This window comes from Pseudomonas sp. WS 5027 (genome assembly GCF_012985695.1).
Taxonomy (GTDB): Bacteria; Pseudomonadota; Gammaproteobacteria; order Pseudomonadales; family Pseudomonadaceae; genus Aquipseudomonas; species Aquipseudomonas hygromyciniae.
In genome coordinates this window covers 1-57,671 of the sequence record NZ_JAAQWU010000027.1, presented here as the reverse complement: position 1 = coordinate 57,671, position 57,671 = coordinate 1, and the positions used below count along the sequence as shown (strand labels likewise).

General features: G+C 61.4%; 49 protein-coding genes and 1 pseudogene (1 of these 50 running past the window's edge). 19 read left to right on the top strand and 31 right to left on the bottom strand.

Annotated features, from left to right (window positions below):
* Positions 1-1,351, top strand: the 3' portion of a protein-coding gene (locus HBO09_RS25265) for a TonB-dependent receptor (RefSeq protein WP_169999472.1). It extends 1,217 nt beyond the left edge of the window; only the last 1,351 of its 2,568 coding nucleotides appear in the window; its start codon lies off the left edge, out of view; the stop codon is at positions 1,349-1,351.
* Positions 1,352-1,468: 117 nt separating this feature from the next.
* On the top strand, positions 1,469-2,368 hold the full coding sequence (locus HBO09_RS25260) for a DMT family transporter (RefSeq protein ID WP_169999473.1): 900 nt from the start codon (positions 1,469-1,471) through the stop codon (positions 2,366-2,368).
* A 111-nt stretch (positions 2,369-2,479) separates the two neighbouring features.
* Here HBO09_RS25260 and HBO09_RS25255 read toward each other — a convergent pair whose 3' ends face one another.
* From HBO09_RS25255 to HBO09_RS25240, 4 genes are all read right to left on the bottom strand, one after another.
* Positions 2,480-3,697, bottom strand: coding sequence for an SAM-dependent methyltransferase (locus HBO09_RS25255; protein ID WP_169999474.1), 1,218 nt, complete (start codon positions 3,695-3,697; stop codon positions 2,480-2,482).
* Positions 3,698-4,030: 333 nt separating this feature from the next.
* Entirely contained in the window at positions 4,031-4,648 is a 618-nt protein-coding gene (locus tag HBO09_RS25250) for a TPM domain-containing protein (protein ID WP_169999292.1), read from the bottom strand.
* 28 nt (positions 4,649-4,676) lie between these two features.
* Positions 4,677-5,402: a TPM domain-containing protein gene (locus HBO09_RS25245; protein ID WP_092234156.1), complete on the bottom strand. Its 726-nt coding sequence runs from the start codon at positions 5,400-5,402 to the stop codon at positions 4,677-4,679.
* Positions 5,402-6,010 carry a LemA family protein gene (locus HBO09_RS25240; protein WP_029297013.1) on the bottom strand — a complete coding sequence of 203 codons (609 nt, stop codon included), beginning with the start codon at positions 6,008-6,010 and terminating at the stop codon, positions 5,402-5,404. The genes HBO09_RS25245 and HBO09_RS25240 overlap by 1 nt, the downstream gene beginning before the upstream one ends.
* 252 nt (positions 6,011-6,262) lie before the next feature.
* Here HBO09_RS25240 and bglX point away from each other — a divergent pair, with 252 nt between their 5' ends.
* Positions 6,263-8,554 (top strand): beta-glucosidase BglX, encoded by a 2,292-nt coding sequence (gene bglX / locus HBO09_RS25235; RefSeq protein ID WP_169999293.1) that lies wholly within the window; start codon positions 6,263-6,265, stop codon positions 8,552-8,554.
* Between the two features lie 373 nt (positions 8,555-8,927).
* Here bglX and HBO09_RS25230 read toward each other — a convergent pair whose 3' ends face one another.
* From HBO09_RS25230 to HBO09_RS25190, 9 genes are all read right to left on the bottom strand, one after another.
* Positions 8,928-10,085, bottom strand: coding sequence for a phosphatidylserine/phosphatidylglycerophosphate/cardiolipin synthase family protein (locus HBO09_RS25230; RefSeq protein WP_169999294.1), 1,158 nt, complete (start codon positions 10,083-10,085; stop codon positions 8,928-8,930).
* Position 10,086: 1 nt separating this feature from the next.
* Complete coding sequence (locus tag HBO09_RS25225; RefSeq protein ID WP_169999295.1) at positions 10,087-10,677, bottom strand: YceI family protein; 591 nt, start codon at positions 10,675-10,677, stop codon at positions 10,087-10,089.
* A 163-nt stretch (positions 10,678-10,840) separates the two neighbouring features.
* Positions 10,841-11,611 carry an IclR family transcriptional regulator gene (locus HBO09_RS25220; RefSeq protein ID WP_029297019.1) on the bottom strand — a complete coding sequence of 257 codons (771 nt, stop codon included), beginning with the start codon at positions 11,609-11,611 and terminating at the stop codon, positions 10,841-10,843.
* A 64-nt stretch (positions 11,612-11,675) separates the two neighbouring features.
* Positions 11,676-13,118 carry an amidase gene (locus tag HBO09_RS25215; protein ID WP_169999296.1) on the bottom strand — a complete coding sequence of 481 codons (1,443 nt, stop codon included), beginning with the start codon at positions 13,116-13,118 and terminating at the stop codon, positions 11,676-11,678.
* Entirely contained in the window at positions 13,115-14,425 is a 1,311-nt protein-coding gene (locus tag HBO09_RS25210; RefSeq protein WP_169999297.1) for a citrate-proton symporter, read from the bottom strand. Before HBO09_RS25210 ends, HBO09_RS25215 begins: the two co-directional genes overlap by 4 nt.
* 159 nt (positions 14,426-14,584) lie before the next feature.
* The gene (locus HBO09_RS25205) at positions 14,585-15,751 is read right to left on the bottom strand and encodes a M20 aminoacylase family protein (protein WP_169999298.1); all 1,167 of its coding nucleotides are present in this window, start codon (positions 15,749-15,751) and stop codon (positions 14,585-14,587) included.
* A gap of 108 nt (positions 15,752-15,859) precedes the next feature.
* Complete coding sequence (locus HBO09_RS25200; RefSeq protein ID WP_169999299.1) at positions 15,860-16,174, bottom strand: amidase; 315 nt, start codon at positions 16,172-16,174, stop codon at positions 15,860-15,862.
* Positions 16,171-17,253, bottom strand: coding sequence for a serine hydrolase (locus HBO09_RS25195; protein ID WP_169999300.1), 1,083 nt, complete (start codon positions 17,251-17,253; stop codon positions 16,171-16,173). Before HBO09_RS25195 ends, HBO09_RS25200 begins: the two co-directional genes overlap by 4 nt.
* Before the next feature lie 146 nt (positions 17,254-17,399).
* Entirely contained in the window at positions 17,400-18,278 is an 879-nt protein-coding gene (locus HBO09_RS25190; RefSeq protein ID WP_169999301.1) for an acyl-CoA dehydrogenase family protein, read from the bottom strand.
* 130 nt (positions 18,279-18,408) lie between these two features.
* On the opposite strand from HBO09_RS25190, the gene olsB reads away from it, so the two are divergent.
* Both olsB and HBO09_RS25180 read left to right on the top strand, forming a co-directional pair.
* A complete protein-coding gene (olsB, locus tag HBO09_RS25185; protein ID WP_029297033.1) occupies positions 18,409-19,164 on the top strand; it encodes an L-ornithine N(alpha)-acyltransferase in 756 nt (251 codons plus the stop codon).
* Complete coding sequence (locus HBO09_RS25180; RefSeq protein ID WP_169999325.1) at positions 19,164-19,958, top strand: lysophospholipid acyltransferase family protein; 795 nt, start codon at positions 19,164-19,166, stop codon at positions 19,956-19,958. The genes olsB and HBO09_RS25180 overlap by 1 nt, the downstream gene beginning before the upstream one ends.
* 100 nt (positions 19,959-20,058) lie before the next feature.
* On the opposite strand, the gene HBO09_RS25175 is transcribed toward HBO09_RS25180, so the two are convergent.
* Complete coding sequence (locus HBO09_RS25175) at positions 20,059-20,640, bottom strand: ACP phosphodiesterase (RefSeq protein ID WP_169999302.1); 582 nt, start codon at positions 20,638-20,640, stop codon at positions 20,059-20,061.
* Positions 20,641-20,794: 154 nt separating this feature from the next.
* On the opposite strand from HBO09_RS25175, the gene HBO09_RS25170 reads away from it, so the two are divergent.
* The 3 genes from HBO09_RS25170 to HBO09_RS25160 are packed head-to-tail and all read left to right on the top strand — an operon-like array spanning position 20,795 to position 23,369.
* Positions 20,795-21,109, top strand: coding sequence for a helix-turn-helix transcriptional regulator (locus HBO09_RS25170; RefSeq protein ID WP_169999303.1), 315 nt, complete (start codon positions 20,795-20,797; stop codon positions 21,107-21,109).
* Positions 21,110-21,120: 11 nt separating this feature from the next.
* Positions 21,121-22,287 (top strand): MFS transporter, encoded by a 1,167-nt coding sequence (locus HBO09_RS25165; protein WP_169999304.1) that lies wholly within the window; start codon positions 21,121-21,123, stop codon positions 22,285-22,287.
* Positions 22,288-22,313: 26 nt separating this feature from the next.
* Complete coding sequence (locus tag HBO09_RS25160; RefSeq protein WP_169999305.1) at positions 22,314-23,369, top strand: alkene reductase; 1,056 nt, start codon at positions 22,314-22,316, stop codon at positions 23,367-23,369.
* Between the two features lie 334 nt (positions 23,370-23,703).
* On the opposite strand, the gene HBO09_RS25155 is transcribed toward HBO09_RS25160, so the two are convergent.
* Entirely contained in the window at positions 23,704-24,336 is a 633-nt protein-coding gene (locus HBO09_RS25155; protein ID WP_029297045.1) for a TetR family transcriptional regulator, read from the bottom strand.
* Between the two features lie 265 nt (positions 24,337-24,601).
* Between HBO09_RS25155 and HBO09_RS25150 the strand changes: the two genes are divergently transcribed.
* The 5 genes from HBO09_RS25150 to HBO09_RS25130 all read left to right on the top strand — a co-directional run bounded on the left by HBO09_RS25150 (position 24,602) and on the right by HBO09_RS25130 (position 32,770).
* Positions 24,602-25,741, top strand: coding sequence for an efflux RND transporter periplasmic adaptor subunit (locus HBO09_RS25150; RefSeq protein ID WP_169999306.1), 1,140 nt, complete (start codon positions 24,602-24,604; stop codon positions 25,739-25,741).
* Positions 25,742-25,744: 3 nt separating this feature from the next.
* On the top strand, positions 25,745-28,912 hold the full coding sequence (locus HBO09_RS25145) for an efflux RND transporter permease subunit (RefSeq protein WP_169999307.1): 3,168 nt from the start codon (positions 25,745-25,747) through the stop codon (positions 28,910-28,912).
* Positions 28,912-30,369 (top strand): AdeC/AdeK/OprM family multidrug efflux complex outer membrane factor, encoded by a 1,458-nt coding sequence (adeC, locus tag HBO09_RS25140; protein WP_169999308.1) that lies wholly within the window; start codon positions 28,912-28,914, stop codon positions 30,367-30,369. Before HBO09_RS25145 ends, adeC begins: the two co-directional genes overlap by 1 nt.
* Before the next feature lie 166 nt (positions 30,370-30,535).
* The gene (locus tag HBO09_RS25135; protein ID WP_169999309.1) at positions 30,536-31,786 is read left to right on the top strand and encodes an OprD family porin; all 1,251 of its coding nucleotides are present in this window, start codon (positions 30,536-30,538) and stop codon (positions 31,784-31,786) included.
* Positions 31,787-31,870: 84 nt separating this feature from the next.
* Entirely contained in the window at positions 31,871-32,770 is a 900-nt protein-coding gene (locus tag HBO09_RS25130) for a polysaccharide deacetylase family protein (protein ID WP_169999310.1), read from the top strand.
* A gap of 43 nt (positions 32,771-32,813) precedes the next feature.
* On the opposite strand, the gene pcaC is transcribed toward HBO09_RS25130, so the two are convergent.
* The 11 genes from pcaC to pcaR all read right to left on the bottom strand — a co-directional run bounded on the left by pcaC (position 32,814) and on the right by pcaR (position 43,925).
* Positions 32,814-33,212, bottom strand: a complete 399-nt coding sequence (pcaC, locus tag HBO09_RS25125) for a 4-carboxymuconolactone decarboxylase (RefSeq protein ID WP_169999311.1) — start codon at positions 33,210-33,212, stop codon at positions 32,814-32,816.
* Between the two features lie 258 nt (positions 33,213-33,470).
* A complete protein-coding gene (gene pcaD, locus HBO09_RS25120; RefSeq protein WP_169999312.1) occupies positions 33,471-34,262 on the bottom strand; it encodes a 3-oxoadipate enol-lactonase in 792 nt (263 codons plus the stop codon).
* Positions 34,263-34,272: 10 nt separating this feature from the next.
* Positions 34,273-35,637 (bottom strand): 3-carboxy-cis,cis-muconate cycloisomerase, encoded by a 1,365-nt coding sequence (locus tag HBO09_RS25115; RefSeq protein ID WP_169999313.1) that lies wholly within the window; start codon positions 35,635-35,637, stop codon positions 34,273-34,275.
* A 10-nt stretch (positions 35,638-35,647) separates the two neighbouring features.
* Positions 35,648-36,943, bottom strand: a complete 1,296-nt coding sequence (locus HBO09_RS25110; protein ID WP_169955518.1) for an MFS family transporter — start codon at positions 36,941-36,943, stop codon at positions 35,648-35,650.
* A gap of 181 nt (positions 36,944-37,124) precedes the next feature.
* On the bottom strand, positions 37,125-37,691 hold the full coding sequence (gene pcaG, locus HBO09_RS25105) for a protocatechuate 3,4-dioxygenase subunit alpha (protein ID WP_169999314.1): 567 nt from the start codon (positions 37,689-37,691) through the stop codon (positions 37,125-37,127).
* 1 nt (position 37,692) lies between these two features.
* On the bottom strand, positions 37,693-38,397 hold the full coding sequence (pcaH, locus tag HBO09_RS25100; protein WP_169999315.1) for a protocatechuate 3,4-dioxygenase subunit beta: 705 nt from the start codon (positions 38,395-38,397) through the stop codon (positions 37,693-37,695).
* A gap of 28 nt (positions 38,398-38,425) precedes the next feature.
* Positions 38,426-39,631 carry a 3-oxoadipyl-CoA thiolase gene (gene pcaF, locus HBO09_RS25095; protein WP_169999326.1) on the bottom strand — a complete coding sequence of 402 codons (1,206 nt, stop codon included), beginning with the start codon at positions 39,629-39,631 and terminating at the stop codon, positions 38,426-38,428.
* Positions 39,628-40,407 (bottom strand): CoA-transferase subunit beta, encoded by a 780-nt coding sequence (locus HBO09_RS25090; protein ID WP_169999316.1) that lies wholly within the window; start codon positions 40,405-40,407, stop codon positions 39,628-39,630. The genes pcaF and HBO09_RS25090 overlap by 4 nt, the downstream gene beginning before the upstream one ends.
* The gene (locus HBO09_RS25085) at positions 40,407-41,264 is read right to left on the bottom strand and encodes a CoA transferase subunit A (protein WP_029297076.1); all 858 of its coding nucleotides are present in this window, start codon (positions 41,262-41,264) and stop codon (positions 40,407-40,409) included. The genes HBO09_RS25090 and HBO09_RS25085 overlap by 1 nt, the downstream gene beginning before the upstream one ends.
* Before the next feature lie 296 nt (positions 41,265-41,560).
* Positions 41,561-42,907, bottom strand: a complete 1,347-nt coding sequence (locus HBO09_RS25080) for an MFS transporter (protein ID WP_169999317.1) — start codon at positions 42,905-42,907, stop codon at positions 41,561-41,563.
* A gap of 175 nt (positions 42,908-43,082) precedes the next feature.
* Positions 43,083-43,925, bottom strand: coding sequence for a pca regulon transcriptional regulator PcaR (pcaR, locus tag HBO09_RS25075; protein WP_169999318.1), 843 nt, complete (start codon positions 43,923-43,925; stop codon positions 43,083-43,085).
* Positions 43,926-44,464: 539 nt separating this feature from the next.
* Between pcaR and HBO09_RS25070 the strand changes: the two genes are divergently transcribed.
* Positions 44,465-44,665 (top strand): hypothetical protein, encoded by a 201-nt coding sequence (locus tag HBO09_RS25070; protein WP_029297082.1) that lies wholly within the window; start codon positions 44,465-44,467, stop codon positions 44,663-44,665.
* A gap of 331 nt (positions 44,666-44,996) precedes the next feature.
* Positions 44,997-46,472: an inorganic phosphate transporter gene (locus HBO09_RS25065; RefSeq protein ID WP_029297084.1), complete on the top strand. Its 1,476-nt coding sequence runs from the start codon at positions 44,997-44,999 to the stop codon at positions 46,470-46,472.
* 235 nt (positions 46,473-46,707) lie between these two features.
* On the opposite strand, the gene ccoM is transcribed toward HBO09_RS25065, so the two are convergent.
* The 3 genes from ccoM to HBO09_RS25055 form a co-directional block, all read right to left on the bottom strand.
* Positions 46,708-46,824, bottom strand: coding sequence for a cytochrome c oxidase subunit CcoM (gene ccoM, locus HBO09_RS29140; protein ID WP_029297086.1), 117 nt, complete (start codon positions 46,822-46,824; stop codon positions 46,708-46,710).
* Positions 46,825-46,967: 143 nt separating this feature from the next.
* Complete coding sequence (locus HBO09_RS25060; protein WP_169999291.1) at positions 46,968-47,159, bottom strand: hypothetical protein; 192 nt, start codon at positions 47,157-47,159, stop codon at positions 46,968-46,970.
* Between the two features lie 25 nt (positions 47,160-47,184).
* Positions 47,185-47,526 (bottom strand): aspartate-semialdehyde dehydrogenase, encoded by a 342-nt coding sequence (locus HBO09_RS25055; protein ID WP_169999319.1) that lies wholly within the window; start codon positions 47,524-47,526, stop codon positions 47,185-47,187.
* A 218-nt stretch (positions 47,527-47,744) separates the two neighbouring features.
* On the opposite strand from HBO09_RS25055, the gene rapA reads away from it, so the two are divergent.
* Positions 47,745-50,591 (top strand): RNA polymerase-associated protein RapA, encoded by a 2,847-nt coding sequence (rapA, locus tag HBO09_RS25050; protein ID WP_169999320.1) that lies wholly within the window; start codon positions 47,745-47,747, stop codon positions 50,589-50,591.
* A 168-nt stretch (positions 50,592-50,759) separates the two neighbouring features.
* On the opposite strand, the gene HBO09_RS25045 is transcribed toward rapA, so the two are convergent.
* Positions 50,760-52,106: an MFS transporter gene (locus HBO09_RS25045; protein WP_169999321.1), complete on the bottom strand. Its 1,347-nt coding sequence runs from the start codon at positions 52,104-52,106 to the stop codon at positions 50,760-50,762.
* 245 nt (positions 52,107-52,351) lie between these two features.
* Between HBO09_RS25045 and HBO09_RS25040 the strand changes: the two genes are divergently transcribed.
* From HBO09_RS25040 to HBO09_RS25030, 3 genes are all read left to right on the top strand, one after another.
* Complete coding sequence (locus HBO09_RS25040; RefSeq protein ID WP_169999322.1) at positions 52,352-52,720, top strand: YkgJ family cysteine cluster protein; 369 nt, start codon at positions 52,352-52,354, stop codon at positions 52,718-52,720.
* Between the two features lie 141 nt (positions 52,721-52,861).
* Complete coding sequence (locus HBO09_RS25035; RefSeq protein WP_169999323.1) at positions 52,862-55,087, top strand: bifunctional diguanylate cyclase/phosphodiesterase; 2,226 nt, start codon at positions 52,862-52,864, stop codon at positions 55,085-55,087.
* 209 nt (positions 55,088-55,296) lie between these two features.
* Entirely contained in the window at positions 55,297-57,477 is a 2,181-nt protein-coding gene (locus HBO09_RS25030; protein WP_169999324.1) for a hypothetical protein, read from the top strand.
* An 83-nt stretch (positions 57,478-57,560) separates the two neighbouring features.
* Here HBO09_RS25030 and HBO09_RS28695 read toward each other — a convergent pair.
* Positions 57,561-57,671: pseudogene (locus tag HBO09_RS28695) on the bottom strand (IS110 family transposase); the annotation flags it as partial.

Here is a 57,671-nt window from a genome sequence, read left to right as displayed (position 1 = left end):
GATCGACATGAAGCTCAGCTATTCGGAGTCCAACACCGACCAGACCGACACACGCGACGCCACGGCCGTGACGAGCTTATCCACGGGCGGGCGCAAGATGGACACCGCCTACACCGACAAGATTCTCGAACTGCGCAACATCAGCCGCTTCAACACAGGCCCGCTGGACCATGCCTTGACCACCGGGGTGCAGATCCGCAAGCACATCCGCGACACCGAAAGCTGGATGCCCGGCGCCAAGTACGAGACGCCTGAGTACAACTACGGGCATTTCCAACCGGCGTTCATGCCTCACGGCAAGGTCGACACCAACGCGTTCTACATCCAGGACGCGGTAACCCTGGGCGACGTGACCATCACCCCATCCCTGCGTTATGACCACGTGCTCAACCGTGGCAAAGCCAACGATGCGCCGTACTACAGCAACCCCGATCCAGCCTACGGCCATGACTATAGCGACCGCACCTATGCCGGCTGGTCGCCACGCCTGGCGGTGTTCTGGAAAGTCACCCCGGACGTGGTGATGTTCGCCAACTGGAGCAAGACCTGGCGCGCGCCGGTGATCGACGAACAATACGAAGTCCAGGGCCTGGGCAGCCGCACCTCCACCAGCCGCAACCTCGACCCGGAACGCATCACCGCCATCACCGTGGGTAACGTCACCAGCTTCGCCAACGTGATTGCCAGCGGCGACAGCCTGCAACTGCGCAGCACGTTGTTCCACAACAAGATCGAGGATGAGATCTTCAAGGCCACTGGCCTGGGCTGCCGGGAACAGAACTACATGGAAGGCTCGATCGCCAAGGTCTGCACCGACGCAGCGTCGAAGACCAACTACCGCAACGTCGGCAGCATGACCATCAAGGGCTTCGAGCTCGAAGGCTATTACGATTCCACCTACCTGTTTGGCTCCCTGAGCTACTCGTGGGCCACCGGCAAACGCGAAAACCCCTACACCAACCCGTGGGCGACCGACATCCACGTCTGGGCCCGTGACATTCCACCGGCCAAATGGGTGGCCGTGCTCGGCACCAAGATTCCCGCGTGGGATGCACAGGTGGGTTGGCAAGGCCAGTTCGTGCGCAAGACCGATCGCCTGCCCAGCGACAAATATTCAAGCGGCCTGAACAGCGGCTTCGGCGACAGCTTCTACGACCAATACCCCAACGCCAGCTACGACACCCAGGGCCTGTTCGCCAAATGGACACCGCAACAGGCGTACCTCAAGGGCACCGAAGTCAACTTCACCGTCGACAACCTGTTCAACCGCAGCTACATGCCCGCCTTGAGTGGCGACAGCGCCACCAGCGTCGGGCGCAATGCCAAGATCAGCGTGACCCGGTTCTTCTAACCCCCTGCGCCTACAGGAACTGTACGGTTCAATCTGCACCCAGCTGTAAGCCCGCGCCGTGCGGGCTTTGTGGCTAGATGGGCAGCATCTTCCAGCCCATTCGATCCGGGTGCTCCCATGAGTTCGCGCGAAAACACCGGCATGGCCCTCGGCCTGCTCGGCGTCGTTATCTTCAGCCTGACCCTGCCCTTCACCCGCATCGTGGTGCAGGAAATCCATCCGTTGCTCAATGGCCTGGGCCGCGCCTTGTTCGCGGCGGTGCCGGCGGCCTTGCTGTTGCTGTGGCGCCGCGAAGCCTGGCCGACCTGGCGCCAGGTACGCGGCCTGAGCCTGGTGATTGCCGGGGTGATCCTCGGCTTCCCGGTGCTGTCGGCCTGGGCCATGCAAACCCTGCCCGCCTCCCACGGCGCCCTGGTCAATGGCCTGCAGCCTTTGTGCGTAGCGTTGTATGCGGCGTGGTTGTCCCATGAGCGTCCGTCCAAGGCCTTCTGGGCCTGCGCGGCGCTGGGCAGTGCGTTGGTGCTCGGGTATGCACTGATCACCGGCGCGGGCAGCATCCAGGCCGGTGATTTGCTGATGCTTGGGGCAATTGCCGTGGGTGGCCTGGGCTATGCCGAAGGCGGTCGATTGGCCAAGGAGATGGGCGGCTGGCAGGTGATCTGCTGGGCGTTGGTGCTATCGACGCCGCTGTTGATCGGGCCGGTGACCTATCTGGCGCTGCAACACGAAGGCGCCATCTCGGCCCGCACCTGGTGGGCGTTCGGCTACGTCTCGTTGTTCTCGCAGTTCCTGGGGTTCTTTGCCTGGTACGCCGGGCTGGCCATGGGCGGGATCGCGCGGGTCAGCCAGATCCAGTTGCTGCAGATCTTCTTCACCATCGCCTTTTCCGCGCTGTTTTTTGGCGAGCACATCGAGCCGATCACCTGGCTGTTTGCCTGTGGGGTGATCGTGACGGTGATGCTGGGGCGCAAGACAGCCGTGCAGCCAGCGCCCGTTCCCAAGCCGCATGCAATCTAAGTGTGGGAGCGGGCTTGCTCGCGAAAGCGCTGGGTCAGTCGCCGTATGTATTGACTGATCCACTGCTTTCGCGAGCAAGCCCGCTCCCACATTTTTGGTTCTGCGTGGTGCTCAGGGCAGGTAGTTATCGGCGCGCAGCAGGGTTTCCAGGCAGTGCTCGCTGATCTGGTAGAACGCCTTCAATTCGCGGATTTTCTCCAGCAACTGCGCGTTATCCGAAGGCTCGGCACGCTTGACCGCCAAAATCATCTTGTTCTTGTTGGTGTGGTCCAGGGAGATGAACTCGAACACCTTGGTCTCATAGCCACAGGCTTCCAGGAACAACGCGCGCAAGCTGTCGGTGACCATTTCCGCCTGCTGGCCCAGATGCAGGCCGTATTGCAGCATCGGCTTGAGCAGCGCCGGGCTCTGGATCTGCAAGCGGATCTGTTTGTGGCAGCACGGCGAGCACATGATGATCGACGCCCCGGAGCGGATGCCGGTGTGGATCGCATAATCGGTGGCGATGTCACAGGCATGCAGGGCGATCATCACGTCCAGCTCGCTGGGCGCCACGCTGCGCACATCACCGCACTTGAACACCAGCCCCGGGTGTTCCAGGCGGGCGGCGGCGTTGTTGCACAGGGTCACCATGTCTTCGCGCAACTCCACGCCCGTCACCAGGCCTTCGGCCTTGAGGGTGTTGCGCAGGTAGTCATGGATGGCGAACGTCAGGTAGCCCTTGCCCGAGCCAAAATCCGCGACCCGCACTGGCCGGTCCAGTTGCAAGGGGGATGAGGTCAGCGCATGGCTGAACACCTCGATGAACTTATTGATCTGCTTCCACTTGCGCGACATCGCCGGGATCAGCTCGTGCTTGGCGTTGGTCACGCCCAGATCGGCAAGAAACGGCCGCGTCAGGTCAAGGAAGCGGTTTTTCTCGCGGTTGTGCTCGGCCGACGGCGCTTCACGCAGTTGCTGAGGTTTGCTCTTGAACAGCGAGCTTTTGTTCTTCTTGCTGTACTCCAGCTGCGCTTCGTCGGTCAACGACAACAGGTGCGCGTTCTTGAACGAGGTCGGCAGCAGCTCGGCAATCAGCGCAACGCCGTCGGCCAGGGCGAAGTTCTTGGTGATATCGCGGGTCTTGTAGCGATAGACAAAGGACAGGCATGCCTGCTCCTTGACCGTGACTGGCTTGATGATCAGGCGTTGCAGGTCAACCTCATCACCCACGTACTTGGCCAGCACCAGCTTGATAAAGGCATTCTGCTCAAGGCTTGCGCGCAGCAGTTCGATGAACTGGGCGTGATGATCCGGCGCGGGGCTGGCAGGTGTAGGGGTGACAGACATGAACAAAAACGCCTCGGGCAGGGAATGCCGGGCATTTTAGGGGGGATGGGGGCTCAGGGCACGGAGTTATTTGCCCAACGGTCAGCACAATTCAAAATGTGGGGACCGCGCATAGTTATCCACACAACGTTCAGACACCGACGACTTACCCTGTGGCGAGCGGGCTTGCCCCGCGCTGGGCTGCGAAGCAGCCCCAAAAAGCCCGGCGCGTTTTTTCAGATAAACCGCGATGGCCGGGTTTAGGGCTGCTTCGCAGCCCAGCGCGGGGCAAGCCCGCTCGCCACAGGGGAGTTTGTCAGTGTCTGAAAGTTGTGTAGATACCCATACCACCGGTTACTTGAGGACGATCAGCCGGTTGGGCAGCTCGTTACGGGTGTGGGTCTGCGGCACATGCACCTTGAGCAGTTCGCCACAGGCCTCGATGCAGGTGATAAACCCGCTCAACGTCTGCCCCTGTTTCACCTGCTGGGTAAACGTCTTGACGATGGCATCCCAACTGCTGTCATCCAGGCGCTGGGAAATCCCGTCATCCACCAGGATCTCCACGTAACGCTCGGCCTCGCTGACAAAAATCAACACGCCGGTGCTGCCCAGGGTGTGGTGCAGGTTCTGCTCCAGGAACTGCCGGCGTGCCAGGTTCGACGCGCGCCAATGCCGTACCGAGCGCGGGATCAGGCGGGTGGTGATGGCCGGCAGGCGGAACACCAGGCACAGCACAATGAACGTCGCCCATTGCGCCAGCAGCAGGGTGTGCATGGTCAACCACCCCGACAGGTAATGCACGATCCCCGGCACCACCAACGCCACCACGCTGGCCCACAGCAGCGGGATGTAGGCGTAGTCGTCGGCGCGGGCGGCGAGCACGGTCACCAGTTCGGCGTCGGTCTGTTGCTCGACCCTGGCGATCGCTTCAGCCACTTGGCGCTGCTCGTGTTCTGTCAGTAAAGCCATGGTTGTAGATGCTCTTTAGTTATTGTCATTACCAGCCACCCGAAGCCCCGCCGCCGCCAAAACCGCCACCGCCGCCCCTGAAGCCACCGCCCCCGCCACCACCGCCGCCACGCCCACTGCTGCTGAGAATCGCCAGCAAAATGGCGCCTACCGGCAGGCCCATGCGATTGCACAACCACAACACCACCAGCAACAGAATGAACAAACCGATGGAAAACACCGGGTTGTCCTTGGCGAAGTTAGGGTCAGCCACATGGGCCGGCACGGCCAGTGGCTCGCCGCCAACTACCTGAATCATGGCGGCCACGCCGTCGCTGATGCCCTGGGTGAAATTACCGGCCTTGAACTTGGGCGCAATCACCTGGTTGATGATCACCCATGACTGCGCGTCGGTGAGTACGCCTTCCAGGCCGTAGCCCACTTCGATGCGCAACTGGCGCTCGTCCCGGGCCACGATCAACAGCGCGCCGTTGTCCTTGCCCTTCTGGCCGATACCCCAGTGCCGGCCCAGTTGATAACCGAAGTCTTCAATGGGCAGGCCTTGCAGGTCGGGCACCGTGACTACCACTATCTGGTCGCCGCTGGTTTGCTCCAGCGCCTGCAATTGCTGGCTCAGTTGCGCACGCACCGGTGGGTCGATCATCTGCGCGTTGTCGACCACCCGCCCGGTCAGCGCCGGAAAATCCGGCGCTGCCTGGGCAGTCAGGCTCACGGCCAGCAGCAGCGCCGCCAGCCACCCAGCACGCAGGGTCATCAGAATTTCACTTGTGGCGCTTTATCGGCATCGGCGCTGGTGGCCTCGAAGTTGGCGCGCACCGGCAAGTCGCTGTACATCACGCTGTGCCACAGGCGGCCAGGGAAGGTGCGGATCTCGGTGTTGAAGGCCTGCACAGCGGCGATAAAGTCGCGACGGGCCACGCTGATGCGGTTTTCGGTACCTTCAAGCTGGGATTGCAGGGCCAGGAAGTTCTGGTTGGCCTTGAGGTCCGGATAGCGCTCGGACACCACCATCAAGCGGCTGAGGGCACCGCTCAGGCCTTCCTGGGCTTGCTGGAACTGCTTGAGTTTTTCCGGGTTGTCGAGGGTGCTGGCATCGACCTGGATCGAGGTCGCCTTGGCCCGCGCTTCGATCACGGCGGTGAGGGTATCTTGCTCATGGGCCGCGTAGCCCTTGACCACTTCCACCAGGTTGGGGATCAGGTCGGCGCGCCGTTGGTACTGGTTCTGCACCTGGGCCCAGGCCGCCTTGACCTGTTCGTCCAGGGTCGGGATCTTGTTGATGCCGCAACCGCTCAGCACGCTGCTGATCAGTAGCAGGGCCGCGGCTTTCCAGCCCCATCGAATAGTCTGTGCTGCTTGCATGGTGTGTCTCCTGACCAACCTTATGGAATTTGACGACTGACCCTATACATCACGCGCTTGGGGCATAATCGGCCACTACTGGATTACATCGAGCCAATCAGCTAAAAGATGCCCTTCTTTATGGATAGTTCATAAAGAGCCAGAAGTGTGCGGTATTTATCCACACAACACCCGAACAACAATAGTCGCTCCCCACATTTTGGCCGAGCAGTGTTTACGTGACGCTGCGCAGTACGCCGAAAAAGGATATTCATGAAAAAGCTGTGTTTGCTGGGCCTTGTTGCCACTCTGGCCAGTCACTCCGTCGTTGCCGAGACCAAGCCCGCTGCGCTTAAGGACAAGGACGCGTTCGTCAGCGACCTGCTCGGGCAGATGACCCTGGATGAAAAGATCGGCCAATTGCGCCTGATCAGCATCGGCCCGGAAATGCCGCGGGAGATGATCCGCAAGGAAATCGCCGCCGGGCGCATTGGTGGCACGTTCAACTCCATCACCCGCCCGGAAAACCGTCCGATGCAGGACGCGGCCATGCGCAGCCGCTTGAAGATCCCGATGTTCTTCGCCTATGACGTGATCCACGGCCACCGCACCATTTTCCCGATCAGCCTGGCCCTGGCCTCGAGCTGGGACATGGACGCCATCGGCCGCTCCGGGCGCATTGCCGCCAAGGAAGCCGCCGCCGACAGCCTCGACATCACCTTCGCGCCGATGGTCGATATCTCCCGCGACGCCCGTTGGGGCCGCACCTCCGAAGGCTTCGGCGAAGACACCTACCTGGTGTCGCGCATCAGCGAAGTGATGGTCAAGGCCTTCCAGGGCCCGAGCCCGGCCCAGGCCGACAGCATCATGGCCAGCGTCAAGCACTTCGCCCTGTACGGCGCGGTGGAAGGCGGGCGCGACTACAACGTGGTCGACATGAGCCCGGTCAAGATGTACCAGGACTACCTGCCGCCCTACCACGCAGCGATCAAGGCCGGCGCCGGCGGCGTGATGGTGGCGTTGAACTCGATCAACGGCGTGCCCGCCACCGCCAACACCTGGCTGATGAACGACCTGCTGCGTAAAGAGTGGGGCTTCAAGGGCCTGACCGTGAGCGACCACGGTGCGATCTTCGAACTGATCAAGCACGGCGTCGCCAAGGACGGTCGCGAAGCGGCCAAGCTGGCGATCAAGGCCGGCATCGACATGAGCATGAACGACCAGCTCTACGACAAGGAATTGCCAGGGCTGCTGAAATCCGGCGAGATCGAGCAAAAAGACATCGACAACGCCGTGCGTGAAGTACTCGGTGCCAAGTACGACATGGGCCTGTTCGCCGACCCGTACCTGCGTATCGGCAAGGCCGAGGATGATCCGGCCGACACCTATGCCGAAAGCCGCCTGCACCGCAGCGAAGCCCGCGATGTCGCGCGGCGCAGCCTGGTGTTGCTGAAAAACCAGAACGACACCCTGCCCCTGAAGAAATCCGCGACCATCGCTCTGGTCGGCCCGCTGGCCAAGGCGCCCATCGACATGATGGGCAGTTGGGCCGCCGCCGGTAAACCTGCGCAATCGGTGACCCTGCTGGACGGCATGAACGCGGTGATCGGTGAAAAGGGCAAAGTGATCTACGCCCGTGGCGCCAACATCACCAGCGACAAGGCGGTGGTGGACTACCTCAACTTCCTCAATTTCGATGCCCCGGAAGTGGTGGATGATCCGCGCTCGGCCCAGGTGCTGATCGACGAAGCGGTCAAGGCCGCGAAAAACGCCGATGTAGTGGTGGCCGCCGTGGGCGAGTCCCGTGGCATGTCCCACGAATCATCGAGCCGTACCGACCTGAACATCCCGCAAAGCCAGCGCGACCTGATCACGGCCTTGAAAGCCACGGGCAAGCCGCTGGTCCTGGTGCTGATGAACGGCCGGCCACTGTCGATCCTCGAAGAGAGTCAGCAAGCCGATGCGATCCTGGAAACCTGGTTCGCCGGCACCGAAGGCGGCAATGCGATTGCCGACGTGCTGTTCGGTGACTACAACCCGTCGGGCAAGCTGCCGATCACCTTCCCACGCTCCGTGGGGCAGATTCCGACCTACTACAACCACCTGACCATTGGCCGGCCATTCACGCAGGGCAAACCGGGCAACTACACCTCGCAGTACTTCGACGACACCACAGGCCCCCTGTATCCGTTCGGTTATGGCCTGAGCTACACCCGTTTCAGCCTGTCGGACATGGCGCTGTCGTCCACCACCCTGAACAAGACCGGCAAGCTCGACGCCAGCGTCACCCTGAAAAACACCGGCAAGGTGGATGGCGAAACCGTGGTGCAGCTGTACATCCAGGACGTGGCCGGCTCAATGATCCGCCCGATCAAGGAGCTGAAGAACTTCCAGAAGATCTTGCTCAAAGCCGGTGAGTCGAAGGTGGTGCACTTCAGCATTACCGAGGATGACTTGAAGTTCTACAACACCCAGCTCAAGTTCGCGGCCGAACCTGGCCAGTTCAATGTGCAGATCGGCCTGGACTCCCAGGACGTGCAGCAGCAGAGTTTCGAACTGCTGTGATTTGAAGCGGTATGTGGGAGCTGGCTTGCCTGCGATGGCAACACCTCGGTGGCACTGATAGACCGAGGTGCCGCCATCGCAGCATAGGTATCTACACAACTTTGCCGCAACGCTTAAATCCAGGCAGATAGCGCAGTTGTGGCGAGCGGGCTTGTCGGAACGCCGCATCGCCCGCGCTGGGCTGCGAAGCAGCCCCAATAAGCCGAATGCGTTGTACCAGATACACCCCAGCGGCTGGTTTTGGGGCTGCTTCGCAGCCCAGCGCGGGGCAAGCCCGCTCGCCACGGGGGAGTTCGTCAGTTTCTGAAAGTTGTGTAGATACTTATGGCCATCGCAGGCAAGCCAGCTCCTACAATTGATTGCGGTGTGCTTCCTACCCTCTTCGATCCAGCAGATTGACCACCAACCGATCAATCCAGCCCCACACCCGCTGCTTCACCCGCCGCCACAACGGTCGAGCCTTCCATGCCTCCAGGCTGACCGCCTGGCTCTGGGAAAAATCGCGCTCGAAGCTGCCCGCCACCGCCAGCGTCAACTCCGGATCCAAGGCTTCCAGGTTGGCCTCCAGGTTGAAGCGCAGGTTCCAGTGATCGAAATTGCACGAGCCGATGCTCACCCAATCGTCCACCAGCACCATCTTCAGGTGCAGGAAACACGGCTGGTATTCGAAGATCTGCACCCCGGACTTGAGCAGGCGCGGGTAATAACGGTGCCCGGCGTAACGCACCGAAGGGTGATCGGTGCGTGGCCCGGTCAGCAGCAGGCGCACGTCCACTCCGCGCCCGGCCGCCCGGCGCAGGGCCCGGCGTACACCCCAAGTGGGCAAGAAGTACGGCGTGGCCAGCCAGATACGCCGCTGGCCGCTGTTCAGGGCGCGGATCAGCGATTGCAAAATGTCTCGATGCTGGCCCGCGTCGGCATACGCCACCCGCCCCAGGCCAGGGCCGGTTGCTGGCACTTTGGGCAAGCGCGGCAAACCAAAATGCGTGGCCGGCTTCCAGGCGCGGCGGTGGTCGTTGACCCGCCACTGCCGGTCGAACAGGGCTTGCCAGTCGAGCACCAGCGGGCCGCTGATTTGCACCATGACTTCGTGCCACTCACAGGTGTCCTGCCCTGGCGTCCAGAACTCATCGGTGACCCCGGTGCCGCCCACCACGGCGATGCTCTGGTCGACCAGCAACAGCTTGCGGTGGTCGCGATAGAGGTTGCGCATCCAACGGCGCCAGCGCAGGCGATTGTAGAAGCGCAGCTCCACCCCGGCTTCAAGCAAGCGGCGCCGCAGGCTCAGGGTAAATGCCAGGCTGCCGTAGTCATCGAACAGGCAGCGCACCTGTACCCCGCGCTCGGCCGCGTGCACCAGCGCCTTGACCATCTCCTCGGCACAGGCGCCCGCCTCCACCAGATACAGCTCAAGCTCCACCTGGCGTTCGGCTCGAGCGATCGCCACCAGCATCTGCGGGAAAAAGTTCGGGCCGTCGATCAGCAATTCGAAGCGGTTGGCGCTGCGCCAGGGGAACACCGCGCCGCTCATGTCAGCGCGCCGTGAAAATCAGCACCGCACCCACCGGCACCGACAGGCTGATCGCATCCAGCCCGGCGGCCTTGCGCAAAGTCTCTATGCCGGAGAGCAAGTCAAAATCCTTGGCGTGCAACACCAGCGGCTCCAGGGTCACCACCTGGAAACGCCGGTCATCCAGGCGCGTCGCCAGCAGTTCGGCGTTGTAGGTCTGGGTCTTGCCATGCAGGGTGACCGACAGCGGCAGGCGCAACTCCAACTGCGCGCCGGTGGCCAGGTCGTTGATGGGTTGCAGGTTGATTTGTGCGTTGATCTGCGCATCGGGGTGGGTCTTGATCTGGAACAGGTCGTTGCGCATGCGCTCGTCGCGCAGCGGGATGCCGCTGTTGATCGACTCCAGCTCCACCTCCAACTGCGCCGCGCCGTTCTCGTCGACCTTGCCGTGCAGCACCAGGAAGCGCTGGACCTCGGAAATATCGGTGTTCTTGGTGGTGACGAACGACAGCCGTGAAGATTCGTTATCCAGGTACCAGGCGGCCTGCGCGGGCACGGCGATGGCGGCCAGTAGCAGGAAGGCCAGGGGTTTGAAGACGGATGCGTTGAACATTAAACACTCGCATGGAGAAAAACCTGCTCGAACAGTAGCAAAGACCCTTTGTAGGAGCGAGCTTGCTCGCGAAAATCGTCAACGCTAACGCGTGTATCCTGGTTTCTCGCGGTGTGCTGAGGTTTTTCGCGAGCGAGCTCGCTCCTACAAGGAGGGTGCCGCTTCAGGCCAGTGCGTGCTGCACGCCTTGCACGGTCGCCTCCAGGCTAGCCAGATGCAGACTCAACACCCGCTCCACTGGCGCCTGGTGCATCGGCCAATGCAACGCCATGCTCCCCACCAACCGCCCGTTGGCCCGTACCGGCAACGCCACCGCACGGATCAGGAATGGCAAGCGCACCGGATACTCCCAGTACCCCTCGGTACGCTGGCCAAACCCCTGGTGCTGGGATTGCTCGCACGCACGGTACTGATCGTCGGCCGGTACATGCTCGCGGCTGGCCAGGCGCTGGACTTCATCCGCCGCCAACTCGGCCAGGCACGCCTTGCCCATGGCCGAATGGAACAGGCTGGCATGCTGGCCGACGATCTGGCAGTTGTTGGGGTACAGCTTGCGCAGCACCGTGGGAATCGCGCTTTCCATGACCTCCAGGCGCTCGCCGTCGAAGTTCGACAAGTCCGCCACCAACCCGGTGCGTTCGCTCAGTTCCAGCAGCCACGGCGCCGCACATTCCACCAGGCGGCGCTTGAAACGTTGCTGGGTATCGCCGAACAAGCGCTGGGCGCTGATGCGATAACGCCGGTCGCTCAGGCCACGGTAGATCCAGCCCTGCTCCTGCAAGGTCAGCAACATCCGCGACACCGTGGCCTTGGGCAGGCGCGTCAGGTAATGCAGCTCCTCAAGCCCCAGGGCCTGGTGCTCGCCGAGCAACTCAATGATGGCCAGTGCCCGCTCCACTGAACGCACAGTCCCCGTGTCGGCGTTGCTGCCCATGGCTTGATCTCCCGGTTGCTGATGGATGATCGAATTTCACAGCAAGATACAGGCCGCCATCCCCTCAGGCGTTCGTCCTCAGGCATTGCGGAGGGCGGCGCTGTACCCAATGCGTCAGTTGCTCATGGGCATAGGCCAGTTGCAGCACGGCGCGATCCGCCTGGGCCGGGCCGATGATTTGCAGGCCCATGGGCAAGCCTTGGGGGTTGAAGCCCACCGGCACACTCATGCTCGGCAGGCCGGCCAATGTCGGGCCGATCACCACCTCCATCCAGCGGTGATAGGTGTCCATGGTTTGCCCTCCAACGACGCGCGGCCAGGGTTGTTGTGCATCGAAAGGGAACACTTGGGCACTGGGCAACAGCAGAAAATCGTAACGTTCGAACAACTTGGCCAGGGCGCGGTACCACTCGCTGCGCGCCAACGAGGCCTGATAAACATCCGCCGCGCTCAAGCCCAGGCCGCCCTCCACTTCCCACTGCGCTTCAGGCTTGAGCAACCCACGTTTTTGCGGGTCGGCATACGCCGCCCCCAGGGAGCCCTGCACCAGCCAATGACGATGCACCAGCCAGGTTTGCCATAGGCGCTCCATGGAAAAGTCCGGCTGGCAGCTTTGCACTTCGCAGCCCAACGCGCTGAAATCGCCGAGGGCGGATTCACACAAACTCAGCACGCCATCGTCCATCGGCAGATAACCGTTGTAGTCCCCCAGCCAGCCCAGGCGCGTACCCTTGAAATCACGGGCCAACGGCGCGCCGAATACGCTGGGATCGTCCTTGAGCGACAACGGCACCCGCGCATCGAAGCCCGCCTGGATGCTCAACAACCGCGCCACATCCGCCACGCTGCGGCCCATCGGCCCTTCGGTGGCCAACTGCTGGACAAACACCTCCGGCGCCGGCCCATGGGGCACGCGGCCCTGGGACGGGCGCAGGCCAAACACGTTATTGAACGCCGCCGGGTTGCGCAGCGAGCCCATCATGTCGCTGCCATCGGCCACCGGCAGCATGCGCAGCGCCAAGGCCACCGCCGCCCCGCCGCTGCTGCCGCCGGCCACCAACGCGGGGTCGTAGGCATTGCCGGTGGTGCCGAATACGCTGTTGTAGGTCTGCGAACCCAGGCCGAATTCGGGCACGTTGCTCTTGCCGATGATAATCGCACCACTGGCCCGCACCCGGGCCACGGCGATGGCGTCTTCAACGGGGATCTGTTCGGCGAACAGCGGCGAGCCCATGGTCGTGCGCAAACCCTTGGTCGCCGCCAGATCCTTGATCGCCTGGGGCATGCCATGCATCCAGCCACGGGAGCGGCCCTGGTCCAGCTCCCGATCACAGGCCCGGGCCTCGGCCAGCACTTGAGCTGGGTCGCGCAACGACACCAGGGCATTGACCGACGGGTTGAAACACGCAATCTGTGCCAGATAGGCCTGCATTACCTCGTGACAGGACACCTGCCGGGCGTGGATCGCCTGGGACAACGCAATTGCATCGAGCTCAACAATGTTCAAGGCTTCACTCCCTTGGTAAAGCGCGCCGGTGCTGCGGCCCTCGGCGCTTCATGCATGCAGTAAGTGCCCAGCAGCGTCAGGACGCAAGCGAACAGCACATAAAACGCCGGGGCCACCGGTGTGCCCAGTTCCTTGCTCAGCCAAGTGACAATCAGCGGGGCAAAGCCGCCGAACACCATTACCGCCACGTTGTAGGCCACCGACACTCCGGTGGAGCGCACCTCGATGGGAAACTGTTCGGCCAGGGCCGTCGGCGCCGGGCCGAAGAAGCCGCCGATGGCGGTGCACAGCATCACTTGCATCACCAACAACCGCTCGATGGATGGCGCCGCCGCGACCCACACATACAGCGGATAGACCATCAAGAAGAACGCCAGGGTGAAGCCCATCAACACCGGTCGCCGGCCCAGACGATCGGACAACAGGCCAGACAGCGGAATCACCACGGTCATCAGCGCCACGGCGAACATCTGCACCATCAATACCTGATCCAGGGGCAGGCCCAGGTTCTTGTGGGCGAAGGTCGGCATATTCACCAGCACCACGTAGAACGACACCGTCGCGCCACAGGCCAGGCCCATGCTCACCAGGATGCTGCGCCGATGCTCACGCAGCACCGTCATCAGGCTCGGCGCCGGGCCGGTGGCCTGTTTGCGCGCTTCGATAAATTCCTCGGGATCTTCCATATGCCGGCGAATCCACAAGCCCACCGGGCCGATCAGCAGGCCGAACACAAACGGCAGGCGCCAGCCCCAAAGGTCGAGGGTTTCTGGAGTAAAAAAGTGCGTGACCAGCGCTACCATCGCCGCGCCGCCAAACACCGCCAGGCACTGCCCGACCAATTGCCAGGAGCCGTATAAGCCCTTGCGATGGGCCGGTGCGCTTTCCACCAGAAACGCCGTGGCGCTGGCATATTCACCGCCCGTGGCAAAGCCCTGGAGCATTCGCGCCACCACGATCAACAGCGGCGCGCCCATGCCGATGGCGGCGTAGTTGGGGGCAAATACGATCAGCGCGATAGACACGGTCATCAAGCGGATAATCAGTTGCATCGCCGCCTTGCGGCCTTTGCGGTCGGCGTACATACCCAGCAGGATGCCGCCCACCGGGCGCATGAAGAAGCCCACGCCGAAAGTGGCCAGGGCCATCAACAGCGAGGCGTATTCATCATCCGAGGGGAAGAACTGCCGGGCGATGATGCTGGCCAGAAAACCGTAGACGATGAAGTCGTACCACTCCAGCGCGTTGCCGACCACCGCCGCTACCACTTGCCGGGTGCGGGACACGCCTTTTATTGAAGTCTGCATGGGAACACTCCATTCAACCTGTTGAGGAAAGGTCCAGCGGCAGAAAAAAATGAGCACTGCTGTATGTAGGAGCGAGCTTGCTCGCGAAGGTCGTTAACGTTGACGCAGTGCTCTCGGTAACCGGCGTCGCCTATGGCTTTTTCGCGAGCAAGCTCGCTCCTACAACCAGCTCTCGACCAGGGCGCCCCAATAGGCGGCACCCGTCAGCAGGATCTCGTCGTTGAAGTCATAGGCAGGGTTGTGGACCATCGGCCGCGACACGCCGTTGCCGATAAACAGATAGCTGCCGGGGCAGCGCTGGAGCATCCAGGCGAAGTCTTCGCTGCCCATCAGCTTGGGTGTATTGGCGTCGACCGCCGCTTCACCGAGCAAGGCAATGCCGACCTGGCGGGCAAATTCGGTTTCGTCGGCATGGTTGACCAGCACCGGATAGGCCGGGCGATGTTCGATCTGCGCGGTACAGCCAAAGCTCTGGGCCTGGGTCTGGATAATCGCCTTGACCCGCTCCAGCATCTGTTCGCGCACCGGTGCATTGAGGGCGCGCAGGCTCAGGCGCAATACGGCCTGCTGGGGGATCACGTTGGCCGCTTGCCCCGCTTGCAGGGCGCCGACCGTGACCACCGCCGCTTCCTGGGCATTGATGTTGCGCGCGACCACTGTCTGCAACGCCATCACCGTACTGGCGGCGGCCACCAGCGGGTCCACAGTCAGATGCGGCATGGAGCCGTGGCCGCCGACACCTTCGAGGGTCACGGTGAGCAGGTCCTGGGAAGCCATCATCGGCCCGGTCCGCAGGCCCAGGTGGCCGGCGGGCAAGCCGGGCATATTGTGCATGCCGAACAGGGCATCGCAGGGGAAGCGCTCCAGCAAGCCATCGGCGAGCATCGCTTCAGCGCCGCCCTGGCCTTCTTCGGCCGGCTGGAAAATCAGGTTGAGGGTGCCGTCGAACTGACGCGTCGCCGCCAGGTAACGCGCAGCGCCCAACAGCATGGCGGTGTGACCGTCGTGACCGCAGGCATGCATGCAGCCGGCGTGTTGGCTGCTGTAGGCGACTCCAGTGTTTTCGATGATCGGCAAGGCATCCATGTCGGCCCGAATCCCCAGGGTGCGCGAGCTGCTGCCATTGCGCAGCACGCCGACCACACCGGTGCGACCGATGCCGGTATGCACTTCGTAGCCCCAGTTTTTCAGGGATTGGGCGACCAGGGCCGAGGTGCGGTTTTCTTCAAACCCCAGTTCGGGGTGGGCGTGGATATCCTGGCGCACGGCGTGCAAGTCGCTGGCGACATCGCTCAGCCAATCCAGGATGTGCTGGTGTGGGCTCATGGTGACTCTCCTCGCAGGCGGGTATTCCCGTTCTTTTTTGTGGCACCGCCACAGATAACCGCGATGGGCGTGCGAGGACAATCAAAGGTGGTTCCACCCTGTGGAACCTCAGGGCAGCAGGCGGCAACCCTGGCGCTCGCCCAGCCATTGGGCGCTGTGGCTGCGGCCCAGGCCGCTGGCGGTGACCAGGCGCGTCTGCGGGTGATCGGCAAAGGCGCTGGTGGGGATGTATTGCTTCACATAGCCCAGGCAATAGTCCGCCGGGTTGCCCGCCACATACCGACACGAGCAGTACTCCTTGGCGGTGTAGGCGGCAATGATGTCAGGGAAGGCTTGCAGGTTGACGCGCTCGTGCCAGAGCCAACCCAGCAAAGCGAAAAACAGCAGGAGAAACAGGCTGAGAAACGGGCGACGACGGATCATGGTTGCACCGCCGCGAGCACGCGCTTGAGCAGTTCGTTGTGGCGATAGCTGCCATCGCGGTCATCGCCATAGCGCACGATCACCAACCTTGCCTGGGGCAACACATATAACGCCTGGCCCCAGTGCCCCAAGGCCGCGAAGGTATCGTCGGGCGCATCCGGCCAGGGCCGGGCAGCGCCCTGCACTTGACGGTTGAGCCACCAGTGGCCGCCGGGCACCGCTTCGTCCTGGCCCGCGGTGTACTGCGCCAGGGGTTGGCGATTGAAGTCGACCCACGCCTGGGGCAGCAATTGCCGCTCGCCCCAGCGCCCGTCCCGCGCCATCAACAAGCCAATGCGCGCCAGATCGCGGGCAGTCATATAGGCATAGGACGAGGCGACGAAGGTTTCATTGGCGTCACTTTCCCAGGTGGCGCTGCGGATCCCCAAGGGCGTGAACAGTGCGGTCCACGGGTAATCGACATAAGCCCTATGGCCCAGCATGCCCTTGAGAGCGGCGGACGCCAGATTGCTGTCGCCGCTGGAGTAGCGAAATGCCTGGCCGGCAGCGGCGAAGGTGGGCGTGTCGGCGGCAAACTGCGCCATATCGGCGCGGCCACGGGTGTAGAGCATGGCCACCACCGAGGATTTCAGCGGCGCGTATTCGTAGTCTTCCTGCCAGTCCAGGCCTGAGGTCCAGTTCAGCAGGTGCGCCAGGGTGATGCTCGGGTGTTGCTTCATCGGCGGATAGAAACGCGCGACCGGGTCGCTCAGTTTGAAGCGGCCTTCGCCATAGGCAACGCCCAACACCGTGGCCAGCAGGCTTTTGCTGATGGACCAGGTCAGGTGCGGCGTGGTGACGGTGGTAGGCGCGGCGTAGCGTTCATAAATGACTTCGCCGTCGCGGATCACCAAGAGCGCGTCGGTGCGGATGCCTTGGCGGGTGAGGTCATTGCGGGCCGGGAATGCATAGTCCTCCAGGGCCTTCACGGCGGGGCCGGTCAATTGCGCGCCCTGGGCCCAATCCTTCGCCGGCCAGGCCTGGGCATGTGCGGTAGCGGTGAACAGCAGCAAGGCGACGCACAGCAGGCCTTTGACCATGGACAAGCACTCGGGGGCATTCAAACCCGCGAGCCTAATGCAGATAAATGACGGTTTGGCGACCGCCATCGGTTTGCCGCGCCGCATAAAGCCAAGCAGCTAGAGCTGTCGTGGCGAGCCCGCTCCCACATAAGCCCGCCCCACAGTCAGAGGGGGGGCGGGTTCAGGGCTTTTTCCAGGCGTTTGGCGCGGGCGCTGGCGGCCAAGTCCAATACGGCTTGGTCGCGCTGCCACATCGCGGCCCATGGCCCTTCACTCATCGCTTGATTGACCTGCGGCTTCAGCGCCTCGAACAGTGCAAACAATCCCCCCAACAACACATGCCCCGCCGCCGATGCACTGGGCTGGCGAGTGACTTCGGCGCAGCCGGCCAGCAACGCCAACAACTGCAGGCGCAGGGCCTGGGGCCAGTCACACTCCTGGCCGATGCCATGCAGCCAGGCGGTCATCGCGCTCAGTACATAGGTGTCTTCCAAGGTGCGGAAGGGTTTGACGTAGTCGTCCCAGCCATCCCCCGGCAAACGCTCGCAGGCGGCATGGTCGAGGTGGACGCGCCCGTGGCTGATGTCGGGCATCAACGGGATCGCAGGCAAGGGCTCCACGCGTACGCCAGGTTCTCCCGCCAACACTACCGCGAGGCTCAGACGCGGCTTTTCATCGGCGGCCTCGCAACGCGCGGCGATCAATAACCAGTCGGCGGCGTCGCCGGCGGTGACGAAGTCCTTGCGCCCGCTCAGGCGCAGGTCGTCCAGGCGCGTTTGCATGTCCACTGGGCGCAGGCTGCGCTGTTCGGTCGCACACAAGGCGCCCAGGCTGTGGGGCGCGCTGGGCCATAACGCGCGCAACGCCGCTTGATAACCCACCAGAAACGCCAGGCCGGGCGTGGCCATCAGACGCGCGCCCTGGGTCGCCAGTTCGAATGCAGTGACCTGCCCCAAGCGCTGCAACAAAACGCTGTAGCCCTCGGCCAGGTTGGCGTGGACGGGCAGTCGGTCGGGTCGATCGAGCAAAGCGTGCCAGGGCATGGAAGGCTCCTTGGGGGCTGTCATCTAAGCGTCACCGTAGATTCATGGAGATGACACCGGGGGTACATAGCCTGACTTTGCACAACAAAGTCGACTGGCCGCAACCCTGGCCAGCACCTGGAGACTCGCCATGACTCAGATCGCCCGCATCAGTGACACCGGCAATGAACGCCGTCTGCAAGCCGAACGCCTGATCGGCGCCCAGGCTTTGCAGGAAGCCCAGGCCCTGCGTTTCACCGTTTTCAGCGGCGAGTTCAATGCCAAGCTCAAAGGCGCGGAGCTGGGCCTGGACATGGATGACTACGATGTTCACTGCAGCCACATTGGCGTACGGGACTTGAACACCGGGCGACTGGTTGCCACCACCCGGCTGCTGGATCACCAGGCGGCGAGCACCTTGGGCCGCTTCTACAGCGAAGAAGAGTTCAGCCTCCACGGCCTGTTGCATCTGCAGGGGCCGATCCTGGAAATCGGTCGCACCTGTGTCGACCCGGCCTACCGCAACGGCGGCACCATCGCGGTGCTGTGGGGCGAACTGGCCGAAGTCCTCAACCAGGGCGGCTACAGCTACCTGATGGGCTGCGCCAGCATCCCGATGCACGACGGCGGCATCCAGGCCCACGCAATCATGCAACGTCTGCGCGAACGCTACCTGTGTAACGAACACCTGCGCGCCGAGCCGAAAAAACCGCTGCCGAGCCTGGATCTGCCGTCCAATGTCATCGCCGAAATGCCGCCGCTGCTCAAGGCCTACATGCGCCTGGGCGCGAAGATCTGCGGTGAGCCCTGCTGGGACGAGGATTTCCAGGTGGCTGACGTGTTCATCCTGCTCAAGCGCGACGAGTTATGCCCGCGTTATGCCCGCCACTTCAAGGCGGCCATGTGATGGGGCGCCTGCGGGTCTACGGGCGGATCGCCCGCGTGCTGCTGGTGGTAGGCCTGGGTTTGAGCATGGCCGGGGTGTTTGGCCTGTTCGAACGCCTGGGCGTTGCCAACTCCATGGTGCGGCGCCAGCGCTGGTCGCGGTTTTTCATGGCGCGCTTGAGCAATGCCCTACCCTTTCGCGTGACCGTGCACGGCGAGCTGCCGCAACAGCCGATGCTGTGGGTCAGCAACCATGTGTCATGGACTGATATCCCGCTGCTGGGCATGGTGGCGCCGCTGTCGTTCCTGTCCAAGGCCGAAGTGCGTACCTGGCCGGTGGCCGGTTGGCTGGCGGCCAAGGCCGGCAGCCTGTTTATCCGCCGTGGCTCAGGTGACAGCCAATTGATCCGCAAGCAGATGACCCGGCATCTGCAGCAAAAACACCCACTGCTGATGTTCCCTGAAGGCACCACCACCGATGGCCGCAGCCTGCGCACCTTCCATGGCCGGCTGCTGGCCAGTGCGATTGATGCCAACGTGGCGCTGCAACCGGTGGCCATCCGTTATGTGCGCGATGGGCAGATTGATCCGCTCGCACCGTTTATTGGTGATGATGATTTGCTCTCGCACCTTATGCGCTTGTTTGGCAATGATCAGGGCGACGTTGAGATTCATCTGCTCAAGCCCATTGCCTGCGCCGGACAGGAGCGTGCAGCGCTGGCGTATCAGGCGCAGCAGGCGGTGCACAAGGCATTGTTCGGCGAGGTGGCCCAGCCAGCAGAACCAGGGCAAATAGGCACACTGGCCGCTGCCTGAGCCTCTATGTAGGAGCGAGCTTGCTCGCGAAGAACGTCAACGATAACGCGGCGCATCTGGTATAGAGGCACTCTCAGGTTCTTCGCGAGCAAGCTCGCTCCTACAGAGAGGCGGTGTGTTGGGCGGCAAATACCTGCAGTTGGGGATAGAACCCCTGGAAATCCTCGCTCAACGGCTCATACAACACCCGCAGTTCCTGCATCGCCTGCCCCAGTTCCTGCGGTTGGCTCAGGCGCCGGGAAATCCCCCGCAGCACTTGCTCCATCACCGCGAACTCGCGGTAGGAGCCCAGCCAGTCATCGGCCGCCATATACGGCGCAATCTGCGCCAAGCGCCCCGGTAACTGCGGCTCTGCCGCCAGCACCTGGTACACCTGGGAGGTAAAGCGCTCCAGCGGCTGGTCGGCATACTGGGCCCAATCCCGCGCCAGGCAATGGTCGAAGAACACGTCGAGGACGATCCCCGCATAGCGCCGCCGGGTCAGGGTGAACCGTGACAATGCCTGCCCGACCAGTGGGTGGCTGTCGGTGAAACGGTCGATGGCGCGATGCAACTGGATCCCCGCCTCGATTTGCGGGCTGTACTGGCCCTGCAGGCGGCCTTTGACGAAATCACCATAAAGGCTGCCCAGCAGTTGTGCAGGAAGTTGGCCGCCGAGGTGAAGATGTGCGAGATAATTCATGGCGCGCAGTTTAGCACTGCCATCAACGTATCGTTATAACCCGATATACCGATTTATCTGGTAACAAGATCAAAATCGTATTGGTATATCGGGATATAGCGATTTAAAGTTCGCCTCATCGCGATATAACGTTTTACCAACACCGAGCCCCGCCATGTCCATTGACCTCGACGAAATAATAAAAGCCCTGGCACACCCAGTACGGCGAGACATTCTCAACTGGCTGAAAGACCCGAAAGTGCAGTTCCCCGAGCAAGTGCACAACCACGAGTACGGCATCTGCGCCGGGCAGATCGACCAACGCTGCGGCCTGTCGCAGTCCACCGTGTCGGCGCACTTGGCGACCCTGCAACGGGCAGGCTTGATCAGCAGCCAGAAAGCCGGGCAATGGCACTTTTTCCGCCGCAATGAAGACGTGATCCAAGCCTTTATCCAGGCCATCACTGAAGAACTCAGCCCCACGCTGTAAAGGACCCCACAATGCCTCTCTCGCTACTCATACTGGCCTTAAGCGCCTTCGCCATCGGCACCACCGAATTCGTCATCATGGGCCTGCTGCCCGATGTGGCGGCCGACCTCGGTGTGTCGATTCCAGGCGCCGGCTGGCTGGTGACCGGCTACGCCCTGGGCGTGGCCATCGGTGCGCCCTTCATGGCACTGGCCACCGCCAAGCTGCCGCGCAAGGCTGCTCTGGTAGCGCTGATGGGCATTTTCATCATCGGCAATCTGCTCTGCGCCCTGGCCAGTGACTACAACGTACTGATGTTTGCCCGTGTGGTGACCGCGTTGTGCCACGGCGCGTTCTTCGGGATCGGCTCGGTAGTGGCGGCCAACCTGGTGCCGGCCAACAAGCGCGCTTCGGCGGTGGCCCTGATGTTTACCGGCCTGACCCTGGCCAACGTACTCGGTGTACCCCTGGGCACCGCGCTGGGCCAGGAAGCTGGCTGGCGCTCGACCTTCTGGGCCGTGACGGTGATTGGTGTAATTGCGCTGATCGGCCTGATCCGCTTCCTGCCGGCCAAGCGTGATGAAGAAAAACTCGACATGCGCGCCGAACTGGCGGCCCTCAAGGGCGCCGGCATCTGGTTGTCGTTGAGCATGACCGCGCTGTTTGCCGCGTCGATGTTCACCCTCTTCACCTACGTCGCGCCGTTGCTCGGCGATGTCACCGGCATTTCGCCCAAAGGCGTGACCTGGACCCTGCTGTTGATCGGCCTGGGCCTGACCGTGGGAAATATCATCGGCGGCAAGCTGGCGGACAAGCGCCTGGCGGCCACCCTGATCGGCGTGTTTATCAGCATGGCCGTAGTGTCCACCGCATTGACCTGGACCAGCGTCGCCATCATCCCCACCGAAATCACCCTGTTCCTCTGGGCCACCGCCTCGTTTGCCGCCGTACCGGCGCTGCAGATCAACGTGGTGACGTTCGGCAAGGCCGCGCCCAACCTGGTCTCGACCCTCAATATCGGTGCTTTCAATATCGGTAACGCCTTGGGCGCCTGGGTCGGCGGCAGCGTGATTGCCCACGGTTTCGGCCTGACCAGCGTGCCGTTGGCCGCTGCGGTCCTGGCGATCCTGGCGCTGGTGGTCACGCTGATAACGTTCCGTCAGAGCGGCGATGCCGACCTGGCCCCTGCTACCCATTAATCACTTAGAACAGACGAGTGTTTGCGATGACGACTATTTTCGATCCGATCAAACTGGGTGATGTGCAACTGTCGAACCGCATCATCATGGCGCCGCTGACCCGTTGTCGTGCCGATGCCGGTCGCGTACCCAATGCGCTGATGGCTGAATACTACGTACAGCGGGCGTCCGCCGGGCTGATCCTCAGCGAGGCCACTTCGGTGACGCCGATGGGCGTGGGCTACCCGGACACCCCGGGTATCTGGTCCAACGACCAGGTGCGTGGCTGGACCAACATCACCAAGGCCGTGCATGGCGCAGGCGGCAAGATTTTCCTGCAACTGTGGCATGTGGGGCGTATCTCCCATGCGTCCTACCTGGATGGCGAGACGCCGGTGGCGCCAAGCGCGGTCCAGCCCGCAGGTCATGTCAGCCTGGTTCGTCCGATGGCCGATTACCCGACCCCGCGCGCCCTGGAAACCGCTGAAATCGCCGATATCGTCGATGCCTACCGCGTGGGCGCCGAGAACGCCAAGGCCGCCGGCTTTGACGGTGTGGAAGTGCATGGCGCCAACGGTTACCTGCTCGACCAGTTCCTGCAAAGCAGCACCAACCAGCGCACCGACGAGTACGGCGGTTCTGTGGAAAACCGTGCGCGGTTGTTGCTGGAAGTGACAGATGCGGTGATTGAAGTCTGGGGCGCTGGCCGCGTGGGGATGCATTTGTCGCCTCGGGCAGACCTTCACGACATGGGCGATGACAACCTGGCAGAAACCTTCACCTACGTCGCCCGTGAACTGGGCAAGCGCGGCATTGCCTTTATCTGCGCCCGCGAGAAAGAAGCCGGCGACAGCCTGGGCCCACAACTGAAAGCCGCGTTCGGTGGGCCGTACATCGCCAACGAGCGCTTTACCAAGGACAGCGCCAACGCCTGGCTGGCTTCAGGCAAGGCGGATGCGGTGGCCTTTGGCGTGCCGTTTATCGCCAACCCGGACCTGCCGGCGCGCCTCAAGGCCGATGCGCCGCTCAATGAAGCACGCCCCGACACCTTCTACACCAAGGGCCCGGTCGGCTATATCGACTACCCTACCCTCCCCTTGTAGGAGCGAGCTTGCTCGCGAAGAACCTGAGGGCGCCGTATCTATTCAGGATGCTCGCGTCATCGTTGGCGATTTTCGCGAGCAAGCTCGCTCCTACAGAAAAGCAGAAACGCAAAAGCCCCAGTTCGTGAGAGCCGGGGCTTTTTATGTTAGCCATCCGTTGTAGGAAACACTCCTTCACAGCAATGCAACAATATCGCTACAAAATACTTAGCCGGCTACCTTTCAACCCGGCGCCAGCGCGTATATAAAGTCACCCCACAAATAAGTCGGAAGGACGATTGACCGTCCTTAGGCTTTACTGTTGACACAAACGGACGTAATTACGCATTTTGTATCAATTGCGCAGGCCGGGGCTCAATCGCAGCATGTCCAGCCCTATATCCACCAGACGCTCAGCCTGCTGATACAGCTCGAAGCTGTCAGGCACCAGTAGCCACTGGCCAATAAGCCCATTGATATAAGCGTGTATGCACACCGCCCCACGAGCGGTGTCGAGGTTTTCCGGGAGTTGCCCGCGGTGGACTGCATTGCGCAGCGTCAGGCCGATGCGCAGGTTGCACTCAAGGCTGTGGGTCTGGCGCTGACGGCGCATGTCGCACATTTCATCGGTAAATTCGCACTTATGGAACAGGATCTCATTAATGCGCCGAGTCTTCGGGTCCAGGGCCACCTGATGAAAAAGATGAATCAGCAGCTTGCGCATACAGCCCAGCGGATCTACCTCATCCTCGCTTTCACTGGCCCTGGCCAATTCGTCCAGAGGTTCGTGCAGCGTGTCGAGCAGTGCCTGCAACAGGTCCGACTTATTGCTGAAGTGCCAATAGATCGCGCCCCGCGTCACGCCTGCCCTGGCCGCGATATCTGCCAACGTGGTACGCGCAACGCCGCGCTCATAAAAGGCTTGCTCGGCGGCTTCAAGTATTTGGCTACGCGTTTCCTGAGCTTCCTCTTTGGTACGACGAACCATGGCAGTAACACCTCAATCAGGACACGAGCGGTGGCTGCTAACCACCTTCTGAATAATTATGGGACGACACCTTCATGGGCGCCGAACGTAATAGAATCGAGGCTTTCAGCGCTGCCTTGTAAGGAATCCGCGAAGCCTGTCAAGAGTTTACAAACAACCATGAACGTAAGTATATTGCGTAGCAAGCTACTTATCCACTCAGTGCCTGTTTTTTACCCTTCCACACTTCTTGTGCGCATTGAGCGCGCCTGACCCGAGGATCTTCATGCAACTTAAGCCAGCTGTTACCGCTCTGGTCACTGCCGTCGCCCTGGCATCGCTGCTCAGCGGATGTAAAAAGGAAGAGGCGGCACCGCCCGCTCAAACCCCTCAGGTCGGCGTGGTCACTATTCAACCTCAAGCCTATACCCTGACCTCCGAATTGCCGGGCCGCACCACTGCGTTCCGCATCGCGGAAGTCCGCCCGCAGGTCAACGGCATCATTCTCAAGCGCCTGTTCAAGGAAGGCGGCGACGTCAAGGAAGGTCAGCAGCTCTATCAGATCGATCCGTCGGTCTATGAGGCCACCCTCAAAAGCGCCCAGGCCAACCTGCAGCAGACCAAGTCGATTGCCGACCGCTACAAGCAGTTGGTCAACGAACAGGCCGTCAGCCGCCAGGAATACGACACTGCGGTGTCCAACCGCATGACCTCGGAAGCCAACCTGCAGAGCGCTCAGATCAACGTGCGCTACACCAAGGTGTTCGCCCCGATCTCCGGGCGTATCGGCCGTTCCTCGGTCACCGAAGGCGCACTGGTCAGCAATGGCCAGGCCGATGCCATGGCGGTGATCCAACAATTGGACCCGATCTACGTCGACGTCACGCAATCGTCCACCGAGATGCTGAAACTGCGTCGCGACCTGGAAAGCGGCCAACTGCAAAAAGCCGGTGAAAACGCGGCCATGGTCAAGCTGACTCTGGAAGACGGCAGCGAATACAGCCAGCAAGGCCGCCTGGAGTTCTCCGAAGTGTCGGTCGACCAGACCACCGGCTCGGTCACCCTGCGCGCCGTGTTCCCCAACCCTGACCACACCCTGCTGCCGGGCATGTTTGTCCACGCACAATTGCAGGCTGGTGTGAACAGCAAGGCAATCCTCGCCCCTCAACAGGGCGTGACCCGCGACATCAAGGGTATCCCGACGGCGCTGGTGGTAACTGCCGACAACAAGGTTGAACAGCGCGTGCTGGTGGCCAACCGTACCGCCGGTGCCTACTGGCTGGTGGAAAAGGGCCTGAATGCCGGTGACCGTGTGATCACCGAAGGCTTGCAGTTCATCAAGCCGGGCATCACGGTTCAAGCCAAGGAAGCCACCAACGCCAAGCCCGCCGGTACTGCTCCTGCCGCCGCTGGCAAAGGGGAGTAATACATGTCGAAATTTTTTATCGACCGTCCCATTTTTGCCTGGGTAATAGCCCTGGTAATCATGCTGGTCGGGGCACTGTCGATCCTGAAGTTGCCCATCAACCAATACCCGGCCATCGCGCCAACCGCCATTGATATCCAGGTGACCTACCCAGGCGCGTCCGCACAAACCGTGCAGGACACCGTGGTGCAGGTGATCGAGCAACAGCTCAACGGTATCGACAACCTGCGTTATGTGGCCTCGGACAGTAACTCCGACGGCAGCATGACCATCACCGCGACGTTCAACCAGGGTACCAACCCCGACATCGCCCAGGTTCAGGTGCAGAACAAGCTGAACCTGGCGACCCCATTGCTGCCGCAAGAAGTGCAGCAGCAGGGGATCCGCGTAACCAAGTCGGTGAAGAACTTCCTGATGGTGATCGGTCTGGTGTCCGAAGACGGCACCATGACCAAGGATGACCTGTCCAACTACATCGTTTCCAACATCCAGGACCCGATTTCGCGGACCTCCGGCGTCGGTGACTTCCAGGTCTTCGGTTCCCAGTACGCCATGCGTATCTGGCTGGACCCGGCCAAGTTGAACAACTACCAGATGACCCCAGTGGATGTCAGCACCGCCGTGCAGGCACAGAACGTACAGGTGGCCACCGGCCAACTGGGCGGCCTGCCAGCCCTGCCCGGCACGCAGTTGAACGCCACCATCATCGGCAAGACCCGCCTGCAAACTGCCGAGCAGTTTGAAAAGATCCTTCTGCGCGTGAACAGCGACGGTTCCCAAGTGCGCCTGGGTGATGTCGCCCGTGTCGAGCTGGGTGGCCAGAACTACAGCATCAGCGCCCAGTTCAACGGCAAGCCGGCTTCCGGCATGGCGATCAAACTGGCATCGGGCGCCAATGCCCTGGACACCGCCAAGGCCATCCGCGCCACGGTGGCGTCCCTGGAGCCGTTCTTCCCGCCGGGCATGAAAGCCGTGGTTCCGTATGACACCACCCCCGTGGTGACCGAATCGATTTCCGGAGTAGTCGATACCCTGGTCGAGGCGATCATCCTGGTGTTCCTGGTGATGTACCTGTTCTTGCAGAACTTTCGCGCCACCATCATCACCACCATGACAGTACCGGTGGTCTTGCTGGGTACGTTCGGCATCCTCGCGGCCTTCGGTTTCACCATCAACACCTTGACCATGTTCGGCATGATCCTGGCCATCGGCTTGCTGGTGGACGATGCGATCGTGGTGGTAGAAAACGTCGAGCGGGTGATGGCCGAGGAACACCTGTCGCCCAAGGAGGCGACGGTCAAGTCCATGAGCCAGATCCAGGGCGCCCTGGTGGGTATTGCCCTGGTACTGTCGGCGGTACTGCTGCCGATGGCGTTCTTTGGCGGCTCCACGGGTGTGATCTATAAACAGTTCTCCATCACCATTGTGTCGGCGATGGCCCTGTCGGTACTGGTTGCACTGATCTTCACCCCGGCCTTGTGCGCCACCATGCTCAAGCCGATCGACCCTGAGAAACACGGGCAACCCAAGCGTGGATTCTTCGGCTGGTTCAACCGCACCTTCGACCGTGGCGTTCTGAGCTACGAGCGTGGCGTGGGCAACATGATCAAGCACAAGGCGCCTTCGTTCCTGGTGTACCTGATCATCTTCGCCGGCATGATCTGGCTGTTCACCCGTATTCCGAGCGCGTTCCTGCCCGAGGAAGACCAGGGTGTGATCTTCGCCCAGGTGCAGACGCCTGTCGGCTCTTCCGCCGAGCGTACGCAAACCGTGATCGACGACATGCGCGCCTACCTGCTCAACGACAAGGAAGGCGAACCGGGTGAAGGTTCGGCCGTGAAGTCGGTGTTTACCGTCAACGGCTTCAACTTTGCCGGTCGTGGCCAAAGCTCGGGCCTGGCGTTTGTGATGCTCAAGCCATGGGGCGAGCGGGATGCCTCGATGTCGGTATTCGAGGTGGCCAAGCGGGCCCAGGGATACTTCTCCCAGACCTTCAAGGACGCCATGGTGTTTGCCATCGTGCCACCTTCGGTACTGGAGCTGGGTAACGCAACGGGCTTCGACGTGTTCCTGCAGGATCAGGGCGGTGTGGGTCACGATGCATTGATGAACGCACGTAACCAGTTCCTCGGCATGGCGGCCCAAAGCAAGATCCTTGCTGGCGTACGTCCTAACGGCGTGAACGATGAACCGCAGTACGAGCTGACCATCGATGACGAGAAGGCCAGTGCCCAGGGCATCAGCCTGTCGAGCATCAACCAGACCCTGGCGATTGCCCTGGGTGGCAGCTACATCAACGACTTCATCGACCGTGGTCGGGTGAAGAAGGTCTATATCCAGGGCGATGCCGCTGGCCGGATGTCCCCGGAAGACCTGAACAAATGGTACGTGCGCGCCAACGACGGAAAAATGGTGCCGTTATCCGCCATTGCCTCCGGCAACTGGATCTTCGGTTCGCCGAAACTGTCGCGGTACAACGGCGTAGCAGCCATGGAAGTCCTCGGGACCCCGGCGCCGGGCTACAGCACCGGTGACGCAATGGCAGAAGTCGAGCGTATCGCCAAGCAACTGCCCGCAGGTGTGGGCTATGCCTGGACCGGTCTGTCCTATGAAGAACGCTTGTCCGGCTCCCAGGCGCCTGCGCTGTACGCCCTGTCGTTGCTGGTAGTGTTCCTCTGCCTGGCGGCGCTGTACGAAAGCTGGTCGATCCCGATTGCGGTGGTGTTGGTAGTACCGCTGGGTGTGATCGGTGCACTGATGGCGACCAGCCTGCGAGGACTGTCCAACGACGTGTTCTTCCAGGTGGGGTTGTTGGTGACGGTGGGCCTGGCCTCGAAGAACGCCATCCTGATCGTGGAGTTCGCCAAGGAGCTGCATGAGCAGGGCAAGGGCATCGTCGAGGCGGCCATCGAGGCGTCCCGCATGCGTCTGCGTCCGATCATCATGACGTCCATGGCGTTCGTCCTCGGCGTACTGCCGCTGGCGATCTCCTCGGGCGCAGGTTCAGGCAGCCAGCACGCAATCGGTACCGGGGTAATTGGCGGTATGATCACCGCTACCGTCCTGGCGATCTTCTGGGTGCCACTGTTCTTCGTGACCGTGTGTGCCATTGGCAGCCGCAAAAAAACTGACAAGTCCGATACACCGCAAACTCCTAAAGAGGCTGGCTAATGCGCAAGTCGCTACTCTCCCTGGCAGTCACGGCATTCGTGCTCAGTGGCTGCTCGCTGATCCCAGATTATCAGCAGCCTGAAGCGCCGGTTGCCGCCCAGTTCCCGCAGGGGCCGGCGTACTCGTCGGCCCAGGCACCGAGCCAGGCCGCTGCCGAACAGGGCTGGAAGCAGTTTTTCCACGACCCTGCCCTGCAACAGCTGATCCAGGTCGCACTGGTCAACAACCGTGACCTGCGCGTCGCCGCGCTCAACATCGACGCCTTCGCCGCGCAGTACCGCATCCAGCGTGCCGACCTGTTCCCGGCCGTCGGTGCCAATGGCAGCGGCAGCCGCCAGCGCGTTCCGGCACGGGCCTCGCAAACCGGCGAATCGAACATCACCAGCTCCTACTCGGCGACCCTCGGGATCAACGCCTACGAGCTGGACCTGTTCGGTCGGGTGCGCAGCCTGAGCGAAGAAGCGCTGCAGAAATACTTCGCTACCGAAGAAGCGCGCCGCAGCACGCAGATCAGCCTGGTGGCCAGCGTGGCCAATGCCTACCTGACCTGGCAAGCGGACAAGGAACTGCTCAAGCTGACCCAGGACACCCTGGCCGCCTACGAGCAGAGCTTCAAGCTCACCTCGCGCAGCAACGAAGTCGGCGTGGCCTCGGCCCTGGACTTGAGCCAGGCGCGCACCTCGGTTGAAAGCGCCCGTGTGCAACTGGCCCGCTACACCCGCCAGGTGGCTCAGGACGAAAACAACCTGACCCTGCTGCTGGGCACCGGCCTGCCGGCGAATCTTGCCACCCAGCCGCTGTCCGACGACCTGTTGAGCGAAGTACCGGCAGGCCTGCCTTCGGCCCTGCTGCAACGTCGTCCCGACATCCTGCAGGCCGAGCACAACCTCAAGGCGGCCAACGCCAATATCGGCGCGGCACGGGCTGCGTTCTTCCCGAGCATCAGCCTGACCGCCAATGCCGGTACCTTGAGCCCAGACCTCGGCGGCCTGTTCAAGGGCGGCTCGGGCACCTGGTCGTTCGCGCCGCAGATCAACATCCCGATCTTCAACGCCGGTAGCCTGCGCGCAAGCCTGGACTACTCGAAGATCCAGAAAGAGATCAACGTCGCGACCTACGAGAAGTCGATCCAGACCGCGTTCCAGGAAGTCTCCGACGGCCTGGCGGCACGTGCGACCTACAACCAACAGTTGCAGGCCCAGCGTGACTTCGTCGAGGCCAACCAGGACTACTACCGTCTGGCCGAGCGTCGCTACCGCATTGGTGTCGACAGCAACCTGACCTTCCTCGACGCCCAGCGCCAGCTATTCGCTGCCCAGCAAACGCTGATCACCGACCGCCTGGCCCAACTGACCAGCGAAGTGACCTTGTACAAGGCCCTCGGTGGCGGTTGGAACGAACAGACGGCGAAGAATGAACCCGTGAAAGAAGAAGCGCCGAAACTCAAGTTGTTCTGATCGGCGTAGCGACACACGAAGCCCACCTTTTGGTGGGCTTTTTCATGGGCGCACAGTTTCGTTCGATCACCGCCCAAAACCCGCCCTCCCCCAATTGAATCGCCCCGGCAACGCCACGCACCATGGCCCGCACCTGAAAACCACCAATAACAACAGGTCCCACGCCATGAGCACTTTGCACCCTCGCCGGCTATTGCTGGCTACCGCTGTCGCCAGCCTTGCCCTTCCCGCTGTCGCCGAGGAACACGGCTTTCTTGAAGACGCCAGTGCCAACCTCAACCTGCGCAACTTCTTCTTCAACCGCAATTTCACCAACCCGACCAAGACCCAGGGCGGTGCGCAGGAGTGGACGCAGAGTTTCATCCTCGACGCCAAGTCCGGCTTCACCCAAGGCACCGTGGGTTTTGGCGTGGACGTGCTGGGCATGTACTCGCAAAAGCTCGACGGCGGCGGCGGCTCCGGCGGCACTCAACTGCTGCCCCTGGATCACGACGGCAAACCGGCGGACAACTTCGGTCGCCTGGGGGTAGCGTTCAAGGCGCGGCTGTCCAAGACCGAATTGAAAGTCGGCGAATGGATGCCGGTGTTGCCGATCCTGCGTTCGGACGACGGTCGCTCCCTGCCGCAAACCCTGCACGGCGGGCAGATCACCTCCAAAGAGATCGACGGCCTGACCCTGTATGGCGGCCAGTTCCGCGCCAACAGCCCGCGTGATGACAGCAGCATGACCGACATGTCGATGTTCGGAAAAACCGCATTTACCTCGGATCGCTTCAACTTCCAGGGCGCCGAATACGCGTTCAACGACAAGCGAACCCAGGTCGGCGTGTGGAATGCCCAACTCAAGGACATCTATAGCCAGCAATACCTCAACCTGACCCACAGCCAGCCCGTGGGCGACTGGACCCTGGGCGCCAACCTGGGTTTCTTCTACGGCAAGGATGACGGCAGCGCCCGTGCCGGCAACCTGGACAACAAGACCTGGTCCGGCCTGTTCTCGGCCAAGTACGGCGGCAACACCTTCTACATCGGCCTGCAAAAACTCAGCGGTAACAGCCCGTGGATGCGGGTCAATGGCACCAGCGGCGGCACCCTGGCCAACGACAGCTTCAATGCCAGCTATGACAACGCCGAGGAAAAATCCTGGCAAGTGCGCCATGACTACAACTTCGCCGCGCTCGGTGTACCGGGGCTGACCCTGATGAACCGCTACATCAGCGGCAGCAACGTGCATACCGCCACCGTCAGCGACGGCAAGGAATGGGGCCGGGAAAGCGAAGTGGGCTACACCGTGCAAAGCGGTAGCCTGAAAAACCTTACCCTGCGCTGGCGCAATTCCAGCATGCGTCGGGACTACAGCAACAATGAGTTTGATGAGAACCGGTTGATCGTCAGTTACCCGATAAGTCTGCTGTAAACCGGCGACAATCTTGCTGTATGGTGCGCGCCTGCCGCTGCTGATCCCACTCCGCAGCGGCCTTTATTTGAGCCCGCACACACCATGAAGCTCCCCGCCCTCGCTACCGCCCTGTTCGCCCTGGCACTTTGCCTCAGCGGCTGCATCAGCGCACCCGTAGCGTTGACGCCACTGACCGAACAACGCCTGCAAACCCAGGCGCCGATCCGCTTTTTGCTGACCTTCGATGATGGCCCCAGTGCCTCGGGCTACGCCAACCCCAGCCGTTCGGTGATTCAGGACCTGGCCGACAACCCCGTGCAACCGGGGATCAAGGCCATCTTCTTTTTACAGACCGACGCCTGGCGCGCCGGCGGTAGCCCACGCGGGCGCAAAACCATGGTGCGTGAGCACGCTGCTGGCCATATCCTGGCGTTCCATACCGCCACGCGCTGGCACAGCAACCACCGCCTGCTCAATGACAACGACCTGGAACAGACCCTGAACCAGGGCGCCGCCAGCATTGCCTCGATCACCGGCGCGCCCCCCAATCTGGTCCGCCCCCCCTTCTGGAACTACGACCGACGCACCTTCGCCGCGTACCAGCGCCACGGCATGCACATTCTGCTGACCGACCTGAGCGCCAATGACGGCAAGATCTGGGGCTTCAACGCCAGCCCCCAGCGCCGCGCCAACCTGCTGCGGCAACTGTCGCTGGTGCGCGAACGCATTGCCCTGGGCCAGTTGCCGACCGTGGACGGGGTGATTCCGGTAGTGGTGACCTTTCACGACATCAACCGCTACACCGCCAGGCACCTGCACGAATACCTGCAGATCCTGATGGACAGCGCCCAGGCCAATGGCCTGAGGACCGCGGCCGAGCCGTTCTACACCGACCGTGCCGCACTTGAGCGTGCGGCCCTGGCGCGGACAGTGAAAGACGCCAACCAGATAGTGTATTTACCGGGGGTGTGGAACTGGGTATGGGACGCCGACTCCCACTGAAACCTGGGAACGCAGGTTTTCATAGGGGAGCCCGCATTGCAGATCAGTCTTTGTGTCGGGACTCCACGCCCAGTTCATCCCACACCGACTCCGCCAGGTGGAACGTCGCATTGGCCGCCGGGATCCCACAGTAGATCGCGCTCTGCATCAGCACTTCCTTGATCTCGGCGCGGGTCACGCCGTTGCTGGCAGCGGCGCGCAAGTGCAGTTTGAGCTCTTCGTTGCGGTTCATGCCGATCAGCATGGCGATAGTGATCAGGCTGCGGGTGTGCCGGGGCAAGCCAGGGCGGGTCCAGATATCACCCCAGGCGTGGCGGGTGATCATTTCCTGGAACTCGCTGTTGAACTCGGTCAGGGCATTGAGACTGCGATCAACATGGGCATCGCCCAGCACTTCACGACGGACTTTGAGGCCATCGGCATAACGTTGTTTCTCGTCCACAAAATTCTCCTGTATTGACTGTGGGCGTGGCGAGCGGGCTTGTTGTGGCGAGCGGGCTTGTCGGAACGCCGCATCGCCCGCGCTGGGCTGCGAAGCGGCCCCAAAAAACCCAGAGTTGCATCAGATAGGCCTCGGGCGCAGGTTTTAGGGCTGCTGCGCAGCCCAGCGCGGGCGATGCGGCGTTCCGACAAGCCCGCTCGCCACAACCACAACCACAACCACAGCCACAGCCACAACCAAAGCCAAAGCCACAACTCATCAATCAGCTAACAAAAAAGCCAGCACCCGATCGCTGAACGCAGCGCCGGCTTGTACGTTGGACAGGTGTGCCGCGTAGAACTCGGCGTACTCGGCCCCCCGCACCTGCTCCTGGATAAAGCGGCTGCCAGACGGCGGTGTCACCGCGTCTTCGGTACCGGCGATCACCAGGGTCGGCACAGTGATCGACGACACCTGATCACGCAAATCGGCATCGCGCACCGCGCCACAGTTGGCGGCATAGCCTGCAGGATCGGTGGCTGCCAGCATGTCGGTAATGCGCTTGGCGTGCTCGGGATGCGACTGGGCAAAATCAGCGGTGAACCAGCGCGCAATCGATGCATCACGCAATGCCACCATCGCCGCCGCGCCATCGCGCAAGACCATTTCTATACGAGGGTTCCAGATATCCGGGGTACCGATCTTCGCTGCCGTGTTGCATACCACCAGTTTGCGCAAGCGTTCGCCGGCGTTGATGCCCAGCCACTGGCCAATCAGGCCACCCATGGACAGGCCGCAAAAGTGCACGCGGTCGATCTGCAGCGCGTCCAGCAGCGCCAGCACATCCCGCCCCAGCTGTTCGATGCTGTAGGGACCGTCGGTGACCAGGGATTTGCCGTGGCCACGGGTGTCCAGGCGCAGCACCCGAAAATGTTCGGTGAAGGCCGGCATCTGTGTGTCCCACATGTGCAAGTCAGTGCCCAACGAGTTAGACAGCACCAGTACCGGCGCACCTTCGGGGCCTTCGAGTTGGTAATTCAGTTCGCCATCGGCGAGTTGTACAAATCCCACAGCAGCCTCCTCAGGCAGAAAATGCAAAATGTTCGGCCACTGCACGGCTGACCCAGGTCTGGGCCTGCCCCAGGTAGTGGGCCGGATCGAGCAGACGATCCAGTTCGCCAGCCGACAATTGGGCAGTGACTTGCGCCTCATCGGCCAGCACCGCACGCAAATGGCGCTGCTCTGCCACGGCGCGTTTGCAACATTGCTCCAACAGATGGTGGGCGGTTTCACGGCCCAGCCGCTGGGCGAGCACGATGCTCACCGCTTCGGCCAGCACCAACCCCTGGGTCAGGTCGAGATTCTTGCCCATGCGCTGCGCATCGACTTCCAGGCCTTCGCTTACCAGTAGCGCTTGCTGCAAGGCACCGGACACCAGGCGGCAGATTTCGGGCAAGGTTTCCCACTCGGCATGCCACAGGCCCAGGCTGCGTTCGTGCTCCTGAGGCATGGCGCTGAACAGGGTCGAGACCAGGCCGGGCACGCGGGTGGCGGTGCTGATCAGTACAGCGGCGCCCACTGGGTTGCGTTTGTGCGGCATGGTAGAGGATCCGCCTTTGCCCGGTGCCGACGGCTCGAACACTTCCGCCGCTTCGGTTTGCATCAACAGGCTGATGTCCCGACCGAGCTTGCCGAGGCTGCCGGCGATCAGGCCCAGGACGCTGGCGAACTCCACCAGGCGATCGCGCTGGGTATGCCAGGGCTGCTCGGGCAGCGTCAGTTGCAACTCCGCCGCCAGGGCGTGCGCCACCGGCATCGCCTGTTCGCCCAGCGCCGCCAAGGTGCCGGACGCGCCGCCGAATTGCAGGACCAACAGGCGTGGCTTCAACTCCAGCAGCCGTTGGCGACTGCGGGTCACCGCCCCCAGCCAACCGGCGATTTTCATCCCCAAGGTGACCGGCGTAGCGTGCTGTAACCACGTGCGTCCGGCTAATGGCACGTCGGCATAACGCTGCGCCTGGGCGGCGAGCACCGCGCCGAGCCGGGCCAGGTCCGTCTCAATCAGCGCCAACGCCCGGCGCAGTTGCAACACCAGGCCCGTGTCCATCACATCCTGGCTGGTGGCGCCCAGATGCACATAGCGCTCGGCACCGGCGTCTTCACTGGCAATCAACTTGCCCAGGGCCTTGACCAACGGAATCGCCGAGTTGCCCGCCGTGGCGATCGCTACGCCAAGGGCGTCCACGTCGTACAACGAGGCCAGGCAGGCCTGAGCAATCGGCGCCACGGCTGCCGCTGGGATCAACCCGACCCGGGCCTGCGCCCGGGCCAATGCGGCTTCAAAATCCAGCATGCCCTGCAAACGTCCCTGGTCACAGAACACCTCGGCCATGCTATCGGCGGTGAAGTAAGCGTCGAACAATTGGTTGCTCGTGCGCAGTGTCATAACTCATCCCTTACAGATCGTGGTGCAAGTACTCAGCCTGTTTCGGCAGGCGCAGGCTGAACAGAAACGCGATGGCCATCATGCCGGTCACGTACCAGTAGAAGGTGTTTTCCAGGCCGATGGACTTCAGGCCCAATGCCACGTATTCGGCCGAACCACCAAAGATCGCATTGGCCACCGCATAGGCCAGGCCTACACCGAGGGCGCGTACTTGTGGCGGGAACATCTCGGCTTTCACCAGGCCGCTGATGGAGGTGTAGAAACTCACAATCGCCAGCGCCAGGGTGATCAATACAAAGGCCAGGAACGGGCTGGTCACGGTTTTCAGGGTCAGCAGGATCGGCACCGTGCACAGGGTGCCGAGGGCACCGAACCAGAGCATCGAGTTACGGCGACCGATCTTGTCCGAGAGCATGCCGAATAGCGGCTGCATGCACATATAGAGGAACAGCGCGCCGGTCATGATGTAGCTGGCGGTCTTGGCGTGCATGCCGGCGGTGTTCACCAGGTATTTCTGCATGTAGGTGGTAAAGGTGTAGAAAATCAGCGAGCCGCCGGCGGTGTAGCCGAGCACGGTGATAAACGCAGCCTTGTGATCACGGAACAGCGCGGCAATGCTGCCGGCGTCCTTGTTTTCACGCATTTCCTTGCTGGTGGTTTCTTTCAGGGAGCGGCGCAGCAACAGCGAAATCACCGCCGCCACCGCACCGATCACAAACGGAATGCGCCAGCCCCAGGCTCGCAGTTCGTCTTCGGTGAGCAGTTGTTGCAGGATCACCACCACCGACACCGCCAGCAGTTGCCCGCCGATCAGGGTCACGTATTGGAACGAGGCGAAGAAGCCGCGCTGGCCCTTGAGCGCGACTTCGCTCATGTAGGTTGCCGTGGTGCCGTACTCGCCGCCCACCGACAGGCCCTGGAACAAGCGCGCCATCAGCAGCAGCGCCGGTGCCCAGGCGCCGATGTCTTTATAGGTGGGCAGAAACGCAATGACCAGGGAGCCGGCGCACATCATCAGCACCGAGATCATCATCGAGTTCTTGCGCCCGTGTTTGTCGGCGACCCGGCCAAACAGCCAGCCACCGATGGGGCGCATCAGAAAGCCTGCAGCGAACACACCGGCGGTGTTGAGCAGTTGCACCGTGGGGTCGTCAGAGGGGAAAAACGCTGGGGCGAAGTAGATGGCGCAGAAGGCGTAGACGTAGAAGTCGAACCATTCGACCAGGTTGCCGGAAGAGGCCCCGACAATCGCAAAAATCCGTTTGCTGCGTTCTTCTCCGGTGTAGTGACTGGTATTGGTTGTCATGTTGTTTTCACTCGTAGGGAACGGGTTAGAGTCTAGACATACTTTGCAACAACCTCGTTCCGCAAGCAGACCTTGGAATATGTATTGCCGATAAGGGCCTCTTCGCGAGCAAGCCCGCTCCCACATTGGAACGCGGCCACCCTGTGGGAGCGGGCTTGCTCGCGATAAATTTCAAGCCAACTCAGTAATCGAAGAACACCGTTTCTTCATCTGTCCCCTGCAGCACCACGTTCCACTGATAAACCCCCGACGCATCCGCCTTGGCCACCAAGGTCCGCCGCCGCTCTGCCGGCACACACGCCAGCAACGGGTCATCACCATTGGCCGCCTCGCCATCGAAATAAATCCGCGTCAGCAAGTGCTTCACCAAACCACGGGCAAACACCAACACCACCAAATGCGGCGCCTGGGTCGTGCCCTTGAGGCCCGGCACGCTGCCGGGCTTGATGGTGCTGAAACGGAAACGCCCTTCACCATCCACTGGCACCCGGCCAAAGCCTTCGAAATTGGGGTCCAGGGCTTTGGCCTGGTCATCCTCGGGGTGGTCATATTTACCGGCGGCATTGGCCTGCCAGACTTCCAGCATGGCGTCGTTGACCACATCGCCGTTGCCATCCACCACCTGCCCGGTGATCGCCACGCGCTCGCCGAGGGTGCCAGCATTGGCCAAGTCTTCGCGGTTCAGCCAGGTCAGGCCGATGTGGTAGTACGGCCCGACGGTGTGGGACGTGGTTGCGTTGAGGGTCATGTCATTTCTCCATCGGCGTGGCGTCGCGGCCGCGCAGGACGATGTCCCAGCGGTAGCCAAGGGCGTAGTGCGGCACGGTCTTTTCCAGGTCGAAACTGGCGATCAGGCGTTCCTTGGCCGACGTGTCGGGCACGCAGTTGTAGATCGGGTCATAGGCCAGCAGCGGGTCGCCGGGAAAGTACATCTGGGTCACCAAGCGCGTCAGCACACTGGGCCCGAACAGCGAGAAGTGAATGTGCGCGGGCCGCCAGGCGTTGTGGTGGTTGCCCCACGGATAGGCGCCGGGCTTGATGGTCTGGAACTGGTACCAGCCATCGGCATCGGTAACAGTGCGACCGGTGCCGGTGAAGTTCGGGTCCAGGGGCGCATCGTGCAAGTCGCGCTTGTGGTTGTAGCGCCCGGCAGCGTTGGCCTGCCAGATCTCGACCAATATGCCCGGCACTGGCAGGCCGTTTTCGTCAAGGACCCGGCCGTGAATGATGATGCGCTCGCCTTGCGGCTCGCCATCGTGCTGGGCCGTCAGGTCGTTGTCTTTCTCGGCAATGCGCTCGGCGCCGATGGTCGGGCCGGTGATTTCCGACAGCGAATGGGGCAGAAACACCAACGGCTGGGACGGCGAACGCAGGTTCGTCGACTGGTACGCCGGGTGCAGGTAATCAGGCTGAGTACCCGCTTGCGGGCGCCGGTATCCGGGCTTGTCACTCATGAAGTCATCCTCTTTATTCTTGTCAGTCTCAAACGCGTTCGATCGCCAGGGCCAGGCCTTGGCCGACGCCAACGCACATGGTCGCCAGGCCTTTGCTGCCGCCGGTTTTTTCCAGTTGATGCAGTGCGGTCAACACCAGGCGCGCACCGCTCATGCCCAGCGGATGGCCCAAGGCGATTGCGCCACCGTTGGGATTGACCTGCGGCGCATCGTCCGCCAGGCCCAATTCACGCAGCACCGCCAAGCCTTGGCTGGCGAAGGCTTCGTTGAGTTCGATCACATCAAAGTCGCTGACAGCCAGGCCCAGGCGCTCGACCAGCTTGCGCACCGCAGGCACCGGGCCGATGCCCATCACGCGGGGTTCGACCCCGGCGCTGGCCATGCCCAACACCCGGGCGCGGGCAGTCAGGCCGTGCTTCTTCACGGCTTCGGCGCTGGCCAGGATCAAGGCCGCAGCGCCGTCGTTGACCCCCGAGGCGTTGCCGGCGGTGACAGTCTTATCCGGGCCATTGACTGGCTTGAGCTTGGCCAGGGCTTCGAGGCTGGTGTCGGCGCGTGGATGCTCGTCATGTTCGACCAGAATCTCGCCTTTCTTATGGGCGACCCGCACCGGCACGATTTCTTGCGCGAAGAATCCGGCGGCCTGGGCAGCGGCAGTGCGTTGCTGGCTGCGCAAGGCGAAGGCGTCCTGGTCGGCACGGGAAACGTTGTACTCATCGGCCACATTGTCAGCCGTCTGCGGCATGGCATCGACGCCGTACTGGGCCTTCATCAACGGGTTGATAAAACGCCAGCCAATGGTGGTGTCTTCCAGCTTCATATTGCGCGAGAACGCGGCGTCGGCCTTGCCCATCACGAAGGGCGCACGGGACATCGACTCGACGCCACCGGCAATGGCCAGTTCCATTTCGCCACTGGCGATGGCGCGGAACGCGGTGCCGATGGCGTCCATGCCCGAAGCGCACAGGCGGTTGAGCGTGACGCCTGGGATGCTCGGCGCCAGGCCGGCCAGCAGCGCGGCCATGCGCGCCACGTTGCGGTTGTCTTCGCCGGCCTGGTTGGCGCAGCCGAGGAACACTTCGTCGACTGCGGTCCAGTCCACCGATGGGTTGCGCGCCATCAGGGCCTTGATCGGCAGGGCCGCCAGGTCATCGGCGCGCACCGTGGACAGGCCACCGCCGAAGCGGCCGATGGGGGTGCGGATGGCATCACAGATAAACACGTCGCGCATCAGGCTTCTCCTGGGGTTTGGCCATGGGCGGCGGCGGTACGGGCTTCAAGGTCGCGCAAGGCGTTCAGTTCGATGTCGGTAGGTTCGGCGCTGGTGCTGACCTGGTCGGCAAAACGGATCGCCCAGCCGGTGGCGGCAATCACTTGCTCGCGGGTTACACCGGGATGCAAGGCGGTGACCACAAATTCGTGGGTGCCCTCCTCCGGTTCCATGATGCACAGGTCGGTAATAATCCCTACCGGGCCTGCGCCTGGCAGGCCGAGGCGCTTGCGCGAATCGCCGCCTTCGCCATGACCGACCGAGGTAATGAAGTCCAGCTTGTCGACAAACGACCGGGACGACTGTTTGAGGATGATCAGCACGCTCTTGGCGGAACCGGCGATTTCCGGCGCGCCACCGGCGCCCGGCAGGCGCACTTTGGGCTGATGATAGTCACCGACCACGGTGGTGTTGATGTTGCCGAAACGGTCGACCTGAGCCGCGCCTAGAAAGCCGACGTCAATGCGCCCGCCTTGCAGCCAGTAGCGAAAAATCTCACCGGTGGGCACCACAGTGTCGGCGGTTTCCGCCAGCTCGCCGTCACCAATGGATAGCGGCAGTACCGAGGGTTTGGCGCCAATCGGGCCGGACTCGTAGATCAACACCACATCCGGCGAAGACGTCAGGCGGGCCAGGTTGGCGGCCTTGGACGGCAGGCCGATACCGACGAAGCAGACCGAGCCGTTGTTAAGGCGACGCGCGGCGGCGACGGTCATCATTTCATTGGTCGAGTAAGTCATTACTTGGCCTCCTGGGCAGCAGCCAGCTTGGCCTGGAATTGACTGAAGTCGGCGGTGCCATGGATGTATTCATCGATCCAGGCGGTAAACGTCCCACGATCCCGAGCGATCGGGTCCCAGGCTTGATAGAAGCGATTGTCGCGTTCGGTGTAACCGTGGGCGTAGGACGGATGCGCGCCGCCCGGCACATGGCACACAGCGGTCAGCGCCCAGGTCGGCAGCACGCAGGCGTTCATCGGTGCGTTGAGGTCATCGACGATTTCTTCGACGGTGACGATGCAACGCTTGGCCGCCAGCGCGGCCTCTTTCTGCACCCCGAGAATCCCCCACAACAGCACATTGCCCTTGCGGTCGGCCTTTTGCGCATGGATCACGGTGATGTCCGGGCGCACCGACGGCACCGCCGCCAGCACTTCGCCCGTGAAGGGGCAGGTCACGGTCTTGATCAACGGATTGACCTTGGGCAGGTCGGAACCGGCATACGCCCGCAGCACCGCGAACGGCAGGCCGGAAGCGCCGGCCACGTAGGCGTTGGCCAGGTCCGCATGGCTGTGTTCTTCGATCTCCAACGGTTGCGGCCATTGCTTCTCGACCGCGTCCCGCAGGCGATGCAGGGAGCCCACGCCAGGGTTGCCGCCCCAGGAGAAAATCAACTTGCGCGCACAGCCGGCCCCGATCAGTTGGTCGTAGATCAGGTCAGGCGTCATGCGTACCAGCGTCAGGTCTTTCTTGCCCTGACGAATGATTTCATGACCTGCCGCTGTAGGGATCAGGTGGGTAAAGCCTTCGAGCGCGACGGTATCGCCGTCATTGACGAACTGCTTTACCGCATCAGCCAGCGAAAGGATTTCAGCCATGGGGTTGGGCTCCCGATGTAGGTCGAAAAAGGCGCTGGAGGCAGCGCCGAAGTGCTTGAAGAGTAAGCTGGGGTCAGAGGCCAAACAATCCGATAATCGACTAACTGTTCGATAATCGAACGAATTGTTGCCTAACTAACATTCCTCCAAACACCCCTGAATTCAATGTGAACACAGTACATGTGGGAGCGGGCTTGCTCGCGAAGGCGGTGTGTCAGTCAACACATTTTGTCCTGAGCCACCGCCTTCGCGAGCAAGCCCGCTCCCACATTTTTGAAGCGTGCCGGCTTTAAATCTCAGGTGGCATCCGCATGGCTGACCAGGCCTTTGATCAGCACCGCAGTGGTAGCCAACGCAGCCGGGATTACCAACGCCGTCAGCACCTGCTCGAAGTTCCAACCCAACCCCAACAACGTGGCGCCCATCCACGCGCCGAGGATCGCGCCAAAACGGCCAATCCCCAGCATCCACGAGACCCCAGTGGCGCGGCCCTGGGTCGGGTAAAACCGCGCAGCCAGCGAAGGCATGGCCGATTGCGCACCGTTGACACACATCCCGGCGATCAACACCAGGGTGGCCAGGAGGGTGATATTGCCCAGGCTCTGGCCCACGGCGTAGGCAAACACCCCCGCCAACAGGTAGAAAGTGCCGATGACCTTGTGTGGATTGAACCGGTCCATGGCCCAGCCCACGCCCACGGCGCTGAGTACGCCACCAAACTGGAACAAAGCGCCAATGAACGCCGCCTGCTCCATGCTGGCACCGCTGTCACGCATCAGGGTCGGCAACCAACTGGTCAGCAGGTACACAATCACCAGGCCCATGAAGTACGTGAGCCACAGCAACAGGGTTCCGGCGCTGTAGGTACCAGAGAAGATCACCGCGAACACATTGCGCGCCTTGACGGTTTTCTGTTCCGGGACACTGAAGCTGGTGGCCTGGGCGACCGTGGGCGGGTCGATGGGTGCCAGGGCCTTGCGCACTTTGTCGGTGCCGCGATTGCGCACCACCAGGTAGCGCGCCGATTCCGGCAGCCATAGCAGCAGCACACCCACCAGGATCAATGGCAGGATGCCGCCGATCAGCAGCAGACTATGCCAGCCGAACATCGGGATCAGCTTGGCCGAGATAAACCCGCCACCGGCCATGCCCAGGTTGAAACCACAGAACATGCTGGTCACCAGCAACGACTTGTGGCGCTCCGGGGTGTATTCAGACAGCAATGTCGTAGCGTTCGGCATACCGGCGCCCAGGCCCAGGCCGGTCAGGAAACGCAACACCAGTAGCTGATCAACGTTGGTGCTGTAGGCCGAGGCCAGGCTGAAGGCGCCGAACACCAACACGGCGCCCACCAGCACCACCTTGCGCCCGAACCGGTCGGCCAAGGGCCCGGAGCCCAAGGCGCCAAACACCATGCCAATCAACGCCGCACTCATCACCGGGCCGAGGCTGGCACGGTCGATCCCCCAATCCTGGGACAGCGCCGGCGCAATAAAGCCCATGGCCGCAGTATCCAGGCCATCGAGAAAGACAATCAGGAAACACAGGATCACCACCCGCCATTGATAGCGGGACAAAGGTTGCGCATTGATAAAGGACTGCACGTCCAGACATGTACCAACAGAAGGCGAAGGCTGATTCATTATTTTTATTTCCACACCGATGGCGGGCGGACGACGGTGAGTCGTCATTATTATTGGAGCGAAACCAGACCTGCGGCGGCACGCCATCGCGGTCAATCACGCTGCCGCGACATTAATAAGCCAAGGGAAACACCGTCAATTCATCAAACCGGGATCTGTGCGGTCACCGAACAGCTTAAGCAAACAACTGGGCACTCAGCTCCTGGCTGGCGCTGAGCATGCTCGGCAGGAAGCGTTGCTCCAGCTCGCTACGGCTGACCCGGCCGGCGTGAGTGCTGACATTGAGCGCGGCCAACACCTGGCCAGACGCGTCATACACCGGCACGGCAATGGAGCGCAGGCCCTGCTCCAGTTCCTGGTCAACGATGCACCAGCCCTGTTGCCGCACTTGTTGCAGGCATTCAAGCAAGGCTTGGGGCGTGGTCAGGGTGCGGCTGGTCTTGATTTGCAGATCGGCATGATCGAGGTAGTCCTGCAGCGACGCATCATCCAGGGCGGCCAGCAGGATCCGGCCCATAGAGGTGCAATAGGCCGGCAACCGGCCACCGACCGACAGATCCACCGAGATCAGGCGCTGGGTCGTGGCAGAGCGGGCGATGTAGAGGATGTCGTCGCCTTCCAGGGTCGCCATGTTGCAGGCTTCGTGAAGCTGCTCGCTCATGCGGTCCAAGTAGGGCTGGGCAGAAACCGCCAGGGGCGTGGACGAGAGGTAGGCATGCCCCAGGGTCAGGACCTTGGGCAGCAGGGAATAGGTGCGCCCGTCAGTGGTGGCGTAGCCGAGCTTGATCAAGGTATGCAGGCAACGCCTGACGGCAGCGCGGGGGATTTCTGTGCGATGGCTGATCTGCGCGATGGTCAGGTGGCGCTTGCGCTCCTGGAACGCCTGTACCACGGCCAGCCCGCGTGCCAGGGAGGTCATGAAATCCGGGTCGCCGGTAAACGCCTGGATGCGCTTGGCCGGTGACGCAACGATCGGCGGCGCCACTGAGGCAAAGGAGTTGCGCAATTGATCGTTCATTTCAGGTCCTTTCTCTTGTTTTCAACCGCCATTACAAGCCGCCGGGCAGCGGATGTACAAGGCAGGGGCGCCAACATTGGGCGATTATCGGACGATCATTCGATAATCGCAATTTGCTGACTGAATGGATCAGGCGCAGCGCGCGTTGATTTAATTAGTGCCAATTTTACTTTCAACTGTCACATACCGATTATTAGGCAAGTGGCACCAAGTTCTCGACACTATTGAACTGCCCTCTCATCTGGCCAAGTTGACGCTTTTTAACTTGTTGACGATAGTCTTATTCAAATGCGCCGCTATAATGCGCTCTGTAACAATCTGGAGTTGGCTGGACGCGCGATCGTCGATCCCGCTGAACCTAGCCATTGCCGTATCCAGGCCTTGGTCGCAAGTACCCAGTCCTGAAAAAGAAAACTGTTGCTACGACAGCTGTACTTCCCCGGTGCCGTGGCCGCGTGCAATACAGAAGTGGTCGATCGTAAGCCTCTTCCTGATATCGCGCTTCACCGGAATCAAACTCAACTCAATTAGGTAACAATGTGACGAAAGACGAACTGCGCGCAGAACTTGAGCGCCAGGAGCAACGTTACAAGGATGTTTACGGCGGGGAAGTCACCACCTACGCCGCACAACCGGAGCCGGAGCGCAAACCATGGCGCAAACGAGCCAGTCTGCTCGACCAGGCGTTTGCCCAGGAAATCCAAAAGATCGAAAAGGATCTCAAGGCCGAAGAGCCATAAGCTCTGCTGGACTGAGCCTTCCTGGCAAGTCATTGCCCTGCCAGCACCTCCTGGCAGGGGCGCCTTGGGTATGCCCTCCAATCGTCACTTTCGGCGCCATTACGAAATTTCATACAGCCGTTTCAGCCCCCTCGCCCTAATTGTCGCACCCTGTCCCGCCCCCTCTATTCTTTACAAATCAATGAGTTGCCAAACCACCGAAATATCTGGTAGCCACACCCCTCCTCCCAACTAATTCGTTGAAGAATGTTACCGGTGAGCAGCTAGTGCATCGATTACTGAGGTTTTCTGGCATAATCGCGCCCCCTTACGACCGGGTCATAAAACCTTCATGATCGATTTATTCAGCGGACTGGATGCCTGGGTTCTTGTGAGCCTGTTGCTCGCCCTCGCCTTTGTCCTCGCCTTCGAGTTCATCAATGGCTTTCATGACACCGCTAACGCGGTGGCCACAGTCATCTATACCAAAGCGATGCCGCCGCACCTGGCCGTATTCTTTTCCGGGGTGTTCAACTTCCTCGGCGTGTTGCTCGGCGGGGTGGGCGTTGCCTATGCCATCGTGCACTTGCTGCCGGTGGAGTTGCTGATCAATGTGAACACCGGACATGGCCTGGCCATGGTGTTCTCATTGTTGGCCGCCGCCATCACTTGGAACCTCGGCACCTGGTATTTCGGGATCCCGGCATCCAGCTCCCACACCCTGATCGGTTCGATCCTCGGTGTCGGCCTGGCCAATGCCCTGATCAACGATATTCCACTGGCGGATGGGGTCAACTGGCAGAAGGCCATTGATATCGGCGCCTCGCTGGTGTTCTCGCCCATGGCCGGCTTCCTGGTCGCTGCCCTGGTGTTGATTGGCCTTAAATGGTGGCGTCCCCTGTCGAAGATGCACAAGACACCGGACCAGCGCCGCAAGCTCGACGACAAGAAACACCCGCCGTTCTGGAACCGCCTGGTACTGGTGATTTCCGCGATGGCCGTGAGTTTCGTGCATGGTTCCAACGACGGTCAGAAAGGTATCGGCCTGATCATGCTGGTGCTGATTGGTATCGTGCCCGCGCAGTTCGTACTTGATCTGGGCAGCACCACTTACCAGATCGAGCGAACCCGCGACGCCACCCTGCACCTCAACCAGTTCTACCAGCGTAACCACGAAACCCTCGGCGAATTCCTTGCCCTGGGCAAAAGTGTCAGAGACGACCTGCCAGGCAAGTTCCGTTGCAATCCGCAACAGACCGAACCCACCATCAACGCCCTCCTCGGCACATTGAAGGGTGTCTCTGACTACCATTCCTTGACCTCCGACCAGCGCATTGAAGTCCGTCGCTACCTGCTGTGCCTGGACGATACCGCGAAGAAAGTCGGCAAGCTGCCAGGCCTTGATTCCCGCGAGAAGTCAGACCTGGAAAAACTGCGTAAAGACCTGACTGCTACCACCGAATACGCCCCGTTCTGGGTGATCCTCGCCGTGGCCCTGGCCCTTGGCCTGGGCACCATGGTGGGCTGGAAGCGTGTGGTACTGACCATCGGTGAGAAGATCGGCAAGCAGGGCATGACCTATGCCCAGGGCATGTCGGCGCAAATCACCACCGCCACCATGATTGGCTTTGCCAATATCTTCGCCCTGCCGGTGTCCACCACCCACGTGCTGTCTTCGGGCGTGGCCGGGACCATGGTCGCGAACAAGAGCGGCCTGCAAGGCGGCACCGTGAAGACCATCCTGATGGCCTGGGTGCTGACCCTTCCGGCCACGGTGAGCCTGTCGGCCGGGCTGTTCTGGTTGGCGTCCAAGGCGCTGGGCAGTTAACCGCCCGCGCAACTGAAAAAGGCGTGACCTGCGAGGGTCACGCCTTTTTTTGTCCTTGGAGCCGGCTTGCCGGCGAAAAACTTGAGAACAACACGGGGTACCAGGCCCACCGCGTTATCGTTGACGATTTTCGCCGGCAGCCGGCTCCTACAGGAATTGCTTCAAAATCCGGGCAAAAAAAAGGGCGACCGAAGTCGCCCAAAATGCCTTGCGTGCTCATGTAACCCGGAAAAACCTATGGTTTTTTACGCTTATTCGCGTCTTTCCAGATAAAAAAACCAAACCCTACAAAAAACAGCACCATGAGGCCGACAGTCAGCACCCCGGCGAAAACCACATTATCGAAAAACATGACCGGCCTCCTGCTCTTGCCCTGTTGCGATGGGGCTAAGTTAACCAAGAAGCCGGGGGGATAAATTGACGGGGATCAATGTCGCCCGCAACGGGGCGTAAAGAAGGGAAATAACTGACCTGAATCAACAGATTCAGGGCATTTCAGCGCTTTTTCGCTTTGTTTTTCGACTTTTTCTTCGCCTTGCCCAACGGCATGGCCTGCTCGAACGCCTGGCGCACGTCATTTAGGCGCTTGTCGTTGAGGTCGTGCACCCGTTTGGCCCGTTCGGCATTCAGGTCGATCAGCTTGTCGTCACTCATGGCATGGCTTACGTGGTGGCTGGAGTGACTCAATAATGCGTCCTGGCCCGCCCAGGGGTCAAACCTCGACATCCACCCACAACCCCTGGCGGGGCGCGTCCTCGATCAGCGGCGCGACCGGCACCGTGTTATCGGCGTTGAGTTCATCACCGGGAATGGCCAGGTGCTGCTCGGGATCTTCGTCGGCCTCGCGCCGGCGTTTCTGCTGTTCCTGCTGGCGTCGTTGCTCCTCGCGCAGCATCAGGGTCGATTGCTCGGCGTCGCGGTTTTTCAGGTCGATTGTGCTTTCGTTGGAGCTCGCCTGCGCAGGTACCACCGGCGGGATATCGGGCTTTGGGCGCACGGGGTCGAGTTGTGACGTGACCGGCACAACACTCAAGGGCAAGATCGGTGGCAACATAATTATTAGTCTCCTGTCAGCAGGCTGTCGGCTGGCGCACCAGCGACTTGAGCCCGGGGTCGCCAACTTGTGACCCAGTCGTCAGTCACCCGTGCCCTGCCACCCGTCGAGTCGCCCTCTTTGATCCCTGCAAGCGGAGTAGTTTTTGTCAGAGTCCTTTGGCTGGGGGCCTTGTTCCGTTAGAATAGTCGGCTTTTTCACGGCGGGAGTCAGGCAGCATGGCGCAGCAGTATCAACCGGGGCAACGCTGGATTAGTGACAGCGAAGCAGAGCTGGGGTTAGGCACCGTTCTCGCACAGGACGGCCGCTTGTTGACCGTGCTCTATCCGGCCACTGGCGACACTCGCCAGTATGCGCTACGGAATGCGCCCCTCACTCGCGTGAGGTTTTCGCCGGGTGACACCATCACCCACTTCGAAGGCTGGAAAATGACCGTGCGCGAAGTCGACGATGTCGACGGCCTGCTGGTCTACCACGGCCTCAATGGGCAGAACGAGCAGGTCACCCTGCCGGAAACCCAACTGTCGAACTTCATCCAGTTCCGCCTCGCCAGCGACCGTCTGTTCGCCGGGCAGATCGACCCGCTGGCCTGGTTCTCCCTGCGCTACCACACCCTGGAACACACCAGCCGCCAATTGCAGTCCTCGCTCTGGGGCCTGGGCGGCGTGCGTGCGCAGCCAATTGCACACCAATTGCACATTGCCCGTGAAGTGGCCGACCGTATCGCGCCACGGGTCCTGTTGGCCGACGAAGTAGGCCTGGGCAAGACCATCGAAGCCGGCCTGGTGATCCATCGCCAGTTGCTGTCCGGCCGCGCCAATCGCGTGCTGATCCTGGTCCCGGAAAACCTCCAGCACCAATGGCTGGTAGAAATGCGCCGACGCTTCAACCTGCAGGTGGCGCTGTTTGACGAAGAACGGTTTATCGAAAGCGATGCCAGCAACCCGTTCGAAGACACCCAACTCGCGCTGGTGGCCCTGGAGTGGCTGGTGGATGACGAGAAGGCCCAGGACGCGCTGTTCGCTGCCGGCTGGGACTTGATGGTGGTCGACGAAGCGCACCACCTGGTCTGGCACGAAGAGAAAGCCAGCGCCGAATACCAACTGGTCGAGCAACTGGCCGAGACCATTCCCGGCGTGCTGCTGCTGACCGCGACCCCGGAACAACTGGGCCAGGACAGCCACTTCGCCCGTCTGCGCCTGCTGGACCCGAACCGTTTCCACGACGTCAAAGCCTTCCGCGCCGAGAGCGAGAACTATCGCCCGGTGGCCGAAGCCGTCCAGGAACTGATGGACAAGGGCCGCCTTTCACCGGCTGCGCACAAGACTATCCAGGGGTTCCTCGGCAACGAAGGTGAAGCCCTGCTGGCCGCCGTCAACGATGGCGACACCGAAGCCAGCGCGCGCCTGGTGCGTGAGCTGCTGGACCGCCACGGCACCGGCCGCGTGCTGTTCCGTAATACCCGCGCCGCGGTGCAAGGCTTCCCCGAGCGCAAGCTGCACGCCTACCCGCTGCCGTGCCCGGACGAGTATCTGGAACTGCCGCTGGGCGAGCATGCCGAGCTGTATCCGGAAGTCAGCTTCCAGTCGCAGCCGGATATCGAAGAAGAAAACCGCTGGTGGCGCTTCGACCCGCGTGTCGAGTGGCTGATCGACCAGTTGAAGATGCTCAAGCGCACCAAGGTCCTGGTGATCTGCGCCCATGCCGAAACCGCCATGGACCTGGAAGACGCCCTGCGCGTGCGTTCCGGCATCCCGGCCACGGTGTTCCACGAGGGCATGAACATCCTTGAACGGGACCGTGCCGCCGCCTACTTCGCTGATGAAGAGTTCGGCGCCCAAGTGCTGATCTGTTCGGAAATCGGCAGTGAAGGCCGCAACTTCCAGTTCGCCCACCATCTGGTGCTGTTCGATCTGCCGTCGCACCCGGACTTGCTGGAGCAACGCATCGGGCGTCTGGATCGGATCGGCCAGAAGCATGTGATCGAATTACACGTGCCGTACCTGGAAACCAGTCCGCAAGAGCGGCTGTTCCAGTGGTACCACGAAGCCTTGAACGCCTTCCTTAATACCTGCCCGACCGGCAACGCCTTGCAGCACCAGTTCGGCCCGCGCCTGCTGCCGCTGCTGGAAAATGCCGACGACGTTGAATGGCAAGGCCTGATCGACGAAGCCCGGACTGAGCGCGAGCGTCTGGAAGCCGAGCTGCACACCGGCCGCGACCGTTTGCTGGAGCTCAACTCCGGCGGCGCTGGCGAAGGTGATGCACTGGTCGAAGATATCCTGGAGCAAGACGATCAGTTCACCCTGCCGATCTACATGGAAACCCTGTTCGACGCATTTGGCATCGACAGCGAAGACCATTCGGAAAACGCGCTGATCCTCAAGCCCAGCGAAAAAATGCTCGACGCCAGCTTCCCCCTCGGCGACGACGAAGGCGTAACCATTACCTACGACCGCAACCAGGCGCTGTCTCGCGAAGACATGCAGTTCATTACCTGGGAGCACCCAATGGTCCAGGGCGGTATGGATCTGGTGCTGTCCGGTTCCATGGGCAACACCGCCGTGGCGCTGATCAAGAACAAGGCGCTCAAGCCGGGCACCGTGTTGCTGGAGCTGCTCTACGTCAGTGAGGTAGTGGCGCCGCGTTCGCTGCAACTGGGTCGCTACCTGCCGCCGGCAGCCCTGCGTTGCCTGTTGGATGCCAATGGCAATGACTTGTCGGGCCGTGTGTCGTTCACCACCCTGAACGACCAGTTGGAAAGCGTGCCACGGGCCAGCGCCAACAAGTTCGTGCAGGCTCAGCGTGATCAGCTGACGCCACGGATCAACGCCGGCGAAGAGAAAATCGCCCCGCGCCACGCCGAGCGTGTGGCCGAGGCGCAACGTCGCCTGGCGGCAGACACCGACGAAGAGCTGGCACGCCTGACTGCCCTGCAAGCCGTCAACCCAACCGTACGCGACAGCGAACTGGTTGCCCTGCGCCAACAACGCGAGCAAGGCCTGGCCATGCTCGACAAGGCGGCGCTGCGGTTGGAAGCGATTCGGGTGTTGGTAGCGGGTTGATCCGCACCCTGCCCTGTCAAACAAGAAGGCCCGCGCAATGCGGGCCTTTTTTATGGGGTCTTGAGGACCTCATCGCAGGCAAGCCAGTTCCCACAGTTGACCGGTGTTCCAGTTGGCAACTCGGTCAACTGTGGGAGCTGGCTTGCCTGCGATAGCATCACCCGGGTCTCAAGCAGGAACCGCCGGACCCGGCACCGCCACCACTCCCAACCCATCCTTCATCCGCTTGGCATCGCGCACAAAACACCGCGAAGCCTGAAACAGAAACAGCATGGTCAGGAACAACGCCACCGGGATCAGGTACATGGCGTCATGCAGTCCCACGGCCTTGAACGCCTCGGTCATTTGCTCGGCGCCCGCCGCATACATCGCCGCATGGGCAAAGTGATCAGACAATGCGCCCACCACCACTGGCCCCATACCACCACCCAGCAGATACAGGCCGGCAAAGAATAACGCCATGGCAGTCGCCCGCAGGCGCGGCTCCACCACGTCCTGGATTGCCGTGTACACACAGGTGTAGAAGTTATAGGCAAACAGCCAGCCCACGCTGAACACCGCGACAAACACCCCAATCTCGATACGCCCCGCATGCAGGGCCCAAGCCGTGCAGACCGTGGAGATAATCAGGCTGAAGGCGGCAAACAGCAGCCGGCCGTTGGCAATGCGCTGGTGAATCTTGTCGGCCACCAGGCCGCCCAAGGTCAGGCCGAACAAGCCCGTCACGCCGACGATCACCCCGGTTGCCACCGCAGCTTCTTGCAGCGGCATCAGGAAGTAACGTTGCAGCATCGGCACCAGGAACGAGTTGCAGGCATAGGTGGCAAAGTTGAAGCACAGCCCGGCCAGCACCAACCAGAGGAAGGTCGGGACCGCCAGCACGCGACGAATCGGCCGGTCAACTTTCTCTTGAGAGACTTGCACGGTTTCGGCGGCGCCGCGCTTGGGCTCCTTGATGTAGAACATGAACACCGCGAGGATCAGCCCCGGGACCGCCGCAATAAAGAACGGTGCACGCCAGCTGTCGAACGCCTGGACCATCGCGCCGATGGTGAAAAACGCCAGCAACAGGCCCAAGGGCAGGCCCAGCATGAAAATCCCCATGGCCCGGGCGCGGCGGTGGGCCGGGAACAGGTCGCCGATCAACGAGTTGGCGGCCGGTGCATAGCTGGCTTCGCCAATACCGATGCCCATGCGCACCAGCAGGAAGGTCCAGAAGCTGCCAACCATACCGTTGACCGCCGTCAGCGCACTCCAGCTCGCCAGGCCCCAGCCCATCAGTTTGCTGCGTGAGCCGGTATCGGCCAGGCGCCCCAAAGGCAAGCCGGCAATGGCATAAACGATGGTGAACGCGGTGCCGATGATCCCGAGCTGGAAGTCACTGAGGTGCCATTCCATGCGGATCGGCTCGATGATGATCGCCGGGATCGTGCGATCAAAGAAGTTGAACAGGTTGGCCAGGAACAGCAGGAACAGAATGCGCCAGGCATTCGCCGCTTGGGTCGAGTTCTGCATGGGTCCGTCTCTTTATTGTTATAGAGGCTCGATGCCGACGCATCCTGCCCGGAACCTGCAATCTAGTCAGCCAAGGCGCGGTTGTCTGTAATGATTCGTAAAGCTGATAGGGCGTAATTTCGTCGAGGCCAGCAGGATTTTCCCGGTAAAAAAATAAGCACGCGCCCCCCTTCCCAAGCGCCTTGGCAGGAATAGAATAGCGAGCCTTCCGCAGTTCCTCCCTTACCTCTTATTGATGACGTGCCATGTCCGATGCCAGTCCGTGTCTGAATTGCGGTGCCTGCTGTTCACACTTTCGCGTGTCTTTCTTTTGGGGCGAATGCGCTTCATCAGGCGGCACCGTGCCCGATGAACTGGTGGTGCAGATCAACCCCAGCCGGGTGGCGATGATCGGCACCGATCAAAAGCCGGCGCGCTGCGTCAGCCTGGAAGGCGAAGTGGGCTGCGGTACACGTTGCTCGATCTACGAGCAGCGCTCCAGCGTGTGCCGGGAGTTCGAGGCGTCATGGAGCCAGGGCGAAGTGAACGTCGATTGCGACGCCGCTCGTGCCGCGTTCGGCCTGGCGCCACTCGAGCAACCGCCTTACGAGTACGAGTTGCCGATCAGCGCTTAGAACCATTGGCTATGGGCGGGATGCCAAAATCGAAGAAATCAAAATGCCATCACCGCTTGCGATTTCGTTGAGCCTTCTATACTTGACTCCATAGGTCATCGCCGCGCGCCGTGACAAGAGATGACTCTAACGGGACATGCTATGGAATGGCTGGGTCTGCATTTTTTTACCCCCCTTCCCGAGAGCGGGTATTTATTAATCGATTGCACCCATAACCCGTTCCTGGTGCTGCTGGCGTATCTGGTTGCCTGCGCTGCGGGCTTCGGCACCCTGGACATGGCTGAACGTGTCGGCCACGTTGACAACCCGACGGCAAAACGCCGCTGGCGCTGGATCGGCGCCGCTTGCCTGGCCGGCGGGATCTGGTCGACTCACTTCATCAGCATGCTGGCGTTCCAGGCGCCCATCGCCATCCATTACGAACTATTCATGACCTTTGCTTCATTGCTGATCGCAATGGTCGCCTCGTTGTTCGCCATGCAAACCCTCAGTCATACACAACTGCGCTTTCATCAGTATCTGGTCGCGTCCATCTGGATGGGCCTGGGCATCACCCTGATGCATTACGTGGGCATGTCCGCCATGCGCTCCGAGGCCCAGATGTATTTTTCCAGCGCGCTGTTCGGGTTGTCGGTAGCCATCGCCATCGGCGCCAGCCTGGCGGCCTTGCTGTTGTCCCATTACCTGCGCAATGGCAGCGGGATGTTCCACCAACTGCTCAAATACGGCGCCAGCCTGGTGCTCGGCGCCGGCATTATCAGCATGCACTTCACCGGTATGGCCGCCATGCAATTGCTGCTGCCCACAGGGGCTGTACCGTCGCTGCCAATCGACAATAACCCGACGCAACTGGGGCTGTCGGTGGCCGTCATCACGTTGCTGGTGATCGGCAGCAGCATCAGCGCAGCCCTGGCCGACAAGAAACTGCAGCACAAGGAACGCGACCTGCGTCGGGTCAATACCTTGCTGACCGAGCTGGACCAGGCGCGCGCATCCCTGCAGCAAGTCGCTCACTATGATGCCTTGACCGGCCTGCTCAATCGCCGGGGCTTCAACCAGATCTTCGCCGAAAAGCTCGCACAGAAATCCCTGGCGGGGAACATGCTGGCGTTGATTTTCCTCGACATCGACCACTTCAAGCGGATCAACGACAGCCTGGGTCATGACGCCGGCGATGAGCTACTGACGGTCCTGGCCGGGCATATCAAGAGTTCGGTGCGCAGCCACAATGATGTGGTGGCGCGGTTCGGCGGCGATGAGTTCTGCATCCTGATCAATATTCATCATCGCGACGAAGCGCGGCACATGGCCCAGCGCATCATGCAAAAAATGAAAGAGCCCATCGAGCTGGCTGGCCGGCGCATGGTGATGACTACCAGCATCGGTATCAGCGTATTTCCCGAGGACGGGACCACCAGCGAGGAACTGCTGAAAACCGCCGACCTGGCGCTGTATCAGTCCAAGGATGGCGGGCGCAACAGCCTGAACTTCTTCAGCTCCAACCTGAAAACCCGCGCCTCTCTTGAACTTCAGCTGGAAGAGGAACTGCGTAACGCGCTACGCAACCAAAAAGAACTGGTCCTGCACTACCAACCGATCCTCGACCTGCGCAAAGGCAAGGTCACACGGCTCGAAGCCCTGGTGCGCTGGCAACATCCGCTCCATGGGTTGCTGGCACCCGAGCGGTTTATCGGTATTGCCGAAAACAACGGGCTGATCGCCGAGCTGGACAACTGGGTCCTACGCCAGGCTTGTGCCGATCTGGGCTGGCTGACGGAGCAGGGTCACTCGGACCTGACCATGGCCGTCAACTGCTCGGCCCTGAACCTGGCCCGTGACGAACTGGCAGATGAGATCGAATATGCCCTGCGCAGCAGTGGCATCGCCGCCAGCCGCCTGGAACTGGAAGTGACCGAAAATGCCCTGATGGGCAACATCAGCAGCACCCTGATCCTGCTACGGCAAATCCGCGCCCTGGGGGTTTCGCTGTCCATCGACGACTTTGGCACCGGGTACTCTTCCCTTTCCTACCTCAAGCGCCTGCCCCTCAATACCTTGAAAATCGATCGGTCCTTTATCCAGGACATTCCCAAATCCACCACCGATATGGAGATTGTCCAGGCGATCATCGGCATGGCCCACACCCTGCACCTGCAAGTCATCACCGAAGGGGTGGAAACCCCGCAGCAACTGGAGCTTCTGATCAAGCATGGCTGCGATTATGTGCAGGGTTACCTGCTCAGTGCAGCGGTGCCAGCCAATGAAGTCAGCGCCTTGATCAACAGGCTCGATCAGCACAACCCGCTCACACCGTTAAGCCTGGCAGGCAACAAGGACACCTCTTCGGTGGTACGTCCCATCCGCTGATCCGCAAGAGCCTTGGCATATCGCCATCATTTTGATTAAAGAACGCCGACGAACGGCCGATTCATGAGAGTCCGGCGTCGCTTTTCCCTAGAGAAAATAGGGTTAAGACAGGTAGCCGAGGCCTAAAACGCACTGTAAAAGTCGCGAACTCTCACTCGGTGATGGCTCTTTGATGCTTTCTAGCCGTCCGTCCAGGCACATGGCGCACAATGACTTCTAAAAATAATCCTGTTACTGCGGTATCCGACGTGTTGCTGACAGCTCCTGCGGAAAAACCCTCAGCTTCAAAGTCATTGAACAGTCAGCGTGCGCTGGGCACCCAGCAATACCTGTACTTCACCGAAACCAACACCGATCGCATCCTCGACAATCTCGACGGCCTGCGCGACATGGTGTTCCCGCGCCCGCCACACCTTGAGGGTGACAGCGAGGCACGCGGCGAGCAGGAGTTCCCCTCGGTGTGCCTGATCGGCTTAGGGCGCTGCGGCTCCAACATTGCCCTGGATGTCGCGGAACTGGTGTACAACGCTCGCAAGTTCTACTTGAACGAGTTCAGCACCGAAGACAAATCCTACGTTGAAAAGGGCTACAGCCCAGCCCAATGGATCCGTAACAATCTGCGCCTGGGCGCTAGCAAGGCCAGCAAGCCGGTGTTCCTGGTAGAACCGCTGGTGATGCTCGGCGACCTGGACAAGGACATTGCCGGGCGGATCCGTTTTTCCCGCAAGGGCGAAAAAAGCGGCTTTTTGCGCGACTACAGCAAGATGAAAATCATGGACCTGTCGGAAGTGCATGCCGGTGGCGCCGGTAACGCACCGATCCTCGGCCAGTACCTGGCCAAGATCATCCTCAACAAAGACACCCAGCGTTTTTCCAGCCCCGATTGGAAAATGATCCATTCGTACCTGATCGATTCCTGCGGGATCAAGGCCAACCAGTCGCGCCTGTACTTCTCGATCTTCAGCGCCGGCGGTGGCACCGGCTCGGGCATGGCTTCGGAATTCGGCCTGGCCCAGCAACACTCGTACATGAACAAGACCTTCGACACCAAGCCCGCCGACGAGCACGACAGCAAGAGCGGCCATGCCTTTGTGTTCGAGCCGATCTTCACCAGCGGCATCTGCGTGCTGCCGAATATCTCCGATCACCGCAGCGAAATGTCCGAGGCGTTGCACATCAACGCCGGGCGGCTGCTGTGCAAATATCTGTCGGAGGAATGGGACTTCTCGTACAACTTCGACAATGAAGACAGCAGCGAGGCCAGCGTCAAAGGCCGTATTCGCCCGTGGAACGCCATGATGCTGATCTCCAACGACATCATGCGTTACGCCGAAGAAAGCGACGATGGCAACATCCAGAACATTGACGTCAATGCTATGGAAAAACACGCCAACCAGTACATCTCACAGCAGATCTTCAACATTCTGACGGCCCAGGCGGTGACGACCGACTACGACCAGAACTATTTCCGCCGGGCTGGCATCGATATCGGTGAAACCATTCGCCTGGACGCCAACGATCTGTTCATGAGCCTGGCCGGGCCGGTGGCGATTGCCTATGCCGAGTCTGTGGTCCCGGAAACCCCGGCGCCGTCGAATGACAAGTTCAAGGTGTTCGAAAAAGAACCGCAACGCCTGAATATCGACGATCTGTTTTTCCGCTCCATCGACCTGCCTCACTTCAACAAGGTCACCCAGGCCATTGAAGGCATCAGCCTGTTGCCGATCGAATCCAAGCGCTATCGGGCGTCGCTGGAGCAGTACAAGAATTCCGGCTATGACGCGGCGGCCCTGCACGACCTGCACTTCTTCAAGAACTGCTCGTCGGTGGTGTCCATTGTCTCCCTGCCCAAGGACTACAAGCTGTCCTACATGGACCTGAACCGGCTCAAGACTCACCTCAACAGCCTGTTCCCCAACACCACCCTCAAGCGCTACGCCCTGGTGATCGGCGCCTCGGCCAACCTGTCGCTGACCACCCTGATCGCCAAGAGCCCGTGCCTGTCGGATGATTTCCTGACGTTGATCGTGGCCTTTATCAAACGCTGCTTTGCCCGCAACCCGTACCGCTTCGACGAGACGCTGGACAACTCGATCCTGGACTTCATCATCCATGAAGACTTCGACGAGGACCGTATTGACGAGCTGCTCAACGAATTCGAAAACCCGGCGAAAATCCTCGATACCAACTGGTACGCGATCAAGCCGATGTATGAGAAGAAGTATCGCGAGCTGATCAATGACAAGGAGAAGTTCGTCTCGATCAACGATATTCGCCTGTCACGGGACTGCGTGAAGAAAGCGATCAAGTACCTGCGTGAGATTTATCGTCACCGGATTGGCAAGACCAAGGTTATTTCCTTGAATAACCATACGGGCAAGACCGCCTAGACCGCGGCGCGGCCTTCGCGAGCAAGCCCGCTCCCACAGTTGACCGCGTTCCACCCTTGGAATGCGGTCAACTGTGGGAGATTCTATGTTGCAGGTAAACCCTGCAACCTTAAGTTCGGTTGGTATTCGCTCTGGTTTTTCATCAGCGCGAATGCCACCCGGCAGAGCTTGCGGGCGAGGATTACCAGGGCTTG

Excerpts from the sequence above, each read along its gene's own strand:
- HBO09_RS25205 (WP_169999298.1), bottom strand. The coding sequence starts at position 15,751 with ATGAGCCCACACCAGCACATCCTGGATTGGCTGAGCGATGTCGCCAGC.
- HBO09_RS25160 (WP_169999305.1), top strand. The coding sequence starts at position 22,314 with ATGACGACTATTTTCGATCCGATCAAACTGGGTGATGTGCAACTGTCG.
- HBO09_RS25240 (WP_029297013.1), bottom strand. The coding sequence starts at position 6,010 with ATGCAAGCAGCACAGACTATTCGATGGGGCTGGAAAGCCGCGGCCCTG.
- HBO09_RS25065 (WP_029297084.1), top strand. The coding sequence starts at position 44,997 with ATGATCGATTTATTCAGCGGACTGGATGCCTGGGTTCTTGTGAGCCTG.
- bglX (WP_169999293.1), top strand. The coding sequence starts at position 6,263 with ATGAAAAAGCTGTGTTTGCTGGGCCTTGTTGCCACTCTGGCCAGTCAC.
- HBO09_RS25110 (WP_169955518.1), bottom strand. The coding sequence starts at position 36,943 with ATGACAACCAATACCAGTCACTACACCGGAGAAGAACGCAGCAAACGG.
- HBO09_RS25115 (WP_169999313.1), bottom strand. The coding sequence starts at position 35,637 with ATGACACTGCGCACGAGCAACCAATTGTTCGACGCTTACTTCACCGCC.
- olsB (WP_029297033.1), top strand. The coding sequence starts at position 18,409 with ATGACTCAGATCGCCCGCATCAGTGACACCGGCAATGAACGCCGTCTG.
- HBO09_RS25190 (WP_169999301.1), bottom strand. The coding sequence starts at position 18,278 with ATGCCCTGGCACGCTTTGCTCGATCGACCCGACCGACTGCCCGTCCAC.
- HBO09_RS25045 (WP_169999321.1), bottom strand. The coding sequence starts at position 52,106 with ATGCAGAACTCGACCCAAGCGGCGAATGCCTGGCGCATTCTGTTCCTG.
- HBO09_RS25255 (WP_169999474.1), bottom strand. The coding sequence starts at position 3,697 with ATGTCTGTCACCCCTACACCTGCCAGCCCCGCGCCGGATCATCACGCC.
- pcaR (WP_169999318.1), bottom strand. The coding sequence starts at position 43,925 with ATGAACGATCAATTGCGCAACTCCTTTGCCTCAGTGGCGCCGCCGATC.
- HBO09_RS25035 (WP_169999323.1), top strand. The coding sequence starts at position 52,862 with ATGGAATGGCTGGGTCTGCATTTTTTTACCCCCCTTCCCGAGAGCGGG.
- HBO09_RS25260 (WP_169999473.1), top strand. The coding sequence starts at position 1,469 with ATGAGTTCGCGCGAAAACACCGGCATGGCCCTCGGCCTGCTCGGCGTC.
- HBO09_RS25150 (WP_169999306.1), top strand. The coding sequence starts at position 24,602 with ATGCAACTTAAGCCAGCTGTTACCGCTCTGGTCACTGCCGTCGCCCTG.
- HBO09_RS25250 (WP_169999292.1), bottom strand. The coding sequence starts at position 4,648 with ATGGCTTTACTGACAGAACACGAGCAGCGCCAAGTGGCTGAAGCGATC.
- HBO09_RS25090 (WP_169999316.1), bottom strand. The coding sequence starts at position 40,407 with ATGACTTACTCGACCAATGAAATGATGACCGTCGCCGCCGCGCGTCGC.
- HBO09_RS25085 (WP_029297076.1), bottom strand. The coding sequence starts at position 41,264 with ATGGCTGAAATCCTTTCGCTGGCTGATGCGGTAAAGCAGTTCGTCAAT.
- HBO09_RS25030 (WP_169999324.1), top strand. The coding sequence starts at position 55,297 with ATGACTTCTAAAAATAATCCTGTTACTGCGGTATCCGACGTGTTGCTG.
- HBO09_RS25200 (WP_169999299.1), bottom strand. The coding sequence starts at position 16,174 with ATGATCCGTCGTCGCCCGTTTCTCAGCCTGTTTCTCCTGCTGTTTTTC.
- rapA (WP_169999320.1), top strand. The coding sequence starts at position 47,745 with ATGGCGCAGCAGTATCAACCGGGGCAACGCTGGATTAGTGACAGCGAA.
- HBO09_RS25145 (WP_169999307.1), top strand. The coding sequence starts at position 25,745 with ATGTCGAAATTTTTTATCGACCGTCCCATTTTTGCCTGGGTAATAGCC.
- HBO09_RS25210 (WP_169999297.1), bottom strand. The coding sequence starts at position 14,425 with ATGCAGACTTCAATAAAAGGCGTGTCCCGCACCCGGCAAGTGGTAGCG.
- HBO09_RS25195 (WP_169999300.1), bottom strand. The coding sequence starts at position 17,253 with ATGGTCAAAGGCCTGCTGTGCGTCGCCTTGCTGCTGTTCACCGCTACC.
- HBO09_RS25165 (WP_169999304.1), top strand. The coding sequence starts at position 21,121 with ATGCCTCTCTCGCTACTCATACTGGCCTTAAGCGCCTTCGCCATCGGC.
- adeC (WP_169999308.1), top strand. The coding sequence starts at position 28,912 with ATGCGCAAGTCGCTACTCTCCCTGGCAGTCACGGCATTCGTGCTCAGT.
- HBO09_RS25055 (WP_169999319.1), bottom strand. The coding sequence starts at position 47,526 with ATGTTGCCACCGATCTTGCCCTTGAGTGTTGTGCCGGTCACGTCACAA.
- HBO09_RS25230 (WP_169999294.1), bottom strand. The coding sequence starts at position 10,085 with ATGAGCGGCGCGGTGTTCCCCTGGCGCAGCGCCAACCGCTTCGAATTG.
- HBO09_RS25040 (WP_169999322.1), top strand. The coding sequence starts at position 52,352 with ATGTCCGATGCCAGTCCGTGTCTGAATTGCGGTGCCTGCTGTTCACAC.
- HBO09_RS25180 (WP_169999325.1), top strand. The coding sequence starts at position 19,164 with ATGGGGCGCCTGCGGGTCTACGGGCGGATCGCCCGCGTGCTGCTGGTG.
- pcaG (WP_169999314.1), bottom strand. The coding sequence starts at position 37,691 with ATGACCCTCAACGCAACCACGTCCCACACCGTCGGGCCGTACTACCAC.
- HBO09_RS25135 (WP_169999309.1), top strand. The coding sequence starts at position 30,536 with ATGAGCACTTTGCACCCTCGCCGGCTATTGCTGGCTACCGCTGTCGCC.
- ccoM (WP_029297086.1), bottom strand. The coding sequence starts at position 46,824 with ATGTTTTTCGATAATGTGGTTTTCGCCGGGGTGCTGACTGTCGGCCTC.
- HBO09_RS25245 (WP_092234156.1), bottom strand. The coding sequence starts at position 5,402 with ATGACCCTGCGTGCTGGGTGGCTGGCGGCGCTGCTGCTGGCCGTGAGC.
- pcaH (WP_169999315.1), bottom strand. The coding sequence starts at position 38,397 with ATGAGTGACAAGCCCGGATACCGGCGCCCGCAAGCGGGTACTCAGCCT.
- HBO09_RS25220 (WP_029297019.1), bottom strand. The coding sequence starts at position 11,611 with ATGGGCAGCAACGCCGACACGGGGACTGTGCGTTCAGTGGAGCGGGCA.
- HBO09_RS25170 (WP_169999303.1), top strand. The coding sequence starts at position 20,795 with ATGTCCATTGACCTCGACGAAATAATAAAAGCCCTGGCACACCCAGTA.
- HBO09_RS25225 (WP_169999295.1), bottom strand. The coding sequence starts at position 10,677 with ATGTTCAACGCATCCGTCTTCAAACCCCTGGCCTTCCTGCTACTGGCC.
- HBO09_RS25130 (WP_169999310.1), top strand. The coding sequence starts at position 31,871 with ATGAAGCTCCCCGCCCTCGCTACCGCCCTGTTCGCCCTGGCACTTTGC.
- HBO09_RS25175 (WP_169999302.1), bottom strand. The coding sequence starts at position 20,640 with ATGAATTATCTCGCACATCTTCACCTCGGCGGCCAACTTCCTGCACAA.
- HBO09_RS25080 (WP_169999317.1), bottom strand. The coding sequence starts at position 42,907 with ATGAATCAGCCTTCGCCTTCTGTTGGTACATGTCTGGACGTGCAGTCC.
- HBO09_RS25155 (WP_029297045.1), bottom strand. The coding sequence starts at position 24,336 with ATGGTTCGTCGTACCAAAGAGGAAGCTCAGGAAACGCGTAGCCAAATA.